55 protein-coding genes (2 of these 55 running past the window's edge) are annotated in these 56,968 nt (G+C 62.7%); 26 read left to right on the top strand and 29 right to left on the bottom strand.

Going from position 1 to position 56,968, the window contains the following annotated elements; all coding sequences use genetic code 11:
• On the bottom strand, positions 1-212 hold the beginning of the coding sequence (gene dsbD / locus N4J17_RS10565) for a protein-disulfide reductase DsbD (protein WP_232470534.1). 2,026 nt of this gene lie to the left of the window's left edge; only the first 212 of its 2,238 coding nucleotides appear in the window; its start codon is at positions 210-212; its stop codon lies beyond the left edge, outside the window.
• Positions 197-520, bottom strand: a complete 324-nt coding sequence (cutA, locus tag N4J17_RS10560; protein ID WP_198323318.1) for a divalent-cation tolerance protein CutA — start codon at positions 518-520, stop codon at positions 197-199. Before cutA ends, dsbD begins: the two co-directional genes overlap by 16 nt.
• A 46-nt stretch (positions 521-566) precedes the next feature.
• Between cutA and N4J17_RS10555 the strand changes: the two genes are divergently transcribed.
• Positions 567-998: an FxsA family protein gene (locus tag N4J17_RS10555; RefSeq protein ID WP_198323317.1), complete on the top strand. Its 432-nt coding sequence runs from the start codon at positions 567-569 to the stop codon at positions 996-998.
• A 35-nt stretch (positions 999-1,033) separates the two neighbouring features.
• Here the strand turns inward: N4J17_RS10555 and N4J17_RS10550 are convergent, their stop codons facing one another.
• Positions 1,034-1,297, bottom strand: coding sequence for a YgaP family membrane protein (locus N4J17_RS10550; RefSeq protein WP_198323316.1), 264 nt, complete (start codon positions 1,295-1,297; stop codon positions 1,034-1,036).
• Between the two features lie 174 nt (positions 1,298-1,471).
• Between N4J17_RS10550 and uvrD the strand changes: the two genes are divergently transcribed.
• Entirely contained in the window at positions 1,472-3,652 is a 2,181-nt protein-coding gene (gene uvrD, locus N4J17_RS10545; protein WP_198323337.1) for a DNA helicase II, read from the top strand.
• Between the two features lie 295 nt (positions 3,653-3,947).
• Complete coding sequence (locus N4J17_RS10540; RefSeq protein WP_198323315.1) at positions 3,948-4,265, top strand: DUF6156 family protein; 318 nt, start codon at positions 3,948-3,950, stop codon at positions 4,263-4,265.
• A 1-nt stretch (position 4,266) separates the two neighbouring features.
• Here the strand turns inward: N4J17_RS10540 and N4J17_RS10535 are convergent, their stop codons facing one another.
• A complete protein-coding gene (locus N4J17_RS10535) occupies positions 4,267-5,079 on the bottom strand; it encodes a hypothetical protein (protein WP_277458306.1) in 813 nt (270 codons plus the stop codon).
• Positions 5,080-5,445: 366 nt separating this feature from the next.
• Here N4J17_RS10535 and N4J17_RS10530 point away from each other — a divergent pair, with 366 nt between their 5' ends.
• On the top strand, positions 5,446-6,456 hold the full coding sequence (locus tag N4J17_RS10530) for an alpha/beta hydrolase (RefSeq protein WP_198323313.1): 1,011 nt from the start codon (positions 5,446-5,448) through the stop codon (positions 6,454-6,456).
• A gap of 10 nt (positions 6,457-6,466) precedes the next feature.
• Here the strand turns inward: N4J17_RS10530 and N4J17_RS10525 are convergent, their stop codons facing one another.
• Positions 6,467-8,764, bottom strand: coding sequence for a Tex family protein (locus tag N4J17_RS10525; protein ID WP_198323312.1), 2,298 nt, complete (start codon positions 8,762-8,764; stop codon positions 6,467-6,469).
• A gap of 272 nt (positions 8,765-9,036) precedes the next feature.
• On the opposite strand from N4J17_RS10525, the gene N4J17_RS10520 reads away from it, so the two are divergent.
• From N4J17_RS10520 to N4J17_RS10480, 9 genes are all read left to right on the top strand, one after another.
• Positions 9,037-9,396, top strand: a complete 360-nt coding sequence (locus tag N4J17_RS10520; protein ID WP_198323311.1) for an HPF/RaiA family ribosome-associated protein — start codon at positions 9,037-9,039, stop codon at positions 9,394-9,396.
• Between the two features lie 142 nt (positions 9,397-9,538).
• A complete protein-coding gene (locus N4J17_RS10515) occupies positions 9,539-10,675 on the top strand; it encodes a glutamate dehydrogenase (RefSeq protein ID WP_198323310.1) in 1,137 nt (378 codons plus the stop codon).
• A gap of 177 nt (positions 10,676-10,852) precedes the next feature.
• Positions 10,853-11,479: a hypothetical protein gene (locus N4J17_RS10510; protein WP_232470533.1), complete on the top strand. Its 627-nt coding sequence runs from the start codon at positions 10,853-10,855 to the stop codon at positions 11,477-11,479.
• Positions 11,480-11,581: 102 nt separating this feature from the next.
• Positions 11,582-12,535, top strand: a complete 954-nt coding sequence (locus N4J17_RS10505) for a DNA/RNA non-specific endonuclease (RefSeq protein WP_232470532.1) — start codon at positions 11,582-11,584, stop codon at positions 12,533-12,535.
• 6 nt (positions 12,536-12,541) lie between these two features.
• Positions 12,542-13,873, top strand: coding sequence for a PepSY-associated TM helix domain-containing protein (locus tag N4J17_RS10500; protein WP_198323307.1), 1,332 nt, complete (start codon positions 12,542-12,544; stop codon positions 13,871-13,873).
• A 142-nt stretch (positions 13,874-14,015) separates the two neighbouring features.
• Positions 14,016-14,453, top strand: a complete 438-nt coding sequence (locus N4J17_RS10495) for a hypothetical protein (protein WP_198323306.1) — start codon at positions 14,016-14,018, stop codon at positions 14,451-14,453.
• Positions 14,454-14,630: 177 nt separating this feature from the next.
• Positions 14,631-14,984: a hypothetical protein gene (locus N4J17_RS10490; protein WP_198323305.1), complete on the top strand. Its 354-nt coding sequence runs from the start codon at positions 14,631-14,633 to the stop codon at positions 14,982-14,984.
• Positions 14,985-15,208: 224 nt separating this feature from the next.
• Positions 15,209-15,658 (top strand): hypothetical protein, encoded by a 450-nt coding sequence (locus N4J17_RS10485; protein ID WP_198323304.1) that lies wholly within the window; start codon positions 15,209-15,211, stop codon positions 15,656-15,658.
• Positions 15,659-15,814: 156 nt separating this feature from the next.
• Positions 15,815-16,420, top strand: coding sequence for a peroxiredoxin (locus N4J17_RS10480; RefSeq protein WP_198323303.1), 606 nt, complete (start codon positions 15,815-15,817; stop codon positions 16,418-16,420).
• 62 nt (positions 16,421-16,482) lie between these two features.
• Here the strand turns inward: N4J17_RS10480 and N4J17_RS10475 are convergent, their stop codons facing one another.
• Together N4J17_RS10475 and cysK are read right to left on the bottom strand one after the other, a co-directional pair.
• On the bottom strand, positions 16,483-16,767 hold the full coding sequence (locus N4J17_RS10475; RefSeq protein WP_198323302.1) for a hypothetical protein: 285 nt from the start codon (positions 16,765-16,767) through the stop codon (positions 16,483-16,485).
• A 101-nt stretch (positions 16,768-16,868) separates the two neighbouring features.
• A complete protein-coding gene (gene cysK / locus N4J17_RS10470; protein WP_198323301.1) occupies positions 16,869-17,801 on the bottom strand; it encodes a cysteine synthase A in 933 nt (310 codons plus the stop codon).
• 197 nt (positions 17,802-17,998) lie between these two features.
• Here cysK and N4J17_RS10465 point away from each other — a divergent pair, with 197 nt between their 5' ends.
• Positions 17,999-19,159: a MalY/PatB family protein gene (locus tag N4J17_RS10465; RefSeq protein WP_198323300.1), complete on the top strand. Its 1,161-nt coding sequence runs from the start codon at positions 17,999-18,001 to the stop codon at positions 19,157-19,159.
• A gap of 10 nt (positions 19,160-19,169) precedes the next feature.
• Here the strand turns inward: N4J17_RS10465 and N4J17_RS10460 are convergent, their stop codons facing one another.
• From N4J17_RS10460 to N4J17_RS10440, 5 genes are all read right to left on the bottom strand, one after another.
• Positions 19,170-19,631, bottom strand: coding sequence for a metallophosphoesterase family protein (locus N4J17_RS10460; protein WP_198323299.1), 462 nt, complete (start codon positions 19,629-19,631; stop codon positions 19,170-19,172).
• Between the two features lie 7 nt (positions 19,632-19,638).
• Entirely contained in the window at positions 19,639-21,153 is a 1,515-nt protein-coding gene (zwf, locus tag N4J17_RS10455) for a glucose-6-phosphate dehydrogenase (protein ID WP_198323298.1), read from the bottom strand.
• Entirely contained in the window at positions 21,150-22,160 is a 1,011-nt protein-coding gene (gene gnd, locus N4J17_RS10450; RefSeq protein ID WP_198323297.1) for a phosphogluconate dehydrogenase (NAD(+)-dependent, decarboxylating), read from the bottom strand. The genes zwf and gnd overlap by 4 nt, the downstream gene beginning before the upstream one ends.
• Positions 22,161-22,356: 196 nt before the next feature.
• Positions 22,357-22,953: a hypothetical protein gene (locus N4J17_RS10445; protein ID WP_198323296.1), complete on the bottom strand. Its 597-nt coding sequence runs from the start codon at positions 22,951-22,953 to the stop codon at positions 22,357-22,359.
• A gap of 362 nt (positions 22,954-23,315) precedes the next feature.
• Positions 23,316-24,824, bottom strand: coding sequence for a dynamin family protein (locus N4J17_RS10440; protein ID WP_232470531.1), 1,509 nt, complete (start codon positions 24,822-24,824; stop codon positions 23,316-23,318).
• Between the two features lie 244 nt (positions 24,825-25,068).
• On the opposite strand from N4J17_RS10440, the gene N4J17_RS10435 reads away from it, so the two are divergent.
• Positions 25,069-26,514: a L,D-transpeptidase gene (locus tag N4J17_RS10435; RefSeq protein ID WP_198323295.1), complete on the top strand. Its 1,446-nt coding sequence runs from the start codon at positions 25,069-25,071 to the stop codon at positions 26,512-26,514.
• On the opposite strand, the gene N4J17_RS10430 is transcribed toward N4J17_RS10435, so the two are convergent.
• From N4J17_RS10430 to N4J17_RS10400, 7 genes are all read right to left on the bottom strand, one after another.
• Positions 26,492-27,478: an SDR family oxidoreductase gene (locus tag N4J17_RS10430; protein WP_017364427.1), complete on the bottom strand. Its 987-nt coding sequence runs from the start codon at positions 27,476-27,478 to the stop codon at positions 26,492-26,494. The two genes, N4J17_RS10435 and N4J17_RS10430, sit on opposite strands and share 23 nt — an antisense overlap.
• Positions 27,475-28,584, bottom strand: coding sequence for an aromatic ring-hydroxylating dioxygenase subunit alpha (locus tag N4J17_RS10425; protein ID WP_198323294.1), 1,110 nt, complete (start codon positions 28,582-28,584; stop codon positions 27,475-27,477). Before N4J17_RS10425 ends, N4J17_RS10430 begins: the two co-directional genes overlap by 4 nt.
• Before the next feature lie 33 nt (positions 28,585-28,617).
• The gene (bstC, locus tag N4J17_RS10420; protein ID WP_277458321.1) at positions 28,618-29,412 is read right to left on the bottom strand and encodes a sterol transporter outer membrane protein BstC; all 795 of its coding nucleotides are present in this window, start codon (positions 29,410-29,412) and stop codon (positions 28,618-28,620) included.
• 13 nt (positions 29,413-29,425) lie between these two features.
• Positions 29,426-30,271 (bottom strand): sterol transporter periplasmic substrate-binding protein BstB, encoded by an 846-nt coding sequence (gene bstB / locus N4J17_RS10415; protein ID WP_198323292.1) that lies wholly within the window; start codon positions 30,269-30,271, stop codon positions 29,426-29,428.
• Positions 30,268-32,907, bottom strand: coding sequence for an MMPL family transporter (locus tag N4J17_RS10410; RefSeq protein ID WP_198323291.1), 2,640 nt, complete (start codon positions 32,905-32,907; stop codon positions 30,268-30,270). Before N4J17_RS10410 ends, bstB begins: the two co-directional genes overlap by 4 nt.
• A gap of 200 nt (positions 32,908-33,107) precedes the next feature.
• Entirely contained in the window at positions 33,108-34,121 is a 1,014-nt protein-coding gene (locus N4J17_RS10405; protein WP_198323290.1) for a sterol desaturase family protein, read from the bottom strand.
• 248 nt (positions 34,122-34,369) lie between these two features.
• Positions 34,370-35,716: a DEAD/DEAH box helicase gene (locus N4J17_RS10400; protein WP_198323289.1), complete on the bottom strand. Its 1,347-nt coding sequence runs from the start codon at positions 35,714-35,716 to the stop codon at positions 34,370-34,372.
• A gap of 307 nt (positions 35,717-36,023) precedes the next feature.
• Between N4J17_RS10400 and N4J17_RS10395 the strand changes: the two genes are divergently transcribed.
• The gene (locus tag N4J17_RS10395) at positions 36,024-36,308 is read left to right on the top strand and encodes an RNA recognition motif domain-containing protein (RefSeq protein WP_198323288.1); all 285 of its coding nucleotides are present in this window, start codon (positions 36,024-36,026) and stop codon (positions 36,306-36,308) included.
• 69 nt (positions 36,309-36,377) lie between these two features.
• Here N4J17_RS10395 and N4J17_RS10390 read toward each other — a convergent pair whose 3' ends face one another.
• Both N4J17_RS10390 and N4J17_RS10385 read right to left on the bottom strand, forming a co-directional pair.
• The gene (locus tag N4J17_RS10390; protein WP_198323287.1) at positions 36,378-37,007 is read right to left on the bottom strand and encodes a DUF47 domain-containing protein; all 630 of its coding nucleotides are present in this window, start codon (positions 37,005-37,007) and stop codon (positions 36,378-36,380) included.
• 93 nt (positions 37,008-37,100) lie between these two features.
• Positions 37,101-37,757 (bottom strand): hypothetical protein, encoded by a 657-nt coding sequence (locus N4J17_RS10385; protein WP_198323286.1) that lies wholly within the window; start codon positions 37,755-37,757, stop codon positions 37,101-37,103.
• 133 nt (positions 37,758-37,890) lie between these two features.
• Between N4J17_RS10385 and N4J17_RS10380 the strand changes: the two genes are divergently transcribed.
• Positions 37,891-40,323, top strand: coding sequence for an AMP-binding protein (locus N4J17_RS10380; protein ID WP_198323285.1), 2,433 nt, complete (start codon positions 37,891-37,893; stop codon positions 40,321-40,323).
• Between the two features lie 25 nt (positions 40,324-40,348).
• Here the strand turns inward: N4J17_RS10380 and N4J17_RS10375 are convergent, their stop codons facing one another.
• Entirely contained in the window at positions 40,349-41,980 is a 1,632-nt protein-coding gene (locus N4J17_RS10375; protein WP_198323284.1) for an inorganic phosphate transporter, read from the bottom strand.
• A gap of 165 nt (positions 41,981-42,145) precedes the next feature.
• On the opposite strand from N4J17_RS10375, the gene N4J17_RS10370 reads away from it, so the two are divergent.
• Complete coding sequence (locus tag N4J17_RS10370) at positions 42,146-44,872, top strand: cation-translocating P-type ATPase (protein ID WP_198323283.1); 2,727 nt, start codon at positions 42,146-42,148, stop codon at positions 44,870-44,872.
• Here N4J17_RS10370 and N4J17_RS10365 read toward each other — a convergent pair.
• From N4J17_RS10365 to N4J17_RS10355, 3 genes are all read right to left on the bottom strand, one after another.
• Complete coding sequence (locus tag N4J17_RS10365) at positions 44,860-46,551, bottom strand: L,D-transpeptidase family protein (RefSeq protein ID WP_232470530.1); 1,692 nt, start codon at positions 46,549-46,551, stop codon at positions 44,860-44,862. The two genes, N4J17_RS10370 and N4J17_RS10365, sit on opposite strands and share 13 nt — an antisense overlap.
• Positions 46,552-46,655: 104 nt before the next feature.
• Positions 46,656-46,871, bottom strand: a complete 216-nt coding sequence (locus N4J17_RS10360; RefSeq protein WP_232470529.1) for a hypothetical protein — start codon at positions 46,869-46,871, stop codon at positions 46,656-46,658.
• 6 nt (positions 46,872-46,877) lie between these two features.
• Entirely contained in the window at positions 46,878-47,084 is a 207-nt protein-coding gene (locus N4J17_RS10355) for a hypothetical protein (RefSeq protein WP_232470528.1), read from the bottom strand.
• On the opposite strand from N4J17_RS10355, the gene N4J17_RS10350 reads away from it, so the two are divergent.
• The 8 genes from N4J17_RS10350 (at position 47,083) to N4J17_RS10315 (ending at position 53,911) form a co-directional block, all read left to right on the top strand.
• Complete coding sequence (locus N4J17_RS10350) at positions 47,083-47,631, top strand: cupin domain-containing protein (protein WP_277458309.1); 549 nt, start codon at positions 47,083-47,085, stop codon at positions 47,629-47,631. The two genes, N4J17_RS10355 and N4J17_RS10350, sit on opposite strands and share 2 nt — an antisense overlap.
• Positions 47,632-47,859: 228 nt before the next feature.
• Positions 47,860-48,321 carry an SUF system Fe-S cluster assembly regulator gene (locus N4J17_RS10345; RefSeq protein WP_198323280.1) on the top strand — a complete coding sequence of 154 codons (462 nt, stop codon included), beginning with the start codon at positions 47,860-47,862 and terminating at the stop codon, positions 48,319-48,321.
• Between the two features lie 17 nt (positions 48,322-48,338).
• Complete coding sequence (sufB, locus tag N4J17_RS10340) at positions 48,339-49,784, top strand: Fe-S cluster assembly protein SufB (RefSeq protein WP_198323279.1); 1,446 nt, start codon at positions 48,339-48,341, stop codon at positions 49,782-49,784.
• A gap of 32 nt (positions 49,785-49,816) precedes the next feature.
• Entirely contained in the window at positions 49,817-50,572 is a 756-nt protein-coding gene (gene sufC / locus N4J17_RS10335; RefSeq protein WP_198323336.1) for a Fe-S cluster assembly ATPase SufC, read from the top strand.
• A 1-nt stretch (position 50,573) separates the two neighbouring features.
• Complete coding sequence (gene sufD / locus N4J17_RS10330; protein ID WP_198323278.1) at positions 50,574-51,863, top strand: Fe-S cluster assembly protein SufD; 1,290 nt, start codon at positions 50,574-50,576, stop codon at positions 51,861-51,863.
• Positions 51,864-51,877: 14 nt separating this feature from the next.
• Complete coding sequence (locus N4J17_RS10325; protein WP_198323277.1) at positions 51,878-53,122, top strand: aminotransferase class V-fold PLP-dependent enzyme; 1,245 nt, start codon at positions 51,878-51,880, stop codon at positions 53,120-53,122.
• On the top strand, positions 53,122-53,577 hold the full coding sequence (sufU, locus tag N4J17_RS10320) for a Fe-S cluster assembly sulfur transfer protein SufU (RefSeq protein WP_198323276.1): 456 nt from the start codon (positions 53,122-53,124) through the stop codon (positions 53,575-53,577). Before N4J17_RS10325 ends, sufU begins: the two co-directional genes overlap by 1 nt.
• 13 nt (positions 53,578-53,590) lie before the next feature.
• Positions 53,591-53,911 carry a non-heme iron oxygenase ferredoxin subunit gene (locus N4J17_RS10315; RefSeq protein WP_198323275.1) on the top strand — a complete coding sequence of 107 codons (321 nt, stop codon included), beginning with the start codon at positions 53,591-53,593 and terminating at the stop codon, positions 53,909-53,911.
• A gap of 48 nt (positions 53,912-53,959) precedes the next feature.
• Here N4J17_RS10315 and N4J17_RS10310 read toward each other — a convergent pair whose 3' ends face one another.
• The 4 genes from N4J17_RS10310 to N4J17_RS10295 form a co-directional block, all read right to left on the bottom strand.
• A complete protein-coding gene (locus N4J17_RS10310) occupies positions 53,960-54,301 on the bottom strand; it encodes a hypothetical protein (RefSeq protein ID WP_198323274.1) in 342 nt (113 codons plus the stop codon).
• Between the two features lie 11 nt (positions 54,302-54,312).
• Positions 54,313-55,530 carry a molybdopterin-dependent oxidoreductase gene (locus N4J17_RS10305; RefSeq protein WP_198323273.1) on the bottom strand — a complete coding sequence of 406 codons (1,218 nt, stop codon included), beginning with the start codon at positions 55,528-55,530 and terminating at the stop codon, positions 54,313-54,315.
• 205 nt (positions 55,531-55,735) lie between these two features.
• Positions 55,736-56,251 carry a CDP-diacylglycerol--serine O-phosphatidyltransferase gene (pssA, locus tag N4J17_RS10300; RefSeq protein WP_198323272.1) on the bottom strand — a complete coding sequence of 172 codons (516 nt, stop codon included), beginning with the start codon at positions 56,249-56,251 and terminating at the stop codon, positions 55,736-55,738.
• Between the two features lie 100 nt (positions 56,252-56,351).
• A protein-coding gene (locus tag N4J17_RS10295; RefSeq protein ID WP_198323271.1) for a sensor domain-containing protein crosses the window boundary here: on the bottom strand, positions 56,352-56,968 show its 3' portion. 2,350 nt of this gene lie beyond the right edge of the window; 617 of the gene's 2,967 nt are visible here — the last part of the coding sequence; the start codon falls outside the window, past its right edge — the gene reads right to left on this strand; its stop codon occupies positions 56,352-56,354.

Below are 56,968 nucleotides of genomic sequence, written 5' to 3'. Positions count from 1 at the left end.
GTGCGCGATGCGAACTTGAATTTGCTCCGGTAGAGGTAATAGCCGTCGGCGATGTCCCACGCCAGCGAAACCATGCCGGCGCCGGACTGCCGAGCAGTTACCGGGAACGCCCGCTCCGGCGACAGGAGGTCACGGCCGTCTACGGCGAGCACAGGCGCACTGGCCAGCCCAAAAACCAGGAGCAGGCCGATCCATCTCACGGCGTCACGCATGTTCCGACCCATTCGAGATATTCCGGCAATCCGCTTTGGATGGGGATCGCGATGATTTCTGGAAGTTCATAAGGATGCCGCGCCCTCAACCAGGTCTGCAGTTCCACCTGACGGGACGCCCGAGTCTTGGCAAACAGAAGACATTCCGCCGATTTCTCGAGAACACCCTGCCACCGGTAGACCGACCGTACCCCGGAGACAATGTTCACGCAGGCCGCCAGTCTCCCTTCGACCAACCCTTCCGCCAAAACACCGGCGGTTTCCTCATCCGGACAGCTGCAAACGACTAGACAGTAGACCGATGTCATGGGAAAAAGTGCGCCCGTTGTTTAAAGTTTACAGAAACCCGTATCGATGAATCCGTTGAAACTCGCCATCCTGGCGCTACTGCTGCTGCCGATCGCAGAAATTTACGTCTTGATCCGTGTCGGCAGCGTGCTCGGTTTTCTGCCGACCCTTCTGCTGCTCGGCTCGGCAGCACTGGCCGGAACCTATCTCATGCAAACCCAGGGACTGAAAACCTTCGCTCGCATCCAGCAAAGCCTGGAAGCCGGGCGTATCCCTGCACAGGACATGATCGAAGGCGGTCTGATCCTGATTGCCGGCATTCTTCTTCTGATACCCGGCTTCCTGTCCGACGGGGCGAGCCTTATCCTGCTGCTGCCGGCATCGCGCCGGCTGATTGCGGCCTATCTCGTCGAGCACATGCTCCGGGATTTCCAGCCACCGGACTCACCGGATTCCGGCGCCCGAACCCTCGAAGGACAGTTCCGACGCGAGGACTAGCCGGGCGCATCCCTGCGCCGGAGGACCGCTGTCCATCAGTGGGATTCGGTGCCGGAATGGGAACCGCTATCGGGTGCCGGTTCATTCGGATCGACGGTGCTCTTGGAGAGCCCGGAATACACCGGACACCAGCGCATGAGTGCGGTGGCCACGAGGACGATGCCGATCAGCAGCAGGAAGATATTCCCGAGGAACACTGAAAGCAGCAGCGCTACGGCGCCGCCTATCATGCGGTACTGGCGATCTTTCAGGCCGACGTTGAGCTCACGCTTTAGCATTTTCTTATAATCAAAAGCCATTGTCATAACCTCCTCTTGAACGTGCGGTCGCTTAAGGGAAAACCCTTGCCCTCTGCGGAGGGAGGGCCGGGCGAGGAAAACGGGCACGGCGCATTGGGCCATATCCCTGGGGTAAAGCTTCTCGATTGTGCAGGCTCCCCAGGTATTGCGCAAGACGGGTGTAAAATGCCCGTCATGGACATCACCGACATCATCGCTCCCCTGAACGAAGCCCAGCGTGAGGCCGTCACCGCACCGGACCGCTCGCTGCTGGTGCTGGCCGGAGCAGGCAGTGGCAAGACCCGCGTATTGGTACATCGCATCGCCTGGCTGCTTCGGGCCGAAGGCGTCTCGCCGCATGCCATCCTCGCCGTGACTTTCACCAACAAGGCCGCGAACGAGATGAAGGCGCGGATCGAAGCGCTGCTCGAGCTGTCGACTCAGGGCCTGTGGGTCGGCACTTTCCACGGCCTGGCGCACCGTTTCCTGCGTCGCCATGCGCCCGAAGCCGGACTGCCCGAGGGCTTCCAGATCCTCGATTCCGACGACCAGTACCGGTTGATCCGCCGGCTGCTCAAAACCCTGGAACTGGACGAGGCGCGCTGGCCGCCGCGCCAGATCCAGTGGTACATCAACACCCAGAAGGATGAAGGCCGCCGGGCCAGGAACCTGCCCGACTCCTACGACCCGTTCGAACAGCAGATGCGGCGGATCTATCTCGCCTATGAGGAACTGTGCCAGCGTTCCGGCCTGGTGGATTTCGCCGAGCTGCTGCTGCGCACCCACGAATTCCTGCGCGACAACGCCGACGCCCTCGCACACTATCAGGAACGCTTCCAGCACGTGCTGGTCGATGAATTCCAGGACACCAACAGCGTGCAGTACGCCTGGCTACGGTTATTGACCCAGGACCGCGACAATCTCAGCGTAGTGGGCGATGACGACCAGTCCATCTACGGCTGGCGCGGCGCCAAGATCGAAAACCTGCACCGTTTCCGGCGGGACTACCCGCGCCACCGGATGATCCGCCTGGAGCAGAACTACCGCTCCACCGGCAACATCCTCAGCGCCGCCAATGCTCTGATCGCCCGGAACGAGGGGCGGCTCGGCAAGAATCTGTGGACCGAAGGCGGCCGGGGGGAACCGATCTCGGTCTATGCCGCCTTCAACGAGCAGGACGAGTCCTGTTTCGTGATCGAGCGGATCCGCCGCTGGGTGGAGGAAGGCGGAAGGCGCAGCGACGCGGCCATTCTGTACCGTTCCAACGCCCAGTCGCGCCAGTTCGAGGAAAAGCTGCTGGCCCTCGGCATCCCCTACCGGGTCTATGGCGGCCTGCGTTTCTTCGAGCGCGCCGAGATCAAGGACGCCCTCGCCTACCTGCGGCTGATAGCCAACCATCACGACGATCCCGGCTTCGAACGGGTCATCAACACTCCGACCCGCGGCATCGGCGCCAAGACCCTCGACCTCGTCCGCGAACTGGCGCGCTTCGAGCAGCTGTCGTTGTGGGCCGCCGCGGAGAAGTTGATCGGCGACGGCGTGCTGCCCGCCCGGGCCGCAGGCGCCCTGGCCGGATTCCTGGATCTCGTCGAAACCATGGCCGCCGCGGCCCAGGGGCGGGCGCTGTGGGAACAGGTAGAGCTCGCGGTCAAAAGCTCCGGCTTACTGGAACATTACCGTAAGGAGAAAGGCGAGCAGGCGGAAGCCCGGGTGGAAAATCTGGAGGAACTGGTCGGCGCCGCCCGCCAGTTCGAGCTGGATCCGCTGATCGATCCCGAACTGGGTGGCCTCGACCAATTCCTCGCCCACGCGGCGCTGGAGGCCGGCGAGAACCAGGGCGAAAGTTGCGAGGACTGCGTCCAGCTCATGACCCTGCATGCGGCCAAGGGCCTGGAATTCAACCTGGTGTTCCTGGTCGGCCTGGAGGAAGGCTTGTTTCCCAGCCTGCAGTCGCTGGAAGACCCCGCCCGCCTCGAAGAAGAACGCCGCCTCTGCTACGTCGGTATCACCCGGGCGCGGCGCAAGCTCTATATCACCCACGCCGAGTGCCGGCGGCTCTACGGCAAGGAGACCTATCCGCGGCGATCCCGTTTCCTGCGGGAACTGCCGCCAGACTGTCTGGAAGAGGTCCGGATGAAGGGCGGGGTCAGCCGGCCTGTCGCATCCGCGATGCAGTCGGCCGATACGTCGGCCATGCCCGGCGCAGGCGCTCGCGGGGGATTCAGGTTGGGCCAGCGGGTCCGCCACGGCAAGTTCGGCGAGGGCGTGATTTTGCAACAAGAGGGCGACGGAGCCCAGGCGCGGGTCCATGTCAATTTCGCGGAGGTGGGCGCCAAATGGCTGATGCTGGCCTACGCCAACCTGGAACCAATCTGAACGCACCCACAAAAAAAGCTGGCGGAAAGTGGCGCATCCATGACAGTTCTTCAGTTCAAAGACACTCTGCCGCCAGGCCAAAAGTGAGGTTATGCGCCAGCTATCTAGCAAGACCGATGCCAACAAAGCCAGCCCATGATTTGCACGGTTTGAGGACTACGAACCGGTTCCGCTCCGGATACGGCAGGTCAAAACCCGGAAACAAGCAAGTCTTTTCACGCAGTTCCCGCCATTCCACGCCAGCCCACACTTATGCCATCATCGTCGCTCCACGAATAAAGCCCTGGGTGCAACCATGTCCGAAGCGATCGCCGCCACCTGCCGGTTCTTCCTGACTTACAGCGGTGTGAACCTCCCTCTCAAGTTGACGACCGAACTCGAACCGGAACAGCTCAGCCACAGAAACACCTATTTTCAAGGGTTTTTCGACGACCAGGACCGCCTGGTCGGCCTGCAGAAGATGGTTTACGGCGAGGTCGAGATGGAGCACCGCTATGCCTATCACCGGAATGGCAAACTCAGGCGCGCGGAAATCACCGATGCCGAGGGCGAGCTGACCGTCCTGGATTTCAACGAAGACGGCTTACGCCTCGCCGGCGCGGCAATGGACTGAGTCAGCCGCCCCGTGTCCTGGACTCCGACTTGGGAAACGCCCGGCCCGCAGCTTTCAAGGCCCATAGAAAACGGCTGAATTCGATGCCCAGCCTCGTCTCGAGCCGGCGTGCCCGTTGTTCCATCGCATCCATGGCCGCCCGCTTCGGTTCGGAGGCGAGCGAAAACCCGATCAGGTTACCCCGCCCCGGAACCGCCAGCCGGAATGCCGGCCCGTCAAAGGCTTTTCTCATCATATCCAGAGCCCGGTTGCAAGCTGCGGTCTGCGAACCCCAGAGATTGATGCCGAACACGCCGGCCGGCCGTAGCATACCCGCGCAGCCGAAATAGAACGACTCCTCCGCCACCGGCGAGGCCATGCCCTCCCCGTCGAACAGATCAGCGAGAATGAGATCGTAGGCGGCAAGCCTCCCCGCCTGTTTGACGAATTCCCCAGCGTCACCGACCGTGACGGATAACCGCGGGTGCAACGGCAGTCCGAAGAACCGGTGGGCAATCTCGACGACCACCCCGCGCCGCTCCACCACGTCGATCTGACAGGCCGGAAAGTGCTGGAACAATGCCTTCGCCAGCGAACCGCCACCGAGCCCGAGCAACAGAACGTCGGAAGGCTGGGGATGGAACAGTAAGGCGCTCAGCATCGCCCGCACATAAGGCAGCTCGACCCGGTCCGGTTCCTGTAGACACATGGCGCTTTGCCGCGCCGGTGTACCGAAATGCAAGGTCCGTACACCGAACGTATCGACCACCTCGATCGAACCGTAAGCGTCCCGCGCGAAGTGGATGAGGTCCCCCCCGAACTTCCTGGACGGCATGCACGTCGTCGAAACAACCATGGCCTCTCTCAGCGACGGCAAATCAGGTGATATCCCACACAAACCGGGGCGATTGCCACAGCCCCGACCCCGGTTCCACCGGAAAGACTGATGCCGATCCACGAAGACACGGCGCGTCGAATGAATGGCATGGATTTTGTGTACTCACCAAACGAATGCTTTGCCTTTCTGGGGTACGCCGGGGACCGACACACTTCTTCTTCGCGAAGACCACCTTCTCCTCTCCCAAGTCTTGCACTCTCGTCTTCTCACTCGACTGCTCGTCCCTGGTTGATTTTTTCGCCTCATAAGGTTTGCCATCCGGCGGTATAATTTCCCATTCGTCTCCTCACCGCCACGTCCGCTATGGACCATCGTGTCGTCATCGCACCCAGACGTGCCGTACTTTGCCTGACACTCCTCATGATACAGGCGGCCTGTACCCCTGTGGTCAACCATCCCGGCCCGAATGTGGCGCCGCCGCGACTGTACGCCGGCCATTTCATCGCCCCCGATGGCGCGGTGCTGCCGGTCCGGCACTGGCTGCCGCCCGGAACACGGCCCAAAGCCGTCATCGTCGCCGTCCACGGCTTCAACGACTACAGCCTAGCTTTCGAGCCTTTGGGCAGTTATCTAAAGACCCAGGGAATCGGCTGCTACGCCTACGACCAACGCGGCTTCGGGCTGGCGCCGGGGCGCGGCCTCTGGGCGGGAGTCGAGGCCTATACCGGGGATCTCAAAACCTTCGTCGGCCAGGTCCGGGTTCGACATCCGGGCGTGCCGGTCTATCTGCTCGGGGAAAGCATGGGCGGCGCCGTGGCCATCGTCACCATGACCTCCGCCCGCCCGCCACGCGTCGATGGCCTGATCCTGTCCGCGCCGGCGGTATGGTCGCGCAACACCATGCCGTGGTACCAAAGCTTGTTGCTGGCTGTGAGCTCGCATACCCTCCCCTGGTTGCGCATCACCGGCGAAGGACTGGGGGTGATGGCATCGGACAACATCGAGATGCTCCGCGGACTGGGGCGGGATCCGAACGTCATCAAAGCCACCCGGGTCGACGCGATAAAAGGCTTGGCAGACCTGATGGACACCGCCCAGGAACGTGTCTCAGGACTCAAGATTCCGACCCTCGTGCTCTATGGTGAGCGCGACGAGATCATTCCGAAAGCGCCGCTCATGATCCTGCTGGACAAACTTCCAGCCGGCACCCGCTTCGCCTATTACCGCCAGGGTTACCACCTGCTGTTGCGCGACCTCCAGGCTGAGAGGCCCTGGCGTGACATCGCGGCCTGGATCACGACACCGGCGGCGCCGCTGCCATCCGGGGAGGAACGCCAGGCCGCCAAAGACCTCCCGGCAGCGGACGGCACCTGAAACGGTAAACTCAGCGCCCGCGCTTCAAGGCCTGCGCCAGCGCCTCGGCCATGGCGCCTTGGGGTACCGGCTGCGGAGTGGCCTTGCTGCGCGGCTTGCCGGCCGGCCCTCTCGCCTCCGGACGCGGCGGCCCCGCTTCGCTCTTCACCGCGTCGCTGCGCATCGACAGGGCGATCCGCTTGCGCGGGACATCGACCTCCAGCACCTTCACTTGAACCACGTCCCCGGCCTTGACCACCTCGCGCGGGTCGCGCACGAACCGGTCCGCCAGGTGGGAGATGTGAACCAGACCGTCCTGATGCACGCCGACATCGACGAAAGCGCCGAAATTGGTGACGTTGGTCACCACCCCTTCCAGCCGCATACCTGGCTGGAGGTCCTTGAGCTCGGTCACCCCATCCTTGAAACGGGCGGTCTTGAACTCCGGCCGGGGATCACGGCCGGGCTTCTCCAGTTCGCGCAGGATGTCGGTGACGGTGGGCAGCCCAAAGCGCTCGTCAGTGAACTGTTCGGCATTCACGCTGCGCAGGAAGGCCACGTTACCGATGAGCTCGCGAATATCCTTGCCGGTGCGCTGGACGATCTTCTCCACCACCGGATAGGCTTCCGGATGCACGGCGGAAGCATCCAGCGGATGTTCGCCATTGGCAATGCGCAGGAAGCCGGCAGCCTGCTCGAAGGCCTTGGGCCCGAGCCGCGAGACCTTCTTCAACTGCTCCCGATTGGAGAACGGCCCATGCTGGTTGCGGTATTCCACGATATTCTGACCCAGACTCTGCGATAGGCCGGAGACGTAACGCAGCAGCGAGACCGAAGCGGTGTTGACATCCACCCCCACCGCGTTCACGCAGTCCTCCACCACCGCATCGAGGGTACGGCCGAGTTGGGTCTGGTTGACATCGTGCTGGTACTGGCCGACGCCAATCGACTTGGGTTCGATCTTGACCAGCTCCGCCAGCGGATCCTGCAGGCGGCGAGCGATGGACACCGCACCCCGCAACGACACGTCGAGCTCGGGAAACTCATGCGCTGCCAGCTCCGACGCCGAATACACCGAGGCCCCGGCCTCCGACACCACCACCCGGGTCACGCCCAGTTCCGGATGGCGCTGCATCAGATCGGCCACCAATTGGTCAGTCTCGCGCGAAGCGGTACCATTGCCGATACTAACCAAGCTGACGCCGTGACGGGCGATCAGCGCCGCCAGCGTCGCGATGGACTCGTCCCAACGGTTCCTGGGGGCATGCGGATAGATCGTGTCGGTGGCCACCAGTTTGCCGGTGCCATCGACCACAGCGACCTTCACGCCGGTGCGCCACCCTGGATCCAACCCCAGGGTGGCACGCTGCCCGGCCGGCGCCGCCAGCAGCAAATCCTTCAGGTTGCTGGCAAACACCCGGATGGCCTCGGCCTCTGCCGTCTCCCGCAGGCGCTGCATCAGATCGAGTTCGATGCGGGTCAGGAGCTTTGCCTTCCAGGCCAGGCGCACGGTTTCCAACAGCCAGCCATCGGCCGGACGGCCGCGGTCGGCGATGCCGAAAGCACTGGCAATGCGATGTTCGGCGAACCGGTGGCCGGATTCCTCGTCCTTGGCCACCTGCAGACCCAGCACCAGGACGCCTTCGTTACGCCCGCGCAGCAGGGCCAGGGCGCGGTGCGAAGGGATCCTCCCCAGCGCCTCCTCATAGTCGAAATAATCCTTGAACTTCGCTCCTTCCTGCGCCTTGCCGTTGACCAGGGATGAAACCAGCAACCCTTCGCTCCACACCTTTTCGCGCAATTCGCCCGCTATGGTCGCCTCCTCGGCAAAGCGCTCCATCAGGATCTGACGGGCACCGTCCAGAGCTGCGCCGGCATCGGCCACGCCTTTGCCGGCGTCGACGTAGCCGGCCGCCACCGCCAGAGGATCGAGCCCCGGCTCTGCCAGCAGCGCATCGGCCAGAGGCTCCAACCCCGCCTCACGAGCGATCTGAGCCTTGGTACGCCGCTTCGGCCGGTAGGGAAGATACAAGTCTTCGAGAGCGGTCTTGGTATCGGCCTCACGGATGGCCTGCTCCAGCTCCGCTGTCAGCTTGCCCTGTTCGGCGATGCTGGCCAGAATGGCAGCGCGCCGGTCGTTCAGCTCCCGCAGATAGCTGAGCCGTACTTCCAGGGTACGCAATTGGGTATCATCCAGGCCCCCTGTCGCTTCCTTGCGATAGCGCGCGATGAAAGGCACGGTGGCGCCTTCGTCCAGCAGTGCCGCCGCCGTTTGTACCTGGCGTGCCTGAACGCCGAGTTCCTGCGCGATACGAGCGATCACGTCCATCGTCTTGGATCCTTAGATAGAGCCAGTAAAAGACCCTGGATTTTAACAGTCCCGATCCCTTGCGACACCGCCGGCCTCGGGAAGATGCCGGGCAAGCCCCGTTCGACACCGTCCTAAAGCAATGCCATAATGCACAATTGCGCCGCAATTTGACGTGCGCCTCGCGACCGGGAAACGCGGGCCGGCTGGACATGAACGCCAAAAAGACGAAGACCACCGGCCCGATGTCTTTTCCCAAGCTCATACTCATCGAACAGTTATCGGGATCGATTATGCAAGTACCTCTGGAGATTACGTTTCGTGGCATTCCGCACTCCGACGCGGTGGAAACCCGGATTCGCGAAAAAGCGGACAAACTGGAGCAGTTCTGCGACCACATCATCAGCTGCCGGGTCGCCGTGGAAGCCGAGCACCATCACCAGCACCAGGGTAATCTCTACCATGTGCGCATCGACCTGGCCGTCCCGAACAAGCATCTGGTGGTCAGCCGGGAACATCACGACAAACAGGCTCACGAAGACGTCTACGTCGCGCTGCGCGATGCGTTCGACGCGATCAAGCGCCAGCTCGAAGAATATGTCCGCATCCAGCGCGGCGAAGTCAAAAACCATCAGGCACCCCAGACGATCTGAATCTCCGAGGACCCGCCATGCCACCGGCGGGTCCCCCGGAAAGCCGTCCCTATTATATCCAGCAGACCAACCCTCAACTGTAATATGGGCGGGTTAGCCTGTTAGGCTTGACGACGATCAGTCCTGCCTAAGGAAGCCTTGCATGAGGGACATATTCGACGCCGCCGACGAGTTCGGCCCCACCCGCATCATCCACCTCTGGGAGCCTTCGATCGGGCTGAAGGCGACTGTCATCATCGACAACAACATATTGGGACCGGCGATCGGTGGATTACGCATCGCCGCCGTCGCTTCCACCAGCGAATGCTGTCGCCTCGCTCGAACCATGACCCTCAAATGTGCCGCAGCCGATCTCCCGCATGGCGGGGGAATCGCGGTACTCCACCCTGCCCCCGGAAGCCTCGAGAACGCCTACAACCAACATCGGGTGCGGGCGCTGGCGGGGGCGCTGCGCAGCGAAGACCAGTTCATCTTCACACCGGACATGGGCTCCGATGAAACTGCCATGGCCTGGATCCACGATGAAAACGGGAGGGCGATGGGTCTGCCGCGGGAGCTGGGTGGCATCGCACTGAGTCGCATCGGCGCGGCCGGCTGGGGAATCTACCACGCCACCGAGGTGGCGCTGCGGTACTGCGGCTTCAAACTCGAGGATGCCCGGGTCGTCATCCAGGGATTCGGCACGGTCGGCCAGAACACGGCCCGCTACCTCGCGGAAAACGGCGCCGTCGTGGTGGGTATCTCCGACAGCGGAGGGACGCTTTACCATCCCCGGGGGCTCGACATCGCAGAACTGGTCGCCCTCAAGAAGAACGGCGGCAGCGTCACCGATTCGACCGAAGGCGAGCGCCTCGCACGGGATGCCGCGGTCCACCTCGACTGCGATATCTGGATAGCGGCGGCCGGGACCGATGCCATCACCCAGGTCAACGTCGACCGGCTCAAAGCCAGGCTGGTGGTCGAAGCCGCCGATGCGTCACTGCCCCCCTCGGCGGAGCGCTATCTCCATGAAAAAGGCGTCATCTGCGTCCCGGACTTCATCGCCAATGCCGGTGGCCTGATCGGTGCGGCGATGGAATACCGGGGCGCCAATAAAACCCAGATTCTGAGCGCCATCAAGGAGAAAATCCGGCGCAACACGGAAAAAATCCTGCAGTCGGTCGAAACCGATGGCACCCTGCCCCGCGAGGCGGCAATCCAGCTTGCGATTAAGCCGATCGTCAAAGCCATGGGCTACCGCCGCTGGAGCGGTTTGTCCACAAACAAGGGAACGGCCTGAACGTCGCGCCTTGCCGTCTCAACGAGGATGCTCGCCCCGTGTACACCGTGTTCGCCCATGTGCTATAAAACCACGCAATCCGCGACGCCTCAAGCGTACCATACGGATATTACGCTGTTCTGACGAACAGACCATCCCTCCCTGTTCTAGACGGAAAGTGGTTACACAGACATGGCGATGCAGTATACAAAGAACATGCTTTACCTTCTGAAAACCGCCGCGCTTGCCCTGATCCTCACCGGCTGCGACGACAACGGCAACTCCATCCCCGCGGCGTCGGGCTCGGAAGCGCACATCAGCGGTAACGTCAGCGACCAGACCGGCCCGATCAACGAAGGGCATCTGCAGGTCACCGACAAGAATGGCGCGGTCGTCACTGCGTTCGACCTGAAAGGCACCAACCATTTCGAACTGACCATCCCCGCCGGGACGGCCTATCCAGTCGTCATCACCGTGACACCCACGAGCCCCCATGCCGCATCCACGGCGCCGGTAAAAGCCGTGGTAACCAGCGACATCGCCGACCGTCAGGACGTCACCGCCGTTTCGACCATCGTGGTCGATTCCGCCATCGCCCTCGGCGGACTGACCGCCGAGAACATTGCCAAAGCCTCGGGCGGGGCCATCGGTCTGCGTCAAAGCCAGGGGGTCAGCGCCGGGGCCGGCGGCGGCGGTGCCGGTCCTGGCCAGAGCGGCGGCGGCACCGGTCGCGGCGGCCACGGTGGCCACGGGGCAAGCGAAGGCGGCCACGGGACCCACTCGGCAGCCACGCCCGCCCCGGCCGCACAGCCCATGCAGCCCTGAGCAGGCAAGGCTTCCTGCTTCCATCGAGCCGCCGACCGGTCACCACCGGTCCAGCGGCTTTTTTCGTTTCCCCCCAGCGATAACCGGAGCCGCTTGCCGTCCTTGCTTCCATTCTCCCGCCGCCATACCCGCGCCAGAACACGCCGATGCCGACGCGCATCGCCTGCGACATACGCACCCCGCCGTCTTCACGCCGCCCTGTGGGGGCTGGCGCTGATCGCCACATCGGCCTGGTATGCCTATGAGGTCTTCCGGGCCAGACCCCGCATGGCCTATCTGGGCGTTCCTCGCGCGACCGACTGGAAACGGCCGCAGACCTGGACTCACGTACTCCGCAACCACGGGTTCATGCTTGGCTATTCGGAACTGCGCGGCAATCCGCTTTGGGTCACCTTCACCTTGCGGCCGGTCGTTCACAGCGGGGAAACTCACCCCCGCCCCCGCCATTTCAGGACCGACTGGCGCAACCTGACGCGGGTCAGCCCCGACGACTATACCCGCAGCGGCTACGATCGGGGACACATGGCCCCCAACCATGCGATGGACCTGCTGTTTGGTCGGCCGGGACAGCTCGACAGTTTCCTGATGACCAACGTCGTCCCACAAAAGGCCGAACTGAACCGCAAGCTTTGGGAGCGCCTGGAGGAGACCGAACTGGGCCATTTCACCCGTCTGTTCGATCCCGTCTGGGTCGTCACCGGCCCCTTGTTCGATGCCCGGACGGAACGGCTGAAATCGGCTTTCCGGGTCGAAATTCCCGACGCATTCTTCCGAATCTATGCGGCTCCGACTGCATCGGGTGCTCCACGCCTCCTAGCCTTCGTCGTACCGCAGGACGCCCCCGCAAACGCCCCCCTGGACCGTTTCCTGGCCAGCGTGGACACGGTCGAAGCCTTATCCGGCCTAGATTTTTTCCATGAGCTCGAAGACGCCGCCGAAGCGAACCTGGAAGCAGAAATCGCACCACAACCCTGGGAACTGCAGCAACTCGGCCGGTTGCCCGGCCAGCGTTCTTCCAGGCATCGCCAACCCCTTGCTCCACCTGACCAAGAATAAAACGAAATGATGACCAACCGGCGGCGTCGCCAGCTCTGGCTCAGGATTCATTCGACCCTCGCCTTGAGCCTCGGATTTTTGTTCGTCCTCACCGGACTCAGCGGCAGTCTGAACCTGATCGGACCCGAACTCGACCGTTGGCTCAATCCCGAGCTCAGGGTGCCCCCCCACCCCGGCGCCGGCTTGTCACCGGATCAGCTGATGGCAGCCGTTAGATCCGCCCATCCTCGGCGCTTCGGGTCCTGGCGGCTGCAATTCCCGGCATCGCCCGACAGCCCAGCAGTCGCCTGGTATGACCAACCGATCGAAACCAGCGGAGAATCCTACGCCCCCCTCATGGTGGCCATCGATCCTTACACGGGGGAAATACTGGCCAACCGATTCTGGGGCCATACGTTTGCAAGCTGGATCCACCGCCTGCACTCCCAATGGCTGCTTGGCGGAACCGGTCAAACGCTTGTCGGCCTGATGGGCCTGGCACTCCTGGCCAGTCTCGTGACCGGTCTTTGGCTATGGCTACCGACCAGCCACCGCCTGCGCCAGGCCCTGACCGTCAAGCCCCGGGCCGGCTTCAAGCGAAGGATTTTCGATCTACACCGGGTCGCGGGAATTTACAGCCTGCCGATACTGATGACTACCGTCCTCACCGGACTGCATCTCGCCTTTCCCTCATTATTGACGACCGTGACCGGAACCTCGGACTTCGGACATCATGAAACGCCCGATACGGAAGAAATCGCTGCTTCGTCCGCCATTTCCGACACCCCCCTGAACCTGAGCCAGGCCATACTGATGGCCCGCGGTTTGTTTCCGAATGCCGTCGTCGACAGTGTGACCACCCCGCGCACCAGCAACGGCATGTACCGGGTGGACTTCCGCAGGCCCGGAGAGCATCATGCCCTCACCGCGGTCTGGGTAGACCCCTACAGCGGCCAGATCCGCCACAGCCGTAACTCCGTCCACTTCGGGCGGGGACAGCGTTTCGTCAACGCTATCCGCCCCTTGCACAATGGCAGCTTACTCGGCGCGACCGGCCGCACCCTGGGCTTCCTGGCTGGTTTCCTTCCCCTCGCCCTCTATCTGACCGGCATGGTTTACTGGCTGCACAAGCGGCGAATCGAGGTGGCCCGCTATTGTCCCCGTATTCCTACGGAATGGAGCCGGCGTTGGCGCCGCCACTGGCCCGCCCTGAAGGCCCTGCCGTCGGCTCTTGCCCGCGCTGGGGCAGCGCAAATCGCTCATATCACAGTCACCCTGGTCAACAAAGTGCTGGAGCTCTGGTCGCAACGGCAGCGCGGCCGCCCGCGAGCCCCAACCCCTCCGGGACCGTCACAATGACATGTACGACGTAAAAAGAAAATCTTGTTATATTAATTTTCATGGTTTTCCCCAGGCGAAAACCAGGATTTTCCGCCGCCGTATTTCCCGATCGCAGCGGAAAAAAAAATCGCCTCAACCGTGTTGGCAGGAGAACGTATCGATGGCCAAGAGACCTTCATCCCGAATTTCTCAGGATACCGACGTAGAAAGCACTACTGAAACCCTGACCGAGGGTTCCGCTACGGAAACCTCGACGGAATCGGCTTCCGAGACTGAAGCCTCCAAATCCACCGCGCTCACGGCAGTCGCAGTCGCCGTGGAAGGCTTGAAAGAGGGCGCCAGCCAGGCACGCAAAGCCGCGGGCGAATTCATTCCCGCCCTGAGCCGTACCATCTCCAAGGTCGTCTACACCGGCTCCTACGGCATCACCTACGGCCTAGTGTTCGGCGGCCTGATGATCGGCAGCCTGATTCCCAAAAACAGCGCCATCGCCAAAGGCGTATGCGATGGGGCTGACTCTGCAGTCAAGGATTTCACCAGGCGTAAGGAAGAACGCACATCGATCGCCGAGTCCGAGGAAGGCATGGCGACGACCTGAGGCACTTTCGCATCGGATGCCGTTCTTTGCTATCCCCGCAACTTGGCGGGGATAGTTTTTTCCGGCCCGTGCGATGGCGGCCTCGAAGAAAACCACCCCGGCCAAAATTTTCATCGCTCTGTAACGGCATGAGCGCAGACTGTATAACTCGAAGTTCACCTCACACGGCAACGATCCGTGACAGTACCCCAAACCAAGACCGAAGTAGAACACCGACAGGACCCTGCCGGGAAGTCCCTGCTCCCGGTGCGTATCGATCCCGCCGAGCCGGGAGCGGCCGTTCGTTACCTCGAAAGCCTGCCCCGCGATGTCGGCTGGCTACTGATTACCGCCGGTATCGTCGCTGAAGTGGCACCGGGCGTCATCGGGACGCCTTTCTGGATCGCCGGGATGCTCGTACTGTGGCCCCGGATGGGCCACCGCCTGGAACGTTGGCTGCACCGGCGCGCACCCAAGCTCCTTTACGGGGGACTGCGGCAGATCGACCGATTCCTTAACAACTTGGAACGGCGTTATCCGCGGGCACATTGAAGACGAGCGGCGCGTCGGAAACCAGCGCGATTTCCCGCGCTCATGGGTGAGTCCACACAGCCGGCGTCATAATCCGTTAAATTCGGAAGGCTACCCTGATCACCCAGCGAAGCGGTCTCGAGCAGCCCGAGGACGCCGGAAGCGACCGTGGCACTCAATTTGCTGCATGGAATCCCGAACGCAGGTCTTCCTGCTACTCCCGCTGAACGACAACGGAGCCGCATATGTCTGATCCCTCGACCGGCCTGAATCCGGGACATCTGCACCCACCGCACGTTTCGCCGACCAACGCATCCCGGATCAAGCCTGGGGTACGGCTCGGCCTGGAAGCTTTTTGCGAACGCCTTGGCCTGTTGGCCAACATCGGTCTGCCCTGCATGGTTTATTTGAACGGCCCCGGGGTGGGGCAGTTGTTCATGGGCCCCTTGCGCCAATGCGTGCGGCAAAACGGCCGCATTGTAATCGAAAGCGATCAGTTCAGCCTTGGGCTGGAAGAGCGGATGATTGGACGGATTTACCTGGCAGAACAGGATGACGACGGCCAATCCGGAGCCGCAGTCGAGCTCTATCACCGTGACGGCGACCTGATCACTCGCATCTGCGGGCTGCCGGATCCGGTAATCGGCGCAGTATGGCAGGATCTGATGGACGCCTTTTCGCACTCCACTTTGTAAAACACCGGCGCTGGACTATTTCTGAGTAAATTTGTGTACAATCCGGTTGCCGATTTCTGGCTCTCTCGCAACATTCAGAGGGTCGCCGGGCCGGAACCCAGGTTTCGCCCGGCACCGCGATTCAATACCGTCCATTCATTCAAAGGAGATCTGTAAATGAGCGTTCTCGTAGGCAAACCGGCCCCGGATTTCAAGGCGGCGGCGGTCCTCGGCTGCGGCACCATCGTCGACAACTACTGGTTTTCGAAGGAAACGAAGGGCAAGTACGCCGCCATCGTGTTCTATCCGCTGGATTTCACCTTCGTCTGCCCGTCGGAGCTGATCGCGCTGGATCACCGCGTCGATGAGCTCAAGAAGCGAGGTGTCGAAGTCATCGGTGTTTCGGTGGACTCCCAGTTCACCCACAATGCATGGCGCAATACCCCTATCGACAAGGGCGGCATCGGACCAGTCAAGTACACCCTGGTCGCCGATGTCAGCCATGCCATCGCCAAGGCTTACGATGTCGAAGTCGAAGGCGCGGCCGTGGCCTATCGCGGCACTTTCCTGATCGACAAGTCGGGCATCGTGCGCCATCAGGTCGTCAACGATCTGCCGCTGGGTCGCAACATGGATGAGCTGATCCGGATGGTGGACGCCCTGCAGTTCCACGAGGAGCATGGGGAAGTCTGCCCTGCGGGATGGAACAAAGGCCAGAGCGGCATGAAAGCCGATCCGGAAGGGGTCGCCGCCTATCTGAGCCAGAACGCCGACAAACTGTAATCCCGACGGCACACGGCTCTCATGAAAGCGCGGGTGGAGCCGGCCTCCCCCGCGCTTTTAGCTCAGCCGTTGGTCGGAGCCCGCAGCAGGAAATAGTGGCGAACGGCTATCGCCACCACCGCTCCCACCAACACGGATGAATGCCCGATCAGTCCCGCCATCATGACGGCCGATCTGGCATGGAATTCGGCCATCAAAGGTTTGGCCACGACCAGGCTCCAGATGAAATTCGGAACGTAATAGGCCACCAGCCCGGCGAATGCCCATTGCACCGCGGGCAAACCGCGACCTTCCGCCGAACGGTAGAACCAGATCGCAATTAGAATTGCGACGATGCCGCCGATCATAATTTCTCCTCCATCGTTTGTTATTTCTACATGGGCCTTCGTCCCACCGAACCGATAAGATACAGGACTCACGCCTTCGGTTCACGCCGCTGCCCGAACTTTCAGTCCGCCAGGTCCGCGAATAGAGCCGTACTGAGGTAGCGCTCACCGAACGAGGGAATGATCGTCACGATCAGCTTCCCGGCGTTCTCCGGCCGACGTGCCAACTCCAGTGCGGCCCAAAGCGCCGCACCGGAAGAAATGCCGACCAGGAGGCCCTCTTCCCGCGCCGCGCGCCGGGCGAATTCGAAAGCATCGTCGTTCTTCACCCGGACGACCTCGTCGTAGATCGAGGTGTTCAGGATCGGCGGTACGAAGCCGGCACCGATGCCCTGGATGGGATGCGGCCCTTTCTCGCCGCCGGACAGTACCGGGGACGCGTCCGGCTCCACCGCGACACACCGGATGGAAGGCTTGCGCTGCTTCAGGACCTCGCCCACCCCGGTGATGGTACCGCCGGTGCCGACACCCGCCACCACGATGTCGACCCGACCATCGGTATCGCGCCAGATCTCCTCCGCCGTTGTCTTGCGGTGGATCTCCGGATTGGCGGCATTCTTGAACTGCTGCGGCATGAAATATTTCGGATCGGAAGCCGCCAGTTCCTCGGCCTTGCGGATCGCCCCGCCCATACCCTCCGGGCCCGGTGTTAGGATCAGCTCGGCCCCGTAGGCCCTCAGCAGCATACGGCGCTCCTTGCTCATGGTTTCGGGCATGGTCAAGACACAGCGGTAACCGCGTGCCGCGCAGACCATGGCCAGGGCGATGCCGGTATTGCCGCTGGTCGGTTCGACGATGACGGTGTCCGGACCGAGGAGGCCGGCCTGCTCGGCGGCATCGATCATCGCCGCGCCGATGCGGTCCTTGACGCTGTGGGCCGGATTGAAGAATTCGAGTTTGGCGACGATCTCCGCCCCGCAGCCTGCGCTGAGCCGGCGGATTCGAACCAAGGGAGTATTGCCGATGAGATCGGTGACGCTGTTGGCGATTTTCATGGGTGTGGCACTCGAAAGATTCCAGGGGTAATGACGGCTTGAACGGAGGATACACCGCTCGTCGCGGCATTCTATATCCCCAGAAGGCAAGTGGGTCATTTCTTTCGTGAAGCGCTGCGTCTCCGTCCCCCAGCGGCGTCATCCGTTAAACTTGAAAATCTTTTGAACGATGCATTCTTTAAGGAGACAACTGGGTGGTGGCTTCCGAATTCGACTTCGAAATCCCGCGCAACGGCACGGCATCCGTCAAATACGAGGGGCGCGGTGCCTATTTCGGCAGTGACGACGTGATCCCGCTGTGGATCGCCGACATGGACTTCGCCGCGCCACCCGCCGTCACGCGGGCCTTGGCGGAACGCGCGGCCCATCCGATCTACGGCTACACGCTGTGCCCGGACAGCTTGTATGATGCACTGATCGGCTGGCTGAAAAAGCGCCATGGTTGGGATATCCGGCAGGAATGGATCCTCCTGTCTCCTGGAGTCGTGCCTTCGCTCCACGCTGCGGTGATGGCTTTCACCCGGCCCCATGAGTCTGTGGTGATCCAGCCACCCGTCTACCATCCCTTCTTCAGCGCAGTCACCGCTCCCGGCCGCCGGCTGGCACTGAATCCGCTGCGGCTCGAGCATGGGCGCTACCAGATGGATTACGAGGGTCTGGAACGCTTGTGCGCCGAAGGCGCCCGATTCATGATCCTTTGCTCGCCGCACAATCCGGTCGGGCGGGTGTGGTCGCAGGACGAACTGGTCGAAGTGCTGCGCATCGCCGACCTCTACGGCGTGACCATCCTGTCCGACGAAATTCACCACGACCTGGTCTATCCGGGCTTCCGGCACACGCCGCTGGCCGCGCTGGCAGACAATCCCCCTCACGTTCTGACTGCGGTGGCGCCATCCAAGACTTTCAACATCCCCGGCCTGGGGCTGTCCGCCTTGGTCGTTCCAGACGCCGGCCGGCGCAAGGCACTGCGCGATATCTATGAGCTGTTCCACATCGGCGCATCGACGCCGTTCGGCATCACCGCCTTCGAAGCAGCGTATCGCGGGGGCGAAGACTGGCTGGAACGTCTGCTGCCCTATCTCGCTGAGACCCGCGACTTCGTGGCCGGCTTCCTCGACCGCCACGCTCCGGCCATCAAGCCCATCCCAGCCGAAGGCACTTACCTGCTTTGGCTGGATTGCCGCGAGCTGGGGATGAGCGATGCGGAACTCAAGCAGTTCTTCGTACGCAGGGCCCGGGTCGGCATGAATCCCGGCATCACGTTCGGCGCAGCCGGCAGCGGTTTCATGCGCCTCAATATCGGCGCACCGCGAAGGATCATCGCCGAGGCGCTGGAACGCATCGCCGGCGCACTTTGAATACTCGGCCTCACACGGCGATCCATTCGATACGGGGCAAAGGCGTACCGTCGACAACATCGACCAGGGCGACGCTGACCGGCAGCTTGAAGCGCCGGGGACCCGCGCTGCCCGGGTTGAGATAGAGCACGCCGGCGTCTTTGCGAATCGCTGCGCGGTGGGAATGGCCGGAAACCACCGCGCCGATACCTTCGGCTGCCGGATCGATCGCCAGTTCCTGCAAATCGTGCAGCACATAGCACACAAGACCTGCACATTCGACCACCGCGGTTTCTGCAAGGCTTTCGGCCCAGCTGCCGCGGTCGTTGTTACCGCGCACAGCCACCACCGGCGCCAGCACGCCCAGGCCGGCGAGTATCTCAGGGCCACCGACGTCGCCTGCGTGGATGATAAGGTCGCTGCCCGTCAGCACCGCGACGGCCTCCGGACGCAGCAGGCCGTGGGTGTCGGCGATGAAGCCGATACGCTTCACCGCCGGGCTACACGGCGTTGGCCCAGTGACGGCCGTCCTCTTCCATCAGCTCGTCGGCCTCCTTCGGGCCCCAGGTCCCGGCGGCGTAATTGGGGAACGAGCGCGGCACCAGCGCCTTCCAGACGTCGAGTATGGGCTGGATGACGCTCCAGCCGGCCTCGACCATGTCGGCGCGCTGGAACAGCGTGGCATCCCCGGTCATGCAATCGTGCAGGAGACGTTCGTAACCGGTACTGGAACTGGCGCCGAAATAGTCCTCATAGTCGAAATCCATCTTGACCGCGCCCAGCTTCATGACCGGGCCTGGCTCCTTGGCACCGAACTGGAGCGAAATGCCTTCGTTCGGCTGCAGATGGATCACCAGCCGGTTGGTCTGCAACTGCTCGATCTGGGTGTTACGGAACAGGACCAAGGGGGCGCGCCGGAATTGGATCGCGATTTCCGTCACCCGCTTGGGCATACGCTTGCCGGTACGCAGGTAGAACGGCACGCCGGCCCAGCGCCAGTTGTCCAGATTCAACTTCAGGGCTACGAAGGTTTCGGTATGCGAATCCGGCGCCACGTTCGGTTCGGAACGGTAGGCCGGCACCGGTTCGCCGTCCACCGAACCTTCCCGATACTGGCCGCGGGCCATCCTGCTCAACACCTCTTCCGGTGTCGGAGCCTGGATGGCGCGCAGCACCTTGGTCTGTTCGTCGCGCACCGCATCGGCCTCGAACGAAATCGGCGGCTCCATGGCGGTCAGGGACAGCAGTTGGAACAAATGATTGGGCACCATATCGCGCATGCAGCCGGCGTTGTCGTAATACCCCCCGCGCCGTTCGACACCGACAGTCTCGGCGGCAGTGATCTGCACATGGTCGATATAGCGTCGGTTCCAGATCGGTTCGAAGATACTGTTGGCAAAGCGGAACACCATGATGTTCTGCACGGTTTCCTTGCCGAGGTAATGGTCGATCCGGTAAATCTGGTGCTCATGCAGCACCTGACGAATCAGGGCGTTCAGCGCCCTGGCCGAATCCAGATCATGCCCGAACGGCTTCTCGATGATGACCCGCCGCCAGTGACCGGCCGATTCCTGCGCCAGACCTGCCCGGCCGACCTGCTGCACGATTTCGCCGAAGAACATCGGCGCGGTCGCCAGGTAATAGAAATAGTTGTCCTCGATGCCGAGTTCGCCCCGGACCCGCTCACACAGTTCCTTCAGCCGCCGATAATAATCGGCGTCGCGGAAATCCCCTTGAGAAAAGAAGATGCGCTCTTCCAACCCGCTCCAAAGGGCATCGTCCAACTCTACCGCGGCAAATTCGTGGATCGCTTCCGAAAGATGGCGGCGGAAACCTTCCGTGTCCATATCATCGAAGGCTGCGCCGACCACCGCGAATTTCTTCGCCAGCAGCCCGGCCTTGGCGAGGTTGTATAAGGCCGGCACCAGCTTGCGCCTGGTCAAGTCGCCAGTGGCCCCGAAAATGACCATGATGCAGGAGTCGCCGGTGTGCACCGGCGCGATCTCGACGCTCACGCCTTTTCCTCGTGGCCGCCGAAAACGAAACGCAGCGCCGACAGGATCTTGCGGGCGAACTCGTCTTCGCCCTGGGATGAGAAGCGCTGATACAGTGCCGCGCTGAGTACCGGCGCCGGAGTGCCCTGATCGATGGCGGTCGCCACCGTCCAGCGGCCCTCACCGGAATCGGAGACCCGTCCGCCGAACTTCGCTAGCTCCGAATCGCGACCCAGCGCTTCGGCAGTGAGATCGAGCAGCCAGGAGGACACCACACTGCCACGCCGCCACAGCTCGGCAATGTCGGCGATCGGCAGGTCGTAGCGGTAATGCTCGGGATGGCGCAATGGAGCGGTTTCCGCGTCCTGGGCCTTGCCGGCTTTACCGACGTTGGCCCGGCTGAGGATGTTGAAGCCTTCCGAATAAGCCGCCATCAGGCCGTACTCGATACCGTTGTGGACCATCTTGACGAAATGTCCGGCACCGGCCGGGCCACAATGGAGATAGCCGTACTCGGCGGTGCTCCGGCGGTCCTTACGGCTGGCGGTCTCCGCAATTTCACCCTTCCCCGGCGCCAGGGCCTGGAAGACCGGCTCCACATGCGCCACCGGTCCCGCTTCGCCGCCTATCATCAGGCAATAACCGCGCTCCAGGCCCCAAACGCCGCCGCTGGTTCCCACGTCCAGGTAATGCAAACCGCGACTGGCCAGGCTTTCCGCCCGCCGGATGTCATCAACGTAGTAGGAGTTGCCTCCATCGATCAGTATGTCGCCGGCTTCCAGCACACCGACAAGCTGCTCGGCCACGCGGTCCACCACGGCGGCCGGCAGCATCAGCCACACCGGCCGCGGCGGGGCGAGCGCCGCCGCCAACTCCTCGAGCGTCGATGCACCCACCGCACCCTCCGCTGCCAACACATCGACCGCGGCCCGGTCGAGATCGAACACCACACACTCATGGCCGGCCCGCAGCAGCCGCCGAACCATGTTGGCTCCCATCCGGCCCACACCGATCATTCCCAAGCGCATTTCAAACCTCTCGTCGAATTTCCGCCGCCCGGTAGGCGCCGCTCCCGAAAAGCCTATCGTAAAAGTATGACACTTTCCGTCCCTTCAGGACACGACGAACCGGCCTCGTATAACGCACCCGCCGGACTTCCGTAACGCGTCGGGTAGCCGAGAGTCTGCTACACAGCGCCGCTTGCAAAACGGACGAAACGGTAAGCTAAGCGCTTGGCAGATGGGCGAGGAACCATTCCAGCAGCCGGATCATTCCCACCACCGCACCGACGGAACCGACCACCCAGAGAGTCTGGCGATGGATGGCCTGCGTCAGACGCACTTCCACCTCCTTGATTTCCTTTTGCAGCCTGACCTCCACCTCGCGGATCTCCAGGCGGGTTTTTTCGATCTCTAGCCGCAGTGCCGCTTCGACTTCGCGGATCTCCAACCGGGTTTTTTCGATTTCCAGACGAAGCGTCGCCTCGATTTCCTTGATCTGCTTTTGCAGCCTGGCGTCGATCTCTTTCATATCCAGCCGGATCGACTCGATCTCCGTCCGCAATCCGGCTTCGACTTCCTTGATTTCCTTCTGCAGTCTCGCTTCGACTTCCTTGACTTCCTTCTGCAGTCTCGCTTCGACTTCCTTGATCTCCTTCTGCAGCCGCAATTCGGTCTCGCGCACCTGGCCGGCGGTCGCCACGTCCTTCAACTGGGGATAGCGGTCCTCCAGATGCTCGAAGGCTTCCGCGATCAGTTTGGCGCGCGTCTTGTCTTCGCCCGCCTCGGTCAGTTGTTCGTACAGTCGTAGCGCTACGCTCATGGTCGTCCCGGAAACGCCTTGCGTCGCAGTTTAGCATGGGACGAGGCTATCGCTGAGTCGATGATTTGCATCGGATTTACGCTCTCGAAGGTAGGTGACACTCAAAAAAACGTCTAAGGGGCTTGCCCTTGGGGCTGGCTTTTTCACCTATCTCCATCCCCCCCCAGCGCCTTGTCTTGGCCCGGTCAAAGACCCGTTGGCCGGGAGCCAACGCGGTCGCATGCCATGCAGGCGAGGCTACGGCAGGAAAGCCGCCAGGCAGCACCCCTCGCAACAGGCCGTCAGGCTGCCGCGAAAGCGCCCCGGATACGGGATTTCTCGCCCCTGAACATCGTGCCTGAAATCTTCTTTGAGGACTTACGCTAGGAAGATGCCCGCTCCGACTCGATGGACAGATCCTGCGGCGACGCCGGCGCTGGCTCGCCGGGTACGACCGACGACTCGATGGCCGGTGATGAGAGCGGCTCGGCAAGCCGGACCGTTTCCGGCCTGCCTGAGGGATTCGTATACAGATCGTTCAGCGATTGGATCGATTCCTTACAGCGCTGGCGGATCGCGGACAACTGAAGCTCGCAGCGCCGGCTCCAGCCCATCAGACCCGGCTTGCGGAAAAACGGCCAAGGTACGGCATTTACCCGGAAACCGCGGACCATGTCCCAACGGATGTTGAGCACCTTCTGGCGCTTCTTGAGAGTCCGCACACCCAACGCCGCAAAAATCCCGTTCAGCATGATGTGGACCCGGGACCACACCAGGAGCAAGCCGATGAGTACACCCGAACCTGCCATCACCAGCAGATTCGGCTCCAGCGGGACGAATTCCACCATCCCATAACCGGCGGCTCCCAATACCGGCAGGAAAGTCGCGCAGTCGGTCCGGATCAACCGTTTGCGGTAGGTTTTGAACACTTTCTCGATTTCGGGCAACGCCACGTCCTGGAACTCCTCGACCAGACGTTCCAGGGTACCGAGGATGCGGTAGGATCGTTCGATTTCGAGTTGCTGGATACGCGCGTTGATCTCCGCCCAGTCGCGGTCGCGCCGCTGGAGATAGCGCTGGCGCAGGGTCTCATCGGCAATGGGCACGGAGACATCGGGCGAGAAAATCGTGTAGAACCGCCCCGTGACCAGGCCCGATTCGGCCAGGGCCCGGTGCCAGGCCGCCACCACCTCCTCGGGATTATCCTCCCGGGCCGTCGTGTCCATCTGGTTGAGGATAAACAGGAACTTGTTGGAATCGTGGCGCTTGATGGTTTCGGTCACCAAATAGCGCAAGGTGTCCTTCATCGCGCCCGGTTCGGGATGGCGGGCATCGAAAAACACCAGCACCAGGTCGGAGATGTCGATGATGTGCTTGGTAATCGCCAGAACGGCATCGCGCTGCGGGTCGGCGTCGAATCCGGGTGAATCGATAATGATCTTGCCCTTGAGAAAAGGGCTGTTGCAGGTCTTGAGCTGGAGATAGGTATTGATGCGATCGCCCTCGCCTTGCAGAACCTGGTCGATTTCCTTGCTGATCTGGAAAAAAGGGAAGCGAGGATCGGCGTCCAGGGCGATGCCGGGCAGGGTCCTGGACTCGACGTCATCGGAATAGCTCAGCACCGTGAACTTGTCGTCTACGGCCTGGTTGCCGGTACGCTGGATCTTGGCCTGGAGCAGGTGATTGATGAAAGTCGACTTGCCTGCGGAAAAGGTGCCCAATACTGAAATCACCGGCCACCAGGAAATCTGCCCGGCACTGGCGTATTCCGGATCGATCAGGCCCAGTTCGCGGGCGATGTTGTCCAGCTCTTCGAAACTCCGCGCCGCTCCCAGCAGCACTGGATTTTCCTGGGTGAGATGCCTTTCGAGATTTTCGGAATAGTTGGTCATGGCTTCTGTGTTGACGGAACCGGGTCGCTAGGTACCGATAGTTCAAGACCGCGACACTTTACGTGTTCCGGGCCTGCAAGTCGATCGATGGCTCGATGCCTCGTTGCCTATGCGACGACCGGCGGCCCGCTGCGCGGCATTCTGGCCCCGAGCAACGCTGCCGGCCCATATAACGTTTGAGCGCAAATCCCGATAAAATTCAAAATCAGGGTTTCTGGCATCGAAACCAAAAGGGAGACATGGCGTGAACCGATCCGCAAACGTACGCTCGATCCGATCAGGGAGCGGCCGGGTAGTAGCGGGCATCCTGGCCGTGGCGGTGATGGCACTGGTCACCGTGGAACTCCACGCCCGCCTCACTCCTTTCGGCATAGTGACATATCCGGCGAACGGCACGGCAATGGCCGATCCGCGTCTGGCCGTCACGGCGGAACCCGTCGGTGTAGGTACCCGGATCGCAGCCGTGGAACTGCGGGAAGACGACGGAACGGTAGTGACGGCCGCCAGGGAACCGGAGCGTTTCGAGTTCCCCCCTCCACTCGCCTTTGGCAAGCACTATACCCTCACCGTGACGGTGGAACGTATCTGGTCCAACGAGAAGCGAACCGAAGTGGCGGAATTCACGACCGTGGGTATGCCCACCCTGGAAGGACCGCCGGATCGCAGCTTGGCTCCGGACGCATCGGTGACGCTCGTGTTCGATCAACCGGTGGGTAAACTCGAGCCTGTCGGCGGACTGAAACTCGCCGTCCAGCCGGATGAAACCCGTACCGTCTTCAGGCTGCACGCCTCGGACTACACCCAGGGCAGCACCTATCCGACGCAGATTCGCTGGGAAACCACCACCGGCGTGCCGCTACCTCCATTCGAGCTGCGCATTTCGACGCCGCCGCCAGTGTCCGCAGACGTGAACCTCCGTGGAGCAGAGAATCTCGGCACGGCGATGCCTTTGCAGATTACTTTCAGCGAGCCGTTGGCCGAACGGGAAAACGCCGGCCGGCAGGTCCGGATCCAGACTCAGGACGGCAAAGAAATGACCGGGAAATGGGGTTGGATCGGCAAAACCCGGCTGCAATTCACCCCGCTCAACGGCTGGCCGCCCTCCAGTGTGATACGGGTCAGCGCGGAACCCGGCGCTTTCCGCGGTGTCCAGGGGGGCTATCTCGAGCCCCCGCTGGATTTGAGCTTCTCGACGGGAACCGACCGGAAAATCTTCGTCTACCTCGACACCCAGACGATGACAGCGGTGGAAAACGGCCAAACCGTGCGGACCTTCAAGGTCAGCACGGGCAAACCGCAGACACCGACGGTCACCGGCTCGTTCTACATCTATGCGCGCTTTCCCACGAAGACCATGAAAAGCAGGGCCAAAAAAGGGGAAAAAGGGCATTACATCGTGGAAAACGTTCCCTATGCCCAGTATTTCTATTCGGATTACGCCTTCCACGGCGCCTGGTGGCACAATGGCTTCGGCCGCCCTGCAAGCCATGGCTGCGTCAACATGTCGACCCAGAAGCACAACGTGCGCTGGCCCAAGGCGCCCGAAGATGCCGGCTGGCTGTATCAGTGGGCCTCGCTCGGAGTGCCGGTGACGGTCATGCATTCGCCACCGTCATCCACTTCCACCCGCATCGCCCTGGAAGAACCGCAGCGCGACCGGCCCGGGGTCAGATCATCCCCCTCTCCCTGAACCAGGCCACGGCATCGGCGAAAGCCGCACGGGTGGAAGTCGGGACCAGGCCCAGTTCGCGCCGGCTCCGTGAGGAATCCCCGCGCTTGCCCGAGTTGAGCAGGCGGATGGAGTGGTAGTTGAAGCGTGGCGTCCGGCGGGGGAAAAAACGGCGTTCCAGCGGGTCCTTCAGCAGCGCGATGCCCTGCATGAGGCGCGGCGGGATCGCGAGCTTCGGACGCGGCTGCCCGGTCAGCTCCTCCAGCCATTGCAGTATCTGACCGATGGTGCAGTGCTCGCCGGTGACGAGATAGCGCTCACCGCGGATGCCTTTGTCCATGGCCAGCAGTTCCGCAGCCACCACGTCGCGCATCGGGACGAAGTCGAAGGCACCGGGAACGAACGCCCTCATCCGGCCATGGGCGAAGTCGAGGATGGTACGGCCGACCAGGCTGGGCCGGAAATCCCACGGACCGACGATCGCGGCCGGGTTGACGATGGTCACGTCGAGGCCGCGCACGGCTTCGAGGATCACGTCGTGTTCCGACACGGCCTTGGTCCGTTCGTAGTCGGTGCCCGGTTCGAACGGGCTGACTGTCCAGTGTTCGTTCGATGCGCCTTGGGGGTTGATGCCGACCGCGCCGAAGGAGCTGGTATGCACCACCCGACGCACGCCGGCCCGCCGCGCCTCCTGCATCAGCATGCGAGTGCCGACCACGTTGACGTCGAACAGCTCCTGGCGGTCACCGTCGCGGATACTGACGAAGGCCGCGGTGTGGTACAACCGCTCCACACCTTCCAGCGCATCCCGGATCGAGCGGCGGTCGCGCAGATCGCCGTAGGCCCGCTCGACCGCCAAGCCGTCCAACGCCGCGACGTCGCTTTGTCGGCGGATGAAGGCGCGCACCTTCTCGCCCCGGGCCAGCAGCGCCCGAACCAGATTGGCGCCGAGATGGCCGGTGGCGCCGGTGACCAGTGTGGTCATGCCGGGTCTGCCGCCGGCTTTGGCCCGGCTCTCTCCATGGACTGCTGGTAAGCCTTCCACTTCTCCAGCGACAACTTCTGGAACGAGCTGATGGCCGGATTGAGCTCGATCTGCGGCGCATCGGGATGGCGCTCGAAACCGTCCTGCTCCAATTCCAGCGCCCATTTGTCCTCGCCCAACAGGGGCTCGATGTACCACTTGTTGGTGAACCAGAGGATGGGCTTGCGCAGGAATTCGGGCATCTTCCAGTTCACGATCGGGACATGGATCGGCCCGAACAGGAAGACGAAGAAACAGCGGGTGGTGCGCTCGTCCTCCGGCAGCATGAACAGCCAGTGGATGTACTTGCCGCCGATGTCGGAACCCTGATAAGGGTACTGGTACCAGATCTCGATCTCGTTGAGATCACGCGCCCCGCCTTCCATGAAGAGCTTGGCGACGGGGCTCCCGTCGAAACGGGTGTCGTAGTAGACCCGAACACTGTCGGCGTCCTGCTTCCACTCGCGCAGGATAGGCTGCAGGAAGGGGCGTTTGTGCCGGTGCAGGTATTCGTGGTTGAAGTCGCAGACGTTCTCCACGATCATCGAGAAGTGCGCTTTGATCGTCACGTCGATCGGGAAGAACGGCCAGGGCTGCCCCCCTTCGAGCTGCGGGATCGTCGGCAGCGGGGTGCCGTCCGCCAGGGCGGGATCGCCCGGAAACAGCCAGATGAGCCCCCATTGCGCCTTGACGGGATAGGTCCTGATGCGGATTCTAGGTAACCTGGTACGGCCCTTGCCAAGCTCATGGTGGATTTCGGTGCACCGGCCGCAGCCATCGAATTTCCATCCATGATAGGTACAGACCAGGTTTCCCCCCTCGACGAAGCCCTGGGACAGCGGGAGTTGCCGATGCGGGCAACGGTCTTCCACGGCATGCAGTTCGCCAGCAGCGTCGCGGAACAACGCGATGTCCTGTCCCCAGAAACGCACCCGTTTGACTTGCCGGGGCTTGAGCCTGCCGTCGATCTCGACCACATACCAGTAATTGCCGCTCATGCCGACGGTGCGGACCTGCCGCCGACGGGGCAGTTCGGGGACATCTTGGTTTCTGATCGATCGGCTCATGGTCGGCGCCTCGGAAAAGAGCGGAAGAGAATGCTACCTAGCGGGCGCCCCGATCTCCTGGCGAAGATCGGCGAACTCCCGTTCCCATATTTGTTTGTTGTATCCCCAGCTTCCGGACTCCAGCAATCTCCAACCGGCGGCCATTTCCTCCTCGACTCGCCGGCTTTCGCTCTCGCCGTTCACTTCCCACAGGGCCTCGGCATAGAACAGATGGTTGAGGGGGTGCCCGGGGTGTCTTTCCACCGCCTGTCCGAGCAGGTCCAGAGCCTTGTCGCCGTCGCCCATCCCTGCGGGCCAGGCCGGGGCCTTGAGGTACAACATGCCCAAGAGCCGCAAGGGGCCGCCGTCATCGAAATCGGGACTCAGCTTCACCGCCGCCTCGGACTCGTGCTCCAGCCGGTGCAGATTCGCCAGCGCCGCCGTCATGTCATCGCGCACGGCCAGCCCCAGGTTTGCAGCCAGATAATAATGGACCGCGCCGTCATCCTCTCCGCCTTGCGCCAGCGCGGCTTCGGCGCGCTCCACCCCCTCCCTGGCGAAGCGCGCACGCTCCGCCGGATCGGAATTGCGCTCGGCGAGATGCAGGCAAATCCGGCTGCCCAGGGAACTGCGGCGTAACGCTGGGTCATCCGAGCCGCGCAGGAAATCCAGGGCACATTCCAGCTCCCGCGTTTCGCTGGAAGGACCGAGTGCATCCTGACCGGCACTCAGGGCGGCGGCGGTCAGCCGGGGACAGCCCGCCGACGGACCTGCCGGAATGCCATCGCGGTGGAGGCCGCCGCAACCGGCCAGGACCCCCGCCAGAATACCGGCAGCAAACAGACGCACGGTATGCAATGCGTCAGTTCCGCGCCAGCCAGAGCCTGGCCATGGGATCGAACACGGTGGGATCCACCGCTACGAAAGACTGGATACCAAACAGGTCGCACAGCTTCCTGCCTTCGGGATCGGCACACAGGGTTTCCAGCGCCTGGGCGAAGCGCGCCCGTTCCTGGGCCGAAGTCAACCGGGCATTGGCCACCACACCCATCAGCGGAATCTCCGCGGATGTGAACACCGTCTCCACCGGACTCGCCAACTGCAGCGCGCTCAGACCCGCGAACTGCTGTTCATTGAGCACCACCGCATCCAGCTCGCCCTTGTCCAGGGAGCGCAGGGCCCGGATCGCCTGGCGCGAAGGCTGGAGGGCGAAATCCTTTTCCGGATCATACTTGCCCGCAAACACGATCTTGCCGAGGAAGGCCGGTTCATCCAGCATGGTACCCCCCAGCGTCCTGCCCTTGAGTTCGTCCATGTCGTGGAACCTGCCCTGCTTTGCCACGACCCGGTAACGCTCGCTGGTACGTCCGTCGATCCTGGGCTGAACCACAGGCACCAGATCGTATTGGCCGCGCATGTCCAGGTATAGCGCCAGCGAAGTGATCGCGAACGCGGGCTTCATTTCCGCCATGAGTTTTCCGCAATCCGCCACCTTCGCGGTGAACACGCTGCTGAAACTCTTCTCCGGCCACTGCCCTACCCGCTCCACCACCCGCAGCATCGCATCCATCGCCTGATCGGCGTCGCGCTCATTCACGGCTCCCCCCGGGTAACAGACGACCACCGGTGCGGGGGCGCCGGCCTGCGCGGGAACGAAGGGGGCCAGCAGGGCCGCCAGGAGGGAAAAGCGCGTAATCTTGTCTGTCATGGTTTCTTTCTTGAATCGAGAAGCTGTCCGATCGCCGGTGCCACCCACAGGGTCGCGGCCAAGCAGCACAGGAGACCGACGGTGATGTTGACGCCCAGGCTGGACACGCCGCGATAGTTCGCCAGGGTGATCGCCCCCAGTCCCGCCAGCTCGGTGCCGGCGGCGAGCCCGATCACCCTCCCCGCGACCCGATTGATCTGCGTCAGCGAACGGTCCTTGAGGTCGAACCAGCGCTGGGAGAACCATACGCCGTAATCCACCGCCAGGGCGATGACCAGGGGCAAAGCGATGATGTTGGCATAGTTGTAGCGGATGCCGCAGAGAGCCATCAGCCACAGCAGGCAAACGGTCACCGCCTCACGAGTTCCATGGGTGAAGCTTTCCACCACGGACTTGGAGAACACCTGATGGGTGGCCGGGAAGCCGGTCGCATCGGGCGACACGCCATAAATTTCCTGCATCAGCCTGTCGAGGTTGGCGGGATCATACACAGTTTTTGCCGGAAAAGCGTACACTGCAACCGTCCCGTCGGCGGCGAAAAACCGGTCCCGCAAAGCCGGCGGAAGTTGGGCCGGGGTGATGGGCCGCGCCTGGCGCCACTCCGCCAGCAGTGCCACGCCCCGCTCCGCCGCCGACAGCAGCATCCGGAAGAACCGCTCGCTGCGCTCCCGGGCCTGGACGGGATCGGCCTCGATGGCGGACCGGACTGCATCCAGCCTCCCCCGTACGTCTTCCAAAGCCGCCACCAGCCCGGAATGCCCGGCCGAGAATGCCAGCTCCTGGGACTGGTCGATGAAATCGCCGCCCTTCTCCAGAATCGTCCGCACGCGTCCGAAAGTCCCTTCCGGCAGACCGATGGCGGCGAGCCTGGCCAATCGGACCGCATAGCCGTCGTCAGCAAGTTCGCCGATGCGCCGGGCCTCGAGGGCGCGTGCGTCGGCGTCGGGCGGAAACAGGTCCATGAGCGACTGCACCTTGGCCACGCTCCCCAGCCTGCCCGCCTCCGCTGCGATGCGTCGGGCCTCTTCGAGGTCTGGTGCGGTAAAGATGACCACTTCCGCCTGATAGTCGCTCTCCGCGACCATACGGTTCTGGTAGTAGGCTGACTCGGAGTCTTTCGGCAACAGCGAAAGCACGTCGTAATCGAAGGGAAGCTCGTAGCCGCTTCCGATGCCGAATGCCGCCGTAGCCAACGCCCCCGCGACCAGGATCACGGCGACGCTTCCCCGGAAAGGCATACGGCCCGGCTCGATCGCCCCGGCAGACGCCGCGGCCGGCAACGGCGCGAGTTTCGGCGGCAGCAAGGCATACAGCGCCGGCTGGACCAGCCAGGTACTGACCAGGATCAGCATCACTCCCTTGGCCGCCACCAGCCCCAGTTCGGAAAAGCCGGGGAAATCGACCGTGGCCAAAGCCCCGAAAATCACCACCGAGGCGCCGCCCGCGGTGAACACCGCCTGGAAGGAAGCGCCCATCCCTGCCCCGATCGCCTCGGTCAGCGGTTTACCGCGACGACGCTCCTCGGCGATCCGCGCCGAGGTGAAGATGCCGTAATCCGCACCCAGACCGAACAGGATGGCAATGAAGCTGGCGGTGATGAGAGTGAGATGGCCGACGGTCACCAGCGCCAGGCCCAGGCTCCACAACACCCCGAGGCCCATGGGAACGAAGATGACCAGCGCCCAGCGCCAGCTCCGCACCACCGCCAGAATCAGGAGGACGATCAGGCTGGCGGCGGAACCGACCACCAGCGCTATGTCGTGGCGGATGCTGACGTGCTCTTCGTACTCTATGGCCGGCAGCCCGGTCAGCCCCACCTTGGGCGCGACCCGGCCGGCTGCCCGAGTCTTCGCCGCCTGCGTTGCCGCCACGTCTCTCACCTTTTCGATGAACGGCCCGGTGGCGGTGAAATCCTCCGAAGCGCTCGCCGGGTGCACGAACAGGAAGTACATACGCCCGTCGCGCGAGACGAAATAGCCTTCATTGGCGACCTCGCTCCCGCCCTGGCCGGCCAGCAGCCGTCCCCAGTCGAGCGCGGCCGGCACCTCGCCCGCGGCGAGCCAGCGGTGCCACTCGTCGAGCAGAACCGCCAGCAGTTTCAGGCCGGTCTCGGCCGTGGGAATGTCGATACCGGCATCGGGCGCGGCGGGCGCCTCTTCGAGGCGCTCGCGAAGGCGGTCCAGAGCCGCGTCGATCCGAGGGGCATCGCTGGGGATGGCAGCTCCCGCAAACCTGTCGAGCGTGCCCGCCAGCGCTTTGAGCCGATCTTCAGGTACGGCCAGATAGGCGTGCTCCAGCAGAAAACGCAGATCGACCCGTGCCGTCGCCTGGGCGATTTCGGGCTCGGCAGCGAGGGCGCTCGCCAGTTCGTCGGCGAATGTCTTCAGTTCATCCGGAGGTGCCCCTTCCAGGACCACGATCAGGTCGGAAGCGGCGCCGAATTTCTTCAGGAAAGCGTCGAAGCGCTGGGCAACGGCGTTGTCGTGCGGCAGCAGGGCCTGGCGGGAAGTATAGACCGGCAGTTGGAAAACCGCCCAGAGAGACAACACCGAGAACGCCATGGCGAGAGCCAGGACCCGCCCCGGCCGGCGGGCGAAGCGTTCGGCCATATTGGCGGCCAGTTGGGGAATATTCACTCGAAGGGGTTCGTTTCAAGGCCTTGCGGGACGGTGTCCGAACTGGATCTCCGGTGGGCCGGACGCAAAAAAACACTCCACGGCAGTGCTTTCGATGCATAGTCTAAATTGTGAGCACCTTAAAATAAAATCGTAATGTCATGACTCCGTTCGGGCCACCTCCTCAGAAATTGCGGACAAGTGGCCCGCTGTCGTAGGCTTTACGGCGTCTGGCGGACAGCGCCGGCGTTACCGCTCCCACCGTTCAACCGCTCCTCGATTTCGCGCTCGGCGGCCAGCCAGTCGAACATTTCGAACCCCGGAACGAATCCGCGCTTTTCGGCCCGGAAATAGGCGGCTTCGGCGATCATCGGTTCCAATGGCTGCCGGGGGCGAAGTCGAAGAGGACGTGGCGTCGGCATATAGACATAGGTGAAACCGAACTTCAGGGTTTCGGTGAAATTCAAGGGCTCCACGTCGCGTAATCCGATCTGTGCCGGCTGGACTTCCAGCAGTGTGCCGAAAAACCGGTCCCAAAACGAAAACAGTGCGCCGTAATTACGATCGTGCTCGCTGCGCAAAGCCGAGTGATGCACACGGTGCAGGCTTGGCACGATGAAGATATGACCCAGCCGGCACTCCCCCGGAAACGAAATATCGGCATGGTGAAACAACACGGCCAGGGTGATCAGCGCCTCGCTGAACAGGACCTGGGCGGCATGTACGCCCGTGACCACGATGAAGCCGGCCTTGACCAGTACCGTCAACAGCACCTCGGCGAAATGCAGTCGGAAACCGGTCGTCACGTTCATCGAATGATCGCTGTGGTGCACCTTGTGGAACAGCCACAGCCAGGGCAGGCGGTGGCTGGCCCAGTGCCAGCAATACAGCACCAGATCGAGCAGGAGCAAGGCCAGCAGCCCACGAAGCCAGGGGGTGCTCACGCCGGCCAGGAGTCCACCGCCGGCATGGCACTCCGCCAATACCAGCAGGGAAGACACCGACAAGGCGGACATCAGTAAGTCGTTGAACAGGAACAGCGACAGGTTCGTCCGGTACGATTTCCGCACCGAGGGGTCGGTTCGCACGCCCCCGCCATAGCGGATCTCGATCGCCATCAAAGAAGCAAACGTGATTAGAATCACCGCCGACAGCACGTCCTCGACGGTTACATCCGGCCACAGACGGTCGATGCTGGGAAACTTCAGGTGCGACGTCAGATTGCTCAGGATCATGATCTTTCCTCCGCACGAATGCTGTCTGAAAGAAACCCTGGCTGAACCCGGGAGAAACGGCTCCGCTCGACACAGCGGGCCGGTCACGGAATGACTGGAGTCCCCCGGTTAATCCAAGGCCGGATTCAGACTATCCGCTGCCGGCGTTGACGGCAACAAAGCACGGGGTGACAAACTGTTGAGCGAAACGAACGGCCGCGCACGGGAAGCCGGCAAGGCGGAGATGCCCTCCGGCTCGCAGCAGACCGTCAACCGCGTTTGCCGCCCTGGCTGCGCAGCCGGTTGCCTGCCCTCTGCGGCTTCGGCAAATGCCGGGCGGCGCTGCGGGGCGCCAGCCCTGCCCGCGCCTTGGGCTGGTCCGGGGGAGACTGCCTGCCGCCCCCCTCACGCACCTCTTGCGACGACCGCCGCGACCGGTCTTCCCGGCGCTCGGCCTGCGGGGCGAAATCCTCCACCGCCCCCCGCTGAATCGGGCGTTTGATCAGACGCTCGATACCATTCAGCAGCTTCAGCTCCTCCTTCGCCACCAACGACACAGCGGACCCGGTGTTGCCGGCCCGCCCGGTGCGGCCAATCCGATGGACGTAGTCCTCCGGCACATTCGGCAACTCGAAGTTCACTACATGGGGTAGCTGATCGATGTCCAGTCCGCGTGCCGCGATGTCCGTGGCCACCAGGACCGGCACCCTGCCATCCTTGAAATCCGCCAGCGCCCGGGTGCGCGCCGACTGGCTCTTGTTGCCGTGAATCGCCGCCGCCGGAATGCCATCCTCGGCCAGTTTTTCCGCCAACCGGTTCGCACCATGCTTGGTCCGGGTGAATACCAGCACCTGGCGCCAGTCGTGCCGGCGGATCAAATGGGTGAGCAGATCGCGTTTGTGTTCTTGCGCGACCAAATGGACGGTCTGGTCGACCAGATCGGAAGCGGCGTTGCGGCGTGCCACTTCGACATAGCCGGGATTGTTCAGCAGATCGTCGGCGAGCGCCCGGATTTCATCCGAGAACGTGGCCGAAAACAGCATGTTCTGCCTCTGCTTCGGCAGCAGTCCCAGAATCCGCCGGATGTCGCGGATAAACCCCATGTCGAGCATACGGTCCGCCTCATCCAGTACGAGGATTTCCACACCGGCAAGGTCAACGGTCTTCTGTCCGCAATGGTCGAGCAGTCGACCCGGCGTGGCAACGAGGATGTCGATGCCGGCCCCGAGAGCACGGACCTGGGGGTTGAGCCCCACCCCGCCGAACATGACCGTGGCTTTCAGCGGGACGTACTTGCCGTAGGTTTCGACCGATTCCAGCACCTGCGCCGCCAGCTCGCGAGTGGGAGTGAGGATGAGACAGCGCGGACGCCGCGGCCGGCGCGGAACTTGTTTCTCCAGCAGCCTGTGCAGAATCGGGAGGGTGAACCCGGCGGTCTTGCCGGTTCCCGTCTGGGCCGCCGCCAACAGATCGCCGCCGGCGAGCAGAAGCGGGATCGCCTGTGCCTGGATGGGGGTGGGACGGACGTAACCGGCTTCGGAAACGGCGCGCAAAAGGGGCTGAGCCAGCCCCAGATCGGCAAAAGCCGGGCCGGCAGAATTCAAATCAGATGACATATTTAGTGGTGTCCTGCGACGGCCTGCCGTTCCAGGGAAAAACGGCACCAATCGAGGCAGACGATTCAATGGATCGGGAGGGTTCAAGAAGAACACGGCACGATGATTGGTTGAACGTGCCGTAGTCAAAATTATAAGGCGACTGCCTCCCAATGTCACCCAAAAGCTCAAAACAGCCGGAGTGCCCCCCCAATCCATGCCGGCAGCGCAGACGGCCGGAAATATTTTTCAGTCCTCCCCTGTCGAATCAGGCATTTTTGTTTTATTGTGGATTGCAGGTTTTCATGAACCTCGACGGGGGTCTTTCGTGGGCAGCAAGCTATATGTAGGCAACTTGAACTATCGTGTCGGCGATGCCGACCTGGAACGGACTTTCGCAGCATACGGCACCGTGAAATCGGCCCAGGTCGTCATGGACCGCGCCACCGGCCGATCCAGGGGATTCGGGTTCGTGGAAATGGGCAGCGACCAGGAGGCTCAAGCCGCCATTGCCGGACTCAACGGCAAAGAGATGGACGGACGTAATCTGATGGTCAATGAAGCCCGTCCGCCGGAGAGGCGCGGCGGCACTGGCGGCGGCAGGCGTTACTGAGCGCAGAAGGCGCTGTCTCTGGCTTCCGCGCGGCCCCGGCCGCCGCGCGGGAGGTCGGCCGCAGGCGCGTCAGGAAGCCTGTCTCAACCGGTATTTGGTGATGCGCTCGAGCACGAGAGCTGCGTGATAGCAAGAATCCGTGGTTTTCTCCAGGATCCCTAAAATCTCGGTCCAGTCCGATTCGGCCAGGAGCGACAAAGTGCTATAACGCCGCTGGGACTTCCGCCACTCGTGATACACCAGGTCAGCGCTCGTCTCCGATACCTTGAGCTCCTCTCGGCATTGTTTGATGCCTGCGAGCGGGTTTTCCGGATAGTGGTCCATTTCCGCCGACAGCCGCCGGACCATCCCCAGGATGATCGCGAGCAGGTCGAGCGCGGCGGTTTCCGCCCGTTGAGGCGTGAAGATGTCGATCACCCTGGCGGTATCGTTCAGACCGTCAAGAATGTCGTCGACATGCCTGGCAAACTGCTGGATCAGCAGCACCAGCTCGGAATAAGGGGCGGTCTCCAGCGCGTCATACGCTTCGCGCATCAGCGCATCGCCCTTTTCCTCGAGCTGCCGGATCAGGCCGATGTGCGTTTCTGCGGCGTCGAGCTCGGCGAACAGCCGCTCTAAAACCTGGCCACACTCGACGCAGCAGCTCAGATGATCCTGAAAGATTTTCTTGAGTGAATGGGCGGCGTAATCGAATTTCATGTCGATTTCAGCAGGGCGGAACGCGCAAGATATCTTTCACAAACTACCACGATGGACATCCGGCTTCCCTCCACGAAACGTTATCGTTGCGTGTCATTTCCGTGAAATCGAAGGACCGCCGTTCAGGAGCCACAGCGTCAACAGAAAAAAGGAGGAACCCGACATTTCCAGCATCTCCTCGACATGCACCAGATAGAGGTAGCTGGGCAGAGAAACCCTGCTCTCTCCCCCCCACCCCCACTCGGCGGCCTCGAACAATTGGGATGCGGTCCAGGCGATGGCGCCGGCGATCCATAACCGCCGCAGCAGCTCCTCTCGCAGCTGCGTGAAGACCCAAAACCAGGCGATGCCGGCAAAGACCATGACCGGCAGGTAAAGAATCTGCCAATCGACACCGGTGGCCTGCTCGATGCGCTCGTGTATGATCAGCGTCTCGTCGAAACCCATCTCAAGAAACATGGCCGCGAGCACGAATGACCAGGCGTCGAGCCGCTTCGAAGATGCCGCGGTAAAGGACTCCCACGCCGCCATCAGCAGCAGGCCGCCCGAAAACAGGGTGGGCACAGTGTATTCGCGGTCGAGATCGAAATACCTGAGCCAGGTTCCCGGCCGGATATCAGCGATCGCACCGGCCAGGCCGAACAAAAGGATGATACCGAACAGAAGGCAACCCCCGCTGCGGAAGCCGATCCGTTGTCTGAGCCGGTCGATCCAGGTAAGAAAGGCCACTTCCCTGGCTTGGTTTTTCATGAGGAAAGCCGTTCGGAAGAAAACGCAAGGATTTGTTCGGCCACCCGGTTCCAGAAACCGACACCGGCGGGCAGCACCTACAATCGCAGCATAGTTAAACAAGTATCCTCGCCGCAATCTCGAGGTCTGACGAATGGAAACGGTCGCGTCAATTTCCGAATTCCTGGACGGCGTGGTGGGTCGTTACGGTCCCCGCCTCGCCATACAGTACCGTCCACGCTACCGCACCCTACGCTGGAGCTACCTAGAACTCGGAACCCACGCCGCAAAGCTGACGTCGTTGCTGGACAGACACAGCGTCGGCTGCGGCGACCGGGTGTTTCTGTTCGCCGAAAACTCGCCTCACTGGGTGGCGGCCTTCTTCGCCATCGCCGCACGCGGTGCGGTCGTGGTGCCACTCAACCCCAGGAGCCCGCCGGAACAGCTCGCCAATCTGGTTCGATCGGCCGGGCCGAGTCTGGTCCTGGCGTCGCCCCGCTGCCACTGGGAAAGCGCCCCGCTGCCCGTCGCCGACATCGAACGTCTCGGGACGGTGCCAACCGACCGGCCGGCTGCCCCCACCGGTCCCGCACAACTGGCCGAGATCATCTATACCTCGGGGACCACAGGTGATCCCAAGGGCGTCATGCTCACCCACGCCAACCTGCTCTCCGACTTGAGCGCGGTTGCGCGTGCCGTTCCGCTGGCACCGGATGACCATGTCCTGAGTCTGGTCCCGCTGTTCCACGTTTACGGCCAGATGACCAGCCTGTTCTGCCCGCTCGCCGCGGGCTGTCCGGTCAGCTACCTCACCGCGCCGACCACCCGCAGCGTGCTCGATGCCCTGGCGCACACCCCCGCCACTCACCTCGTCGCTGTGCCGGAGGTCCTCAAGACCATGCTGGACCGGCTGGAGGCCCGCCTCGGCGGGATCCCCGTATTCCTGCGGCCTCTGCTGCGAGGCAGGATCAGAGCCCAGATTTCAAAATCCCTGCGGACCCTCGTCTGCGGCGGCGCTCCACTGGATCCGATCGTCGAGGAAAAATGGTGGGCGCTGGGCTTCGAAGTGCTGCAAGGCTACGGTCTGACCGAAACCAGCCCGGTAATCGCCGCCAACACACCCCAAGCCCATCGCATCGGCTCGGTCGGCAAGCCGCTGGCGGAAGTCGAGCTGCGCATCGCCCCCGACGGCGAGATCCTGGTGAAGGGCCCCATGGTCATGGCCGGTTATTTCGGCGACCCGGCACGCACCGAAGCGGCTTTCACCGACGGCTGGTTGAAAACCGACGACGTTGGTCGCCTCGATGCCGACGGCTTCCTCTACGTCTACGGCAGGAAACGCTATATGATCCTCGGGCCGGGAGGAGAAAACGTATTTCCCGAGGACATAGAGGCCGTGCTCAACCGCACTGCCGGCGTCACGGACTGCGCCGTCGTCGGACTGGAAAGCGGCGGACGCACCCTCATCCACGCCGTGCTGCTGGCTGACGAGGCACGGGCAGCCGGCATCGTCGCGGAAGCCAACCGCCACCTGGCGCCGCATCAGCGCATCGTGAGCTGGTCAGTCTGGCCGGACGCCGACTTCCCGCGTGCGGTCACGCGCAAGGTCAAGAAGGACGAAGTCCTGCGCCGGCTGCGACGGGAGCCCTCGGCTCAAGCGGGCCCCGCTGGACGGACGACACCACTTCGACTTCTCCTGGCCCAGGTGGCCGGAACCGAGGCCAGCGCCCTGAGCGATGACACTCGCCTGATCCCCGACCTGGGACTCGACTCCCTGCTCCGTATCGAACTCGTGGCCCGTATCGAAGAAGATCTCGGCGTCTGCCTGGACGAAACCGACGTCGGCCCGCAGACCACGGTGGCCGATCTCGAGGCCCTGCTGGTAAACCGCCGTGGCCGGATGCCCCAACTCGCCGCCTATCCCCGCTGGTCGCTGTCGCCCTTGGCTTCGAAGCTGCGTCCCCTGGCGCAAAAGATTTTTCTGCAATGGTGGATCGCACCGTTCTGCCGCCTCCGGATCTCGGGCTGGGAGCACCTGGCAGCGCTGGAAGGCCCAGTGATATTCATGGCCAACCATCGCAGTTATCTCGACTCCGCCATCGCCACCTTCGCCCTGCCCGAGCGCTTCCGCTATCGACTCGCCATTGCCGCTGCCACTGGCGTGCTCTACACCCGCTACCGCTGGGCCGTGCCGGTCGGCGAACTCGCGCTCAATGCCTTCCCGCTCCCCAGTGAACCCGACGAGAACATCCGTCCCGGCCTCGAGCTCGTCGGCCACCTCCTGGATGACGGCTGGAACGTACTGATCTTCCCGGAAGGCCAGATGAACCGGAGCGGCCTGGGCATCCAGCCACTACGCCGGGGCGCCGGCACCATAGCGGTCGACATGGGCGTGCCAGTGGTACCCATGGTCATCGAAGGCACCGAACGGGTCATGCCGCCGGGCAAAATCGTCCCGCGCGCCGTAGCGCCCGTGAGCGTGCGCTTCGGCGCCCCTTTGCGAGGGGGCGAGACCGAGCCCTATGGGCGGATGCTCACCCGGATCGAAGAAGCCCTGCGACGGTTGCTGCAAAACCCATCCCCTTGACCAGCCGCCTGTAAACTGACCGGGGTCAATGGGCGATCATCTGACGAAACAGGAAAAAGAGGCCCCCGGAAAGCAGGATGGCTGCAGGCAGGGTCAACACCCAGGCCATGGCCAGATTGCGGACCGTGGACCACTGTAACCCCGAACCGTTGGCCGCCATCGTCCCGGCCACCCCCGACGACAGCACATGGGTCGTCGACACCGGCAGGCCGTACATATCCGCCGCCGCAATCGTGCTCATGGCTACCAGTTCCGCCGACGCACCCTGGCCGTAGGTCAGGTGCTGCTTACCGATCTTTTCCCCGACGGTCACCACGATACGCCGCCAGCCGACCATCGTGCCCAGCCCCAGGGCGATGGCGACAGCGACCTTCACCCAGGTGGGAATGAACCGGGTGGCGTTTTCCAGCGCCTTACGGTAGCCAACGATCTCTTTCCGGGTGCGCTCCTCGAACACCGGCTGGCCCAGTTTGTCCAACCGCCGCATGGCCTCGTCGACGAGGTACATGTCGTTGCGCACGTTCTGGGTTCCGGTTACGGGAATGTGCGCGAGCGATCCGTTCTTTTCGATGGTGCCGGCGATTTCCCCAACCAGCTTCGCGGTTGCCGCCAGCGTGTCCGGTCCCATCTCCCGACTCCGGACGAAACCCGTCACCACGGGCCGGGGATCACCCCCGAAGGCTTTCGAACCTTCCGACTTTTGCACCAGCGCCTGCTCGACGACATGCGATAAGGCCAGGAATTCGGGTACGTAGGAGTCCGGCACTGCCCGATTCAAGGCATAGGCGGTCGGCACGATGCCGATCAGGATCAGCATGATCAGTCCCATGCCTTTCTGCCCGTCGTTCGAGCCGTGCGCGAAAGAGACGCCAGTGCAGGTCAGCACCAGGACGATGCGGATCCACCATGGCGGCGGACGCAAGCCTTCCGGAGCGCGGTAGAGCTTGGGATTGGTGACGGCTACTTTGAGCGCGATCAGCAGCATCCCGGCGGCAACGGCCCCGACGAGCGGCGACATCAAGAGCGACTGGCCCACTTTCGCCGCCTGTGACCAGTCCACCCCCGAGGTGGCGGATTCGCCCCGGTGCATCAGTTCGTTGGAGAGGCCGACGCCGATGATCGAGCCGATCAGGGTGTGTGAACTGGACGCCGGCAGGCCGAAATACCAGGTCCCGAGATTCCACAAGATGGCCGCGATCAGCAGCGAGAACACCATGGCGAAGCCCGCATCGCTCCCCACCTGGAGAATCAGTTCGACCGGCAGCAGCGAAATAATGCCGAAGGCGACGGCCCCGGACGATACCAGCACACCGACGAAATTCCACATGCCCGACCAGACCACTGCGACCATCGGCGGCAGCGAATGGGTGTAGATGACGGTGGCGACGGCATTCGCCGTATCATGGAACCCGTTCACGAATTCGAAACCCAGGGCGATCAGGAGCGACAACCCCAGCAGCAGCCAAGGCGCCAAAGCCAGCGCGGTGCCGGCACCGGCCACATCACTCTGCAAACTGTAGGCCGTGAAAGCGACGCCGATGCCAAGAACACCCATGAACACCATCGAGCCGACCGGTCCGATTCGAGTTTCCAGTTTCGGTTTCACGACCACCGCGGCGATGGGGTCTGCCACCGCTTCAAAAGCATTCTGTGTCATAAGCATCTGTCTTGAAAAAGAGCCATTCCATAGTGGGCACGAAATATTTGTGCCGCCCATCTCAACCATAAGGCAGCCTTATTGCCACCGTGTGACAGCCCCTGCTCTAGGCAAGCGCCGCACTTCGAGTAATCATGAAGGCTTACACGGACAGGAGCCGCAACCATGAACCAAGCCTGGCATTCGCTGACCGCCGAGGAAACGGCAACCCGCCTGGACGTCGATCTCCGACAGGGACTGAGTGAGACCGAAGCCGAAAACCGGCTTGCCTCGTTTGGCCCAAATGAAATTCCCGCCACCGGCATGCGCCCGCCTTGGCGCATCTTCACCGGGCAGTTCGCCGGTATGCTGGTCCAGATCCTGATCGCCGCCGCCGCCTTCGCGCTCACCATCGGCGAAGTCCTGGAAGCCTGCGTGATCCTGGCCATCGTCCTGCTCAACGCCATCCTGGGGTTCCTGCAGGAATCCAGGGCGGAAAAAGCGCTCGTGGCCCTCCGGCGCATAGCGGTCGACCAAGCCACGGTACGGCGCGGCGGACGGATCTGCGAAATTTCCGCTGACCGACTGGTACCCGGCGACATCGTGCTGCTGCAAACCGGCGACGATGTGCCCGCCGACGGCCGGCTGCTCGAAAGCATCGACCTCTGCATTCAGGAATCGGCGCTGACCGGCGAATCGACCCCCGTCCGCAAGGACGCCGCCGTCGTGCTGGAACCCGCCACTGCGCTCGCCGACCGGATCAACAAGGTCCACCTCGGCACCCAGGTGGTTTACGGCCGCGGCAGCTTCCTGGTGACCGAGACCGGACCGTCCACCGCCTTGGGCGCCACCGCCCGATTGCTGGAATCCGTGACCGCCGAACCCACCCCGCTGCAGAAACAGCTCGACGGCTTCGCCCGCATGCTGGCCTATGGCGTGGCTGGCGTCGCCATCGTGGTCCTGCTGCTCGGAATCGCCGGCGGGGAAAGCTTCCGCACCATGATCCTCACCGCAGTCAGCCTCGCCGTGGCCGCCGTGCCCGAATCCCTGACGGCACTGGTCGCCATCACCCTCGCCGTGGGTGCCCAAAAGATGTTGAAGCAGGGCGCCCTGATCCGCCGCCTGCCGGCGGTCGAAGCCCTGGGTTCGATCGAGGTGATCTGCGCCGACAAGACCGGCACGATGACCGAAAACCGCATGAGCGTCTCGGTACTGGACGTGGCCGAACACCGGCTCGAACTCAAACTGAGCGAACCGGACTCCGGAGGGCTGGCAGCGGAAATCGCCGACCACCCGGCCATCGATCTGCTGTTGATCGGCGGCGCGCTCTGCAACGACGGCCTGCTCGAGAACCCGACAGATCCGCATGGCACCTACCAGGTCCTGGGAGAACCCACCGAGGCGGCGCTGGTGCTGGCCGCCGCCCGCGGCGGACGGCTCAAAACCGAACTCGAAGCCACCTTGCCGCGGATCGCGGAAATCCCTTTCGACGCCGGCCGCAGACTCATGACGACCGTGCACGGTCCGGTTGCGACGGACGGCGCCGGCCCCGCCGTCGTCGGCCGGTATCTCGACGGCGGGCGCTATCTCGTCCTGACCAAGGGCGCCGTGGAAGCCTTACTCCCGCGCGCGGACACCATCTGGGTCGATGGCGACGAACGGCCCCTCGATGCCAGTTGGCGCCAGCGGATCGGACGGGCGCACGATGCACTGGCCGAAAAAGGCATGCGGGTGCTGGCCCTGGGCGCGCGCCGCCTGGCCACCCTCCCGCCCAAGGATGCCAGAGCGACGCTGGAAAACGGCCTGAGCTTCATCGGCCTGATAGGCATTTACGACCCGCCGCGCCCCGCCGTCACACAAGCCATCGCCGAGTGCCGTCAGGCCGGCATCAAGGCGGTGATGATCACCGGCGATCACCCATTGACCGCCCGCCATATCGCGGAGGAAGTCGGCATCGACACCACCGGTGGCGTGATCGGTGGCAGCGAGATCGCCGCCATGACAGCCGCCGAGCTGCGGGAAACCGTGAAACGCGCCGCCGTGTTCGCCCGAGTCGCACCGCAAGACAAACTGCGGCTGATCGAAGCCTACCAGAGCGAAGGATGGAGCGTGGCGATGACCGGCGATGGCGTCAACGACGCCCCGGCCCTCAAGAAGGCCGATATCGGCATCGCCATGGGCAGAATCGGCACCGACGTCGCCAAGGAAGCCGCCCAGATCGTCCTGCTGGACGACAATTTCACGACCATCACGGCCGCCGTGCGCCAGGGCCGGGCGATCTACGACAACCTGATCAAGTTCATCATCTACTTGCTGAGCTGCAACCTCAGTGAAATCGCGGTGGTGACCTTCGCACCTTTCCTGGGGATGCCGCTGCCGCTGCTGCCGCTGCAGATACTGTGGATGAACCTGGTCACCGATGGCCTGCCCGCGCTGGCGCTGGGAATGGAACCGGCGGAGGAAAACCTGATGGAGCGGCCGTCGTTATCCGCCGGCGAGCTGATCTTCGGCAGGCAAGGCTTGAAACTGATGCTGGCCGTAGGAGCGCTGATCACCGAGCTGAGTCTGGGCGTAGGCTTCGCCTACTGGCTGAGCGGAAGCGTCGCTTGGCAGACCATGCTGCTGACGGTGCTGGTGTTCAGCCAGATGGCCGTGGCCCTCGCCTTGCGCAGCCGTAGCCGGCCCACCGGTCAGCTCGGCTGGGGATCGAACCCGGCGCTGCTCGGCGCCGTCGCTGCCACGGTGCTGCTACAGTTCGCCATCGTCTACCTGCCCCCGTTGCAGACCGCCTTCCATACCACCGCGCTCTCCTCCGGCGATCTGGCCGTCGCCGGGACGTTGGCCGTGGCCGTATTCCTGGGGACGGAACGGATCAAGCTGGCGGGGATTCTGAAGTTAGCTCAGGAGGGATAAGGGAATCCCTTTTCCAACAACTGCTCCAGCACCCTGTCGAGGCCGTAGATGTCCTCGAAGAAGCGCACGGTACCGTCCGGTTCGGCCAACGCCGTCGAGTAGTAGACGTAGACCGGCAAGGGCTGCTGTAGCGTGACCGTACGCGACTGGGCACCATTCATGGCCGCCTCGATCCGCTCGGCTGTCCAGGCCGGGTCCTGGCGTTTCAGGACGAATTCCGCCAAGCCCACCGGATCCTGGACCCGGATGCAGCCGTGGCTGAAGTCCCGCCGCGCCCGTTGGAACAGATTCACACTGGGCGTATCGTGCAGATAGATGTTGTCGTTGTTGGGAAAAGCGAACTTGACCAGCCCCAGCGCGTTCTTCGGTCCCGGCCGCTGGCGCAGCTTGAGCGAACCAGCCGACAGCATCGCCAGACTTTCCCGACTGGGTTCGTAGACCTGGGCGCCATTACCGAAACCGGCCACCATCTCCAGGTTGTGGCGGGCCAGATAGCCGGGGTCGCGCAGGATACTGGGCAGCATCTCCTTGACCGTGATGGCACGCGGTATATTCCAATAGGGGCGGAACACCACGTAGGTCATGTCGGAATGGAACACCGGCGTGCTGTGTCCGCCTGACGACCGGCCTACGACCACGTTCATCGACACCTCCGGCCGCTCATGGTCCTCGCCGTAACCGTACAAATGGAACGACGGGATGTTCACCAGGATGAAGGGACCGTCGAACCGCTCCGGCAGCCAGCGCAACCGCTCCAGCGCAAGCCGGATTTGTCTGAGCCGTGCGGCCGGCGACACCGCGAGTGCCGCCAGCGTGCCCTTGCCGATCACGCCGTCCGGCGCCAGCCCATGGTGCTCCTGAAACCGCCTCACCGCCTCGACCAGCGCGCCGGAATAGGCTGCCGGTTCCCCGGCAGGCGACTCCTGCGACAGGAAACCCAAGGCAGCCAGACGCTGGCGCAAGGCGGGAACGTCCTTGTGGCGGTCGCCCGGACTGAGCTTGGGTGGGAGGGCAAGCGCCGAAGCATCGTAGCTCCCGGCCAAATCCCGGTAGCGCGGCAATGCGGCCTTGAGGTCACGGTACAGCGGCAGCTTCGACTCCAGCTCGGCGATGGCGTCGCAGGGCCGGGGGTCGCGGGCGAGGTGTTGCACCAGCGCCGGCAGATCGAGCCGCCGCCGCGCCACGTCCAGAGCAAAACCCGCGGCGCGGGGGCTGACCCGGCCGAGGGCGAGACTCGAGCCGTAGCGCATCAAAGCGAGGCTCATCGCCACCTCAAACTGCGTCGCCTCCTCCATGTTGGCCGCCCTGCCGTCGCTGAGCTTCTCGATCCAGCCGCCCAGGAGATCGGCGTCATAGTCGCTGCTGTTCAAGCCCTGGTCGTCGGCCATGCGCAGACAATGGAGAACGGCGGACGACTGCTTCACCGGCCTACCCTCCTCCAGCCACAAAGGGCGGGAACCTTGGGCGAGGTACAAGGCACGCAGCTGTTCCTGGAAATCCGTGAAGCGTCCCCAGCGCAGCCGGGGATGGACGCCCGCTGCAACCAGTGCGTCGATGTGCACAGCGAGCGCATCCGCTGCCGTGGCGGCGGCCTCGGCGCCGACCGCCAATGCCAGCGCCAGGGTGATCCACCCGGCTGGTGAGCAGCCTCCCATGGTCCTTTCCCGCCCGTATTTCATCGTACTCCGACACCGATCGTTGCCTATTCGCAACAGTATACCTGCGCACGGCTGCGGCAGCGGTATGCGTCCGCCGCAAACGGTTTACAATCGGAGCTCTAAATTCACCCTCTGCGGACATCGCCGATGATCACCCTTACGGTTCCGCCATCAGCAACTACGACAACCAGATCAAGCTGGCCCTGCTCCAAAAAGGTGTCGAATTCCGCGATGGAGCGGACCATATCCTCCCAGAACGCCACCGTCCTGGTGAAGTCGCCGCTCGGAAAGAACCCGTTGATCGAGACGGATGCGGGCCGCCTGTCGGAATCGCGGACCATCCTGCATTATCTGGAAGACGCCTGCCCGGACAAACCGCTCCAGCCGCCGGTCCTTACACCCGCACCCAATGCCGCGAGCTGCTCCGGCACCTCGAAGCGAACGTCGAACTTGTCGCCCGTAGGCTGTGCCGGGAAGCCTTCGCGCAGAAGGTCGCGGCGGACCGAGCCCAGGCGCTGGAAGTCTCTTTCAGCAACCGCAAACCATAATGCCATGACAACCCGACTCGATTTGCCAGCCCTCGACCCGGCGGCCGTGCCAGCCCGGACTTCCTCCATCTATCCGACGGAGGCGCAGCGCCGGCGGTTGGAAGGCCGCAGCAAGCAAGCCCTGGGCGATGCCCTGGGGTTGCAGAACTTCGGCGTCAACCTCGTCCGGCTGGAACCCGGCGCGATCTCCGCCTTCCGGCACTGGCACACCCGGCAGGACGAATTCGTCTACGTGCTGGAAGGAGAGCTCACCCTGGTCACCGAAACCGGCGAACAATGCCTGGCGGCTGGCACCTGCGCCGGCTTCCCGGCCGGCAGGGCTGACGGGCATCAGCTGGTCAACCGCAGCGGCCGTGTCGCGGTCTATCTGGAAGTCGGCGACCGGCTGCCGGGGGACCGCGCGCATTATCCCGAAGATGATCTGGAGGCCAGGGCGATCAGGGGAAACTACGAGTTCCGGCACAAGGACGGCACGTTTGGCGAGGCCATGGCGGCAGCCGCCAGCAGTGGCAGGGACAATGCCCCCGCACCCAGTCCGCGCACCGCCCGCTGAACCGATCGCGAATCTCTCACTTGTGTCATGATGCCCTCCAGTTTGTCGAAAAACTTGCCGAGACGGGGATGCTAGAGGGATTTGTTTGCAGGACGGTGAAGAGGACGGGCCGCTGAAAGACACTTCACCGGAAATCGGAGCTCTTCGTGGCATGCGCCGGTTTACCCGAGTTGTTTACTTGGAAATTAATCAGGACTAAAATAGTCCTGAATTTGAGCAGGTTCCGCGATGCTGCGAATAAGCAAACTGACCGACTACGCGATCATCATCCTGGGCCAGATGGCCCGCGCGGACGAACAGACCTTCGCCGCGGCCGAGCTGGCGGACCAGACCTCGATCGCCATGCCGACCGCGAGCAAGATCCTCAAGGCGCTGGCGCGGGCCGGGATCGTGACCTCGACCCGGGGTGCCCGCGGTGGCTATGCCCTGGCACAGAGGCCGGAACACACCAGTGTGGCCCGGATCATCGATGCCATCGAAGGACCGATTGCGCTCACCGAATGCAGCGCCGAACTGGCACTGTGCCAGCAATCATCGTCCTGCGATGTCCGCAGCCACTGGAACGTGATCAACCGGGCAGTGCAGACCGCGCTGGAATCGGTCAGCCTGGCGGATATGATCCGCCCAGTGTCCGCCTCGCCGCCCGAAGTGCCGATTTCGCTGGCCCGGCTGCAACCTCAATCCCGTTAACCCTCTCGAGCACCGCCATGTCCGCCACGGCAGAAACCCTGGATCGCCTGATCAAACAGGAATACAAGCCCGGCTTCGTCACCGAGCTGGAAACCGACACGTTTCCGCCCGGCCTGAACGAGGACGTCATCCGCGCCATTTCACAGAGGAAAAACGAGCCGGAATTCATGCTGGAGTGGCGCCTGAGCGCCTACCGCCACTGGCTGACGATGATGGAACCCCATTGGGCCTTCGTCGAATATGCTCCGGTGGACTATCAGGCCATCAGCTACTACTCGGCGCCAAAAACCATGGACCACCCGAAATCCCTCGACGAGGTCGATCCCAAACTGCTGGAAACCTACAACAAGCTCGGCATCCCGCTGTACGAGCAGGAAAAGCTGGCCGGCGTCGCGGTGGATGCGGTATTCGATTCCGTATCGGTGGCGACCACATTCAAGGACAAACTGGCCCAGGCCGGTGTGATCTTCTGCTCCATGTCAGAGGCGATCGAAAAGCACCCCGAACTGGTGCGGCAATACCTGGGCAGCGTGGTGCCGGCGGGGGATAATTTTTTCGCGGCGCTCAACTCGGCGGTGTTCTCCGACGGCTCCTTCGTCTACATCCCCAAGGGCGTGCGCTGCCCCATGGAGCTGTCGACCTATTTCCGCATCAATGCGGCCAAGACCGGCCAGTTCGAACGCACCCTGATCATCGCCGACGAGGGCAGCTACGTCAGCTACCTGGAAGGCTGCACCGCACCGATGCGCGACGAGAACCAGTTGCATGCGGCGGTGGTCGAACTCGTCGCCTTGGAAGGCGCCCAAATCAAGTACTCGACCGTACAGAACTGGTATCCGGGCGATGAGGAAGGCCGGGGCGGCATCTACAACTTCGTCACCAAGCGCGGCGACTGCCGGGGGACTCGCTCCAAGATTTCCTGGACCCAGGTGGAAACCGGTTCGGCCATCACCTGGAAATACCCCAGTTGCATCCTGCGCGGTGACGACTCGGTCGGCGAGTTCTATTCGGTGGCGGTCACCAACCACCGTCAGCAAGCCGATACCGGCACCAAGATGATCCACATCGGCAAGAACACCAAGAGCACCATCATTTCCAAAGGCATTTCCGCCGGCCGGGCCCAGAACAGCTACCGCGGTCTGGTGAAGATCCTCAAAAGCGCCGAGAACGCGCGTAACTACACCCAGTGCGATTCGCTCCTGATCGGCGAGCGCTGCGGGGCGCACACCTTCCCCTACATCGAGGTGAAGCAGCCTTCGGCCCAGGTCGAGCACGAGGCGACGACCTCGAAGATCAGCGAAGACCAGCTGTTTTTCTGCCAGCAGCGGGGCCTGTCGGCGGAAGACGCGGTCTCCATGATCGTGAACGGCTTCTGCAAGCAGGTCTTCAAGGAACTGCCCATGGAATTCGCAGTGGAAGCCCAGGCGCTGCTGGGCATCAGCCTGGAAGGCAGCGTCGGATGATACAGAACGAACCCGAGACCACCATGAACACCCTGCTCCGCATCGAAAACCTGCACGCCCGCGTCGATGACAAACCGATCCTCAAGGGCATCGATCTCACCGTCCGACCCGGCGAAGTCCATGCCATCATGGGCCCGAACGGCTCAGGCAAGAGTACCTTGTCCAACGTCCTGGCCGGGCGCGCCGGCTATGAAGTGACCGAAGGCAGGGTGAGCTACCGCAATCGGAACCTGCTGGAACTGCCGCCGGAACAGCGCGCCCGCGAAGGTGTGTTCCTGGCCTTCCAGTACCCGGTAGAGATTCCCGGCGTCAGCAACATCTATCTGCTGAAGGCCGCCTACAACGCCGTGCGGCGCCATCGCGGCCTGAACGAAGTCGATGCGCTGGACTTCCTGAAACTGGTCAAGGAAAAGACCAAAATGGTCGATCTGGACGAGCAGTTCCTGTACCGAGGTATCAACGAAGGTTTTTCGGGCGGCGAGAAAAAACGCAACGAGATCCTGCAGATGGCCATCCTCGAACCGACGTTGTGCATCCTCGATGAGACCGATTCGGGTCTGGACATCGACGCGCTCAAAGTGGTGGCGAACGGCGTCAATGCGCTGCGCTCGCCGGACCGCGCCTTCATCCTGGTCACCCATTACCAGCGCCTGCTGGATTACATCAAACCCGACCACGTCCACGTGCTGGCTCATGGGCGCATCGTCAGGTCCGGAGACGCCGGTCTGGCGCACGAGCTCGAACAGAAAGGCTACGGCTGGATCGAAACGGCTGCGGCGGGAGCCTGAGATGAGCCTGCCGTCCCAAAGCCTGTACCTCGCATCCTACCGCGAACCGGCCGCTCATGAACCTGCCTGGCTAAGCCGGCTCCGCCGGCAGGCACTGGCGCGCTTCGAAAAGTCCGGCTTTCCCTCCCCGCGCGAGGAAGAATGGCGCTACACCAATATCGCGCCGATCGAGCGCAAGCTGTTCGCGGAAGCGACCGGTCCCGCCGACACCACCACTGCAGCAGCCCTGATCGAAAGGTGCCGTATTGCCGGCGCCTGGTCGCTGGTGTTCGTCGACGGCCTGTTCGTGCCGGAGCTGTCCGAGCGGAACGACCTGCCTGCCGGCGTCACACTGGACAGCCTCGGCTCGATGTTGCGAACCGATACGGCTTGGCTGGAGTCCGCGTTCGAACCGGAAACCGTGCGACACGGCTTCCTCGACTTCAACACCGCTTTCTTCACCGATGGCGCCGTACTGCATGTGGAGGAAGGCGTCGTGCTGGAAAAGCCGGTGCAGTTGTTCTTCGTCTCGACCCGCAATGACGGCCGGGCCACGCTGCGTAACCTGATCCGGATCGGCAGGAATGCCGAGTCCCGCGTGGTTGAAACCCACGTCGGCGCGGCGGAAGCAGGCTATCTGGGCGCCGTGGTCAACCAGCTCGAAATCGGGAACAACGGCGGCCTGAACCTTTACAAGCTTCAGCTCGACGGCGCCAGAGCCTACCACTTCGGCGGCAGCTACGCCCGCGTTGCGCCCGACGGCCGCTTCGGCCATCACACCCTGTCGCTGGGCGGGCTCCTAGTCCGCAACGAAGTACACGCCGGCCTCGCCTGCGCCGCCCAGACCGAGATGAACGGATTGTTCCTGAGCGAGAACCGCCAGCATGTCGACAACCACGTCCGGGTGGACCACGACGAGCCGCACGGCACCAGCCGCGTCACCTACCGCGGCATCCTCGAGGACCGCTCACGCGGCGTATTCCAGGGCCGGATCGTGGTTCACCCCGATGCCCAGAAGACTGACGCGGAGATGAACAACCGCAACCTCCTGCTCTCCGCTGACGCCGAGATCGACAGCAAACCGCAGCTCGAGATCCATGCGGACGACGTGAAATGCGCCCACGGCGTCACGATCGGCCAGCTCGATCCGGACTCGGTCTTCTACCTGGAATCGCGCGGCATCGACGCAGCCGCGGCCCGCGAAATGCTGACCTTCGCCTTCGCGGCGGAAATCGTCGAACGGATGCGCCCCGACCCGTTCCACGAGCTGCTGCGCGGCATACTGCTGGCCCGTTTCCCCAACGCAAAGTGAGCCAAGGAGTCGCCATGAGCACCGCCCCCGCCGCCGTCATGGGTGTAGACACCGCCCGGATCCGGCAGGACTTCCCGATTCTCCGACAGCAGGTTCACGGCCAGCCGCTGGTCTACCTGGACAACGCTGCCACCGCCCAGAAACCCCGTGCGGTTTTGGACTGCATCACCAGGGTGTACGCCGAGGACTATGCCAATGTCCACCGCGGCGTGCATACCCTGAGCCAACGCGCCACCGAGCTGTTCGAAGGCGCACGCGAAAAGGTGCGGCGCCACCTCAACGCCCGCCACTCGCACGAGATCATCTTTACCCGCGGCACCACCGAGGCGATCAACCTGGTCGCCCAGTCCTACGGACGGCCGCGCTTCAAGGCAGGGGACGAGATCCTCATCACGGCCATGGAACACCATTCCAACATCGTGCCCTGGCAGATGCTGTGCGAACAGACCGGCGCGGTCCTGAAGGTCGTCCCCATCGACCGCACCGGCACCCTGCTGCTGGACCAGTTCGAGGCCCTGCTGTCGAACCGCACCCGGCTGCTGGCGGTGGCGCACATGTCGAACGCGCTGGGCACGATCAACCCGGTCGAAAAGCTGATCGAACAGGCCCATCGCCACGGCGTGCCGGTCCTGGTCGACGGCGCCCAGGCGATTCCGCACATGGCGGTGGACGTGCAGGCGCTGGATTGCGATTTCTACGCATTCTCCGGCCACAAGCTGTACGGCCCCGCCGGTATCGGCGTTCTTTACGGCAAGGAAGAACTGCTCAACAAGATGCCGCCCTACCAGGGCGGCGGCGACATGATCCGCCGGGTGACCTTCGAGAAGACCGAATACAACACCCTGCCATACAAATTCGAAGCCGGCACGCCGAGCATTGTGGACGCCATCGCCCTGGGCGCGGCCATCGACTATGTGAACGGGATCGGCATCGAAGCCATCGCCGAATACGAACGGCAACTGCTGGCCTACGCCACCGAACAGGCACTGCGTATCCCAGATCTGACCATCATCGGCCAGGCCGCCGACAAGGGCGCCATCCTGTCGTTCACCCTGCACCGCATCCATCCGCATGACATCGGCACGATCCTGGATCACCTCGGCATCGCCGTCCGCGCCGGGCATCACTGCGCCATGCCGGTGATGGACTTTTTCGGCGTTCCCGCGACGGCGCGGGCATCGTTCGGACTTTACAACACTTTCGAAGAGGTAGACGCGTTGATCGCAGGCATCCACAAGGTCATCGAGGTATTCGGCTGATGCTGGACCAGATTCGGGATCTCTACCAGGAGGTGGTGTTCGACCACAACCGCAATCCGCGTAACTTCCGGGTCATGGAGGATGCCAATCGCACCATCGAGGGTTTCAACCCGCTGTGCGGCGACCGTATCACTCTATATGTCAAAATCGACGATGCCGGCATCATCCGGGACATCAGCTTCCAGGGCTCCGGCTGCGCCATCTCCACCGCTTCGGCCTCGCTGATGACGGAAATCGTGCGGGGCATGCACGAACACGAAGCCCACGCACTGTTCCAGACCTTCCACCGCATCGCCACCGGCCAAGACGAAGCCGTCAATCTCGAGGAACTGGGCAAGCTGGCCGTGCTGGCCGGCGTGCGCGCCTATCCTGCACGAGTGAAATGCGCCACCCTGGCCTGGCACTCGCTGGAAGCCGCGCTGGAAAACAAGGAAACGACCGTCACCACGGAATGAGGATTCGCCGCCGATGAACGACTGGAGCGATGTAGCACCGGTGGACAGCCTGCCCGAAGGCGGACATATCGTGGCCGATCTCGACGGCATCCCCGTCGCGGTGTTCAAGCTGGGCGGCGAATTCTATGCCATCGAGGACGCCTGCACCCACGACGGCGCCGAGATTGCCAGCGGCCGCCTGGAGGGTGACGAACTCACATGCCCTCGCCACGGCGCCCGCTTCTGCCTCAGGACCGGCAAGGTCCTCTCACCTCCCGCCTACGAAGACCTCACCTGCTTTCCGGTCCGGGTCGCGGACGGAATGATCCAGATCAGAGACGCCCGCTGGGATTAAAGCAAACGATTGACGGGTTAAGGCTGGAAGCCGTAGGTATAACGAATACTATTTTTCCTTACCATTGCCGTAATGGGAAAAAAGATATTCAACGATGGCCGTCTCGTCATGCGGTTCGATCGGCGCTTTATATACAGCCACCATCTTATGTGTAACATGAAGCCAGAAATCCTTTGACTGTCGCCCCTGATTCAGCACGTAACCGAACGAATGACAGATCAGGCATTTCAGCGCAGCGTCACGGCCAGCGCCTTCCGCCATGGGATATTCATAATCCGTAGGAAATTCCACGGTCTTGCCTTCGAACTCCCCGCTTTCAGCATAGGAATACAAGGACGTCAACGCGACGGCTACAAACAGCAAGCGTAGGAGCACACACCGGTTCGGCATAGTCGCTCTCCTTAGATGATCTGTATAGTCACGCTGTCGGCGGCATTCCACTGATATCCGCTAGGATTCCATCCCATGTCGCGTGCGAGCGGCTGCGTTTCTCCCAACCGATTGATCGCTCGGCACATGAGTGTGCAGGGGCCGCGTTTTTTTGAAATAAACCTGTAATTCCACTTGCGAAATGCATAGCGTCCCAAATCCCGGTCGAGATGCGACGAAGTCCAGGTCAAGCCGCCATCGACGGAAACAAGCACATCGCGAATGTCCATGCCGCTGTCAAACGCCACGCCTGTCATTTCTATGTGCGCCCCCCGTCTGAATTCCGCATTGGGAGAAGGCTTTGCAATGACGGATTTGATCTTCAGCGCCTTGACTGGACGCGTCTTCTGCGGCATTTCACCACCGGGCTCAACTGCGCCAAACGGATTGGTATCCGGCATGCGATAGGCCTTATCGGTATAGAACACGGGCTCATCCTTATCCAGAACGACAATGCGTTCCAGCATCTTGACCCAGTTGTCCGCAAAGTAACCTGGCACAACAAGCACCACGGGATAGCCGTTGAGGAGCGGAATATCGCTGCCGTTCATGGCGTAGGCGATAATAACGTCATCCCGCATACTCTCATCTATATCCAGCTTACGCACGAAAGGCGGCGTGGTCGGCAGAGTAGGCCGCTCCAGGCCGTTGACAGCGATAAATTGGCTATTGGCCTTAATCCGTGCATATTGCAATACGTCCTTGAGCCGAGCGCCTTTCCAGAGCGCGCAGCCCATGGCGCCATGTCCCCACTGGATTCCGCCCGTAATCGGTTTGAAATTGCTTCGGCTATTACCGGCGCACTGCTTTACCGCAACGAATTCCACCGGTTCGAAACGGGTTTTGAGATCTTGCAGCGTGAGAGACACCGGGCTGTCGACATTACCTTCTATGCGCAAAGCCCAGGTTTTCAGATCAATGGACTGCGGGATCACCGCATGGTGCCAGCGGACAAAGAACCGATCGTTGGGGGTAATTGCCGTGGCGAAAACTTCACGCGGCGTTTCCAGCAAGGGCGGCGTATTGCTATGCATGATAAGAGGCTTTTTTTCCGGCCAGCTCACCATGGGGGCCTGGTAAAGCGACGGCTGCGCCGCTTCATTCTTGCCCCAAGATTTACCTGCCAACAAAACCGCGCCTGAAGCTAAAAATCCCGTTTGCAAAAATTTCCTGCGATTGATGGGGTCCATAGCTGCTCCTCTCCTCAGCGTATATTCTGCGCATGGTCGGATGATCGCATTTTTTGAAATCCCGCGCGAAGCCAACGGCGACGGGTGTCCATCTAGAGATGAATCTGCAGAGCAAGCGCCGACTAAGAACCCTCCTCCCGCGGCGAAGGTTCGGCTTGTTTTCCCGCCTGCATCCAGGGCAGGGCGATCCGGCCCCACTTTGGGATTAGAACAAACGGTGAACTTTAAGGCTGGAAGCCATCAGCAGACCCATCGCCAGAAACACGAGGGGCCAAGCACTGAGGCTCGGCGGGAAAATCACGGACAGCAGGTAGAGCAGCGGAAACAGGACGCCGTTGACCGTGATCGGCACCCCCTCGAAGCCTTTGCTCGTGGAAATGTTGTAGCGCGCCAGCCTGAGCATGCCGCAGGCGACGAAGAACAAGAGCGGCGGCACGGCCAGCCAGGACGGCTCGCTCATGGTGAAAAACAGACAGGCCGGAGAGACGCCGAAAGAGACCAGGTCGGCCAGGGAATCGAGCTGCTTGCCGAACTCGCGGCCGCTTCGGTGAGTCCATCCCGCCACCTTACCATCCAATGAATCCCACACTACCGCCAGCGCGATCAGCCCCGCACCGATTTCCGGATGCCCTTGAATCGCCGCGAAAATCGCCGATACGCCACAGCTCAGATTGGCGATGGTCAGCGCATCGGCCCAGCACAACAGGCGCAGCATGTTCATATCAGTGTTCCTTCATTTTTCGAAAGTCATTAAATAGCACGGAAAGATGACGGCCCCGTGTCGCCGCCTGCGGTCTCTCCCGCCGGCCGGGGCCGGGGGATCAGGAAACGGCCCTCCCGTCGCCTCCGATCAATGCCTCGAAGCCACGGAGCGGCTGGGGCACACCGAACAGATAACCCTGTGCCAGACGGCAGCCGTGGGCCTGGAGATAAACGGCCTGCTGTGGGGTTTCCACGCCTTCCGCCAGCACCTCCAGGCGCAGGGCCTGAGCGATCGAGATCATGGCCTTGACCAGCTCCAATCTGCGGCGGTCGGTCGGAACACCATGGACGAAAGAGCGGTCGATCTTGATCCGCTTCACAGGAAAGCGATGCAGGTAGCTCAAGGCGGAATAGCCGGTGCCGAAGTCGTCGATGGCGATCGACAGACCCATGCGGTCGAGGTCCTCGAGGATTGTGCGGACTTCGCTGCTGTCCTCGAACAGCAGGTTTTCGGTGATTTCCAGTTCCAGCCATTCCGGCCGGCAGCCGGTCTCCTCCAGAATGCGCCGCACGGTACCGGCGAGATCGTTCAGGATGAACTGCCGAGGGGAGAGATTTACGGCGACGGACAGTGGCCGCTCGCGCCGGTCATTCCAGGCAACGGCCGCCTCACAAGCTGCGGCCAGCACCCATTCGCCGATACCGACGATGAGGCCGGTTTCCTCCGCGATCGGCA

Origin of the sequence: Methylococcus capsulatus (assembly GCF_036864975.1) — a bacterium.
Classification (GTDB): domain Bacteria; phylum Pseudomonadota; class Gammaproteobacteria; order Methylococcales; family Methylococcaceae; genus Methylococcus.
Note: the sequence above shows the minus strand (reverse complement) of the source record. Positions and strands in the feature narration are given on the sequence as shown.

What these genes read in the sequence shown, in the direction of transcription:
- N4J17_RS10500 (WP_198323307.1), top strand. Translation starts at nt 12,542, where the DNA reads ATGATGACCAACCGGCGGCGTCGCCAGCTCTGGCTCAGGATTCATTCG.
- sufD (WP_198323278.1), top strand. Translation starts at nt 50,574, where the DNA reads ATGAGCCTGCCGTCCCAAAGCCTGTACCTCGCATCCTACCGCGAACCG.
- N4J17_RS10355 (WP_232470528.1), bottom strand. Translation starts at nt 47,084, where the DNA reads ATGGCATTATGGTTTGCGGTTGCTGAAAGAGACTTCCAGCGCCTGGGC.
- N4J17_RS10540 (WP_198323315.1), top strand. Translation starts at nt 3,948, where the DNA reads ATGTCCGAAGCGATCGCCGCCACCTGCCGGTTCTTCCTGACTTACAGC.
- N4J17_RS10495 (WP_198323306.1), top strand. Translation starts at nt 14,016, where the DNA reads ATGGCCAAGAGACCTTCATCCCGAATTTCTCAGGATACCGACGTAGAA.
- N4J17_RS10325 (WP_198323277.1), top strand. Translation starts at nt 51,878, where the DNA reads ATGAGCACCGCCCCCGCCGCCGTCATGGGTGTAGACACCGCCCGGATC.
- N4J17_RS10445 (WP_198323296.1), bottom strand. Translation starts at nt 22,953, where the DNA reads ATGAGCGTAGCGCTACGACTGTACGAACAACTGACCGAGGCGGGCGAA.
- N4J17_RS10510 (WP_232470533.1), top strand. Translation starts at nt 10,853, where the DNA reads ATGCAGTATACAAAGAACATGCTTTACCTTCTGAAAACCGCCGCGCTT.
- N4J17_RS10370 (WP_198323283.1), top strand. Translation starts at nt 42,146, where the DNA reads ATGAACCAAGCCTGGCATTCGCTGACCGCCGAGGAAACGGCAACCCGC.
- N4J17_RS10305 (WP_198323273.1), bottom strand. Translation starts at nt 55,530, where the DNA reads ATGGACCCCATCAATCGCAGGAAATTTTTGCAAACGGGATTTTTAGCT.
- N4J17_RS10480 (WP_198323303.1), top strand. Translation starts at nt 15,815, where the DNA reads ATGAGCGTTCTCGTAGGCAAACCGGCCCCGGATTTCAAGGCGGCGGCG.
- N4J17_RS10430 (WP_017364427.1), bottom strand. Translation starts at nt 27,478, where the DNA reads ATGACCACACTGGTCACCGGCGCCACCGGCCATCTCGGCGCCAATCTG.
- N4J17_RS10425 (WP_198323294.1), bottom strand. Translation starts at nt 28,584, where the DNA reads ATGAGCCGATCGATCAGAAACCAAGATGTCCCCGAACTGCCCCGTCGG.
- N4J17_RS10555 (WP_198323317.1), top strand. Translation starts at nt 567, where the DNA reads ATGAATCCGTTGAAACTCGCCATCCTGGCGCTACTGCTGCTGCCGATC.
- cutA (WP_198323318.1), bottom strand. Translation starts at nt 520, where the DNA reads ATGACATCGGTCTACTGTCTAGTCGTTTGCAGCTGTCCGGATGAGGAA.
- N4J17_RS10380 (WP_198323285.1), top strand. Translation starts at nt 37,891, where the DNA reads ATGGAAACGGTCGCGTCAATTTCCGAATTCCTGGACGGCGTGGTGGGT.
- pssA (WP_198323272.1), bottom strand. Translation starts at nt 56,251, where the DNA reads ATGAACATGCTGCGCCTGTTGTGCTGGGCCGATGCGCTGACCATCGCC.
- uvrD (WP_198323337.1), top strand. Translation starts at nt 1,472, where the DNA reads ATGGACATCACCGACATCATCGCTCCCCTGAACGAAGCCCAGCGTGAG.
- N4J17_RS10315 (WP_198323275.1), top strand. Translation starts at nt 53,591, where the DNA reads ATGAACGACTGGAGCGATGTAGCACCGGTGGACAGCCTGCCCGAAGGC.
- N4J17_RS10520 (WP_198323311.1), top strand. Translation starts at nt 9,037, where the DNA reads ATGCAAGTACCTCTGGAGATTACGTTTCGTGGCATTCCGCACTCCGAC.
- N4J17_RS10535 (WP_277458306.1), bottom strand. Translation starts at nt 5,079, where the DNA reads ATGCCGTCCAGGAAGTTCGGGGGGGACCTCATCCACTTCGCGCGGGAC.
- N4J17_RS10475 (WP_198323302.1), bottom strand. Translation starts at nt 16,767, where the DNA reads ATGATCGGCGGCATCGTCGCAATTCTAATTGCGATCTGGTTCTACCGT.
- bstB (WP_198323292.1), bottom strand. Translation starts at nt 30,271, where the DNA reads ATGACAGACAAGATTACGCGCTTTTCCCTCCTGGCGGCCCTGCTGGCC.
- sufB (WP_198323279.1), top strand. Translation starts at nt 48,339, where the DNA reads ATGTCCGCCACGGCAGAAACCCTGGATCGCCTGATCAAACAGGAATAC.
- N4J17_RS10360 (WP_232470529.1), bottom strand. Translation starts at nt 46,871, where the DNA reads ATGGTCCGCGATTCCGACAGGCGGCCCGCATCCGTCTCGATCAACGGG.
- N4J17_RS10375 (WP_198323284.1), bottom strand. Translation starts at nt 41,980, where the DNA reads ATGACACAGAATGCTTTTGAAGCGGTGGCAGACCCCATCGCCGCGGTG.
- N4J17_RS10365 (WP_232470530.1), bottom strand. Translation starts at nt 46,551, where the DNA reads ATGAAATACGGGCGGGAAAGGACCATGGGAGGCTGCTCACCAGCCGGG.
- N4J17_RS10310 (WP_198323274.1), bottom strand. Translation starts at nt 54,301, where the DNA reads ATGCCGAACCGGTGTGTGCTCCTACGCTTGCTGTTTGTAGCCGTCGCG.
- N4J17_RS10385 (WP_198323286.1), bottom strand. Translation starts at nt 37,757, where the DNA reads ATGAAAAACCAAGCCAGGGAAGTGGCCTTTCTTACCTGGATCGACCGG.
- cysK (WP_198323301.1), bottom strand. Translation starts at nt 17,801, where the DNA reads ATGAAAATCGCCAACAGCGTCACCGATCTCATCGGCAATACTCCCTTG.
- sufU (WP_198323276.1), top strand. Translation starts at nt 53,122, where the DNA reads ATGCTGGACCAGATTCGGGATCTCTACCAGGAGGTGGTGTTCGACCAC.
- N4J17_RS10405 (WP_198323290.1), bottom strand. Translation starts at nt 34,121, where the DNA reads ATGATCCTGAGCAATCTGACGTCGCACCTGAAGTTTCCCAGCATCGAC.
- N4J17_RS10440 (WP_232470531.1), bottom strand. Translation starts at nt 24,824, where the DNA reads ATGACCAACTATTCCGAAAATCTCGAAAGGCATCTCACCCAGGAAAAT.
- N4J17_RS10485 (WP_198323304.1), top strand. Translation starts at nt 15,209, where the DNA reads ATGTCTGATCCCTCGACCGGCCTGAATCCGGGACATCTGCACCCACCG.
- N4J17_RS10400 (WP_198323289.1), bottom strand. Translation starts at nt 35,716, where the DNA reads ATGTCATCTGATTTGAATTCTGCCGGCCCGGCTTTTGCCGATCTGGGG.
- gnd (WP_198323297.1), bottom strand. Translation starts at nt 22,160, where the DNA reads ATGCGCTTGGGAATGATCGGTGTGGGCCGGATGGGAGCCAACATGGTT.
- N4J17_RS10350 (WP_277458309.1), top strand. Translation starts at nt 47,083, where the DNA reads ATGACAACCCGACTCGATTTGCCAGCCCTCGACCCGGCGGCCGTGCCA.
- N4J17_RS10550 (WP_198323316.1), bottom strand. Translation starts at nt 1,297, where the DNA reads ATGGCTTTTGATTATAAGAAAATGCTAAAGCGTGAGCTCAACGTCGGC.
- N4J17_RS10515 (WP_198323310.1), top strand. Translation starts at nt 9,539, where the DNA reads ATGAGGGACATATTCGACGCCGCCGACGAGTTCGGCCCCACCCGCATC.
- N4J17_RS10530 (WP_198323313.1), top strand. Translation starts at nt 5,446, where the DNA reads ATGGACCATCGTGTCGTCATCGCACCCAGACGTGCCGTACTTTGCCTG.
- N4J17_RS10345 (WP_198323280.1), top strand. Translation starts at nt 47,860, where the DNA reads ATGCTGCGAATAAGCAAACTGACCGACTACGCGATCATCATCCTGGGC.
- N4J17_RS10390 (WP_198323287.1), bottom strand. Translation starts at nt 37,007, where the DNA reads ATGAAATTCGATTACGCCGCCCATTCACTCAAGAAAATCTTTCAGGAT.
- N4J17_RS10525 (WP_198323312.1), bottom strand. Translation starts at nt 8,764, where the DNA reads ATGGACGTGATCGCTCGTATCGCGCAGGAACTCGGCGTTCAGGCACGC.